Annotated in this window: 51 protein-coding genes and 2 pseudogenes (2 of these 53 only partly in view); 26 read left to right on the top strand and 27 right to left on the bottom strand. The window is 63.5% G+C overall.

Annotated elements, in window-relative coordinates; all coding sequences use genetic code 11:
- The 3 genes from AC07OP_RS00675 to AC07OP_RS00665 all read right to left on the bottom strand — a co-directional run.
- Positions 1–656: the 5' portion of a transporter substrate-binding domain-containing protein gene (locus AC07OP_RS00675; protein ID WP_495101483.1), read on the bottom strand. The gene continues 142 nt to the left of window position 1, outside the view; the window shows 656 of its 798 coding nt (coding positions 1–656); it begins with the start codon at positions 654–656; its stop codon lies beyond the left edge, outside the window.
- Positions 657–754: 98 nt separating this feature from the next.
- Complete coding sequence (locus AC07OP_RS00670; RefSeq protein ID WP_405125796.1) at positions 755–1,414, bottom strand: class II aldolase/adducin family protein; 660 nt, start codon at positions 1,412–1,414, stop codon at positions 755–757.
- Positions 1,415–1,432: 18 nt separating this feature from the next.
- A complete protein-coding gene (locus AC07OP_RS00665) occupies positions 1,433–4,117 on the bottom strand; it encodes a TonB-dependent receptor domain-containing protein (RefSeq protein ID WP_495101482.1) in 2,685 nt (894 codons plus the stop codon).
- 400 nt (positions 4,118–4,517) lie between these two features.
- On the opposite strand from AC07OP_RS00665, the gene AC07OP_RS00660 reads away from it, so the two are divergent.
- The 6 genes from AC07OP_RS00660 to AC07OP_RS00635 all read left to right on the top strand — a co-directional run bounded on the left by AC07OP_RS00660 (position 4,518) and on the right by AC07OP_RS00635 (position 10,650).
- Complete coding sequence (locus tag AC07OP_RS00660) at positions 4,518–5,528, top strand: ScbA/BarX family gamma-butyrolactone biosynthesis protein (RefSeq protein WP_027606696.1); 1,011 nt, start codon at positions 4,518–4,520, stop codon at positions 5,526–5,528.
- Positions 5,525–6,202, top strand: a complete 678-nt coding sequence (locus tag AC07OP_RS00655; RefSeq protein WP_495101481.1) for an HAD family hydrolase — start codon at positions 5,525–5,527, stop codon at positions 6,200–6,202. Before AC07OP_RS00660 ends, AC07OP_RS00655 begins: the two co-directional genes overlap by 4 nt.
- On the top strand, positions 6,202–7,419 hold the full coding sequence (locus tag AC07OP_RS00650) for a cytochrome P450 (RefSeq protein ID WP_115487388.1): 1,218 nt from the start codon (positions 6,202–6,204) through the stop codon (positions 7,417–7,419). Before AC07OP_RS00655 ends, AC07OP_RS00650 begins: the two co-directional genes overlap by 1 nt.
- Before the next feature lie 14 nt (positions 7,420–7,433).
- Positions 7,434–8,981, top strand: coding sequence for an MFS transporter (locus tag AC07OP_RS00645; protein WP_495101480.1), 1,548 nt, complete (start codon positions 7,434–7,436; stop codon positions 8,979–8,981).
- Between the two features lie 227 nt (positions 8,982–9,208).
- A complete protein-coding gene (locus AC07OP_RS00640; RefSeq protein ID WP_495101479.1) occupies positions 9,209–9,718 on the top strand; it encodes a sigma-70 family RNA polymerase sigma factor in 510 nt (169 codons plus the stop codon).
- The gene (locus AC07OP_RS00635; RefSeq protein ID WP_065941654.1) at positions 9,715–10,650 is read left to right on the top strand and encodes a FecR family protein; all 936 of its coding nucleotides are present in this window, start codon (positions 9,715–9,717) and stop codon (positions 10,648–10,650) included. Before AC07OP_RS00640 ends, AC07OP_RS00635 begins: the two co-directional genes overlap by 4 nt.
- Before the next feature lie 91 nt (positions 10,651–10,741).
- Here AC07OP_RS00635 and AC07OP_RS00630 read toward each other — a convergent pair whose 3' ends face one another.
- The 3 genes from AC07OP_RS00630 to AC07OP_RS00620 all read right to left on the bottom strand — a co-directional run bounded on the left by AC07OP_RS00630 (position 10,742) and on the right by AC07OP_RS00620 (position 14,246).
- Entirely contained in the window at positions 10,742–11,305 is a 564-nt protein-coding gene (locus tag AC07OP_RS00630; RefSeq protein WP_027606691.1) for a cytochrome b, read from the bottom strand.
- Between the two features lie 82 nt (positions 11,306–11,387).
- The gene (locus tag AC07OP_RS00625; RefSeq protein WP_098479422.1) at positions 11,388–12,842 is read right to left on the bottom strand and encodes an aldehyde dehydrogenase family protein; all 1,455 of its coding nucleotides are present in this window, start codon (positions 12,840–12,842) and stop codon (positions 11,388–11,390) included.
- Between the two features lie 27 nt (positions 12,843–12,869).
- The gene (locus AC07OP_RS00620; protein WP_065927426.1) at positions 12,870–14,246 is read right to left on the bottom strand and encodes an aspartate aminotransferase family protein; all 1,377 of its coding nucleotides are present in this window, start codon (positions 14,244–14,246) and stop codon (positions 12,870–12,872) included.
- Between the two features lie 191 nt (positions 14,247–14,437).
- Between AC07OP_RS00620 and AC07OP_RS00615 the strand changes: the two genes are divergently transcribed.
- Together AC07OP_RS00615 and AC07OP_RS00610 are read left to right on the top strand one after the other, a co-directional pair.
- Positions 14,438–15,406 carry a helix-turn-helix domain-containing protein gene (locus AC07OP_RS00615; protein ID WP_065927427.1) on the top strand — a complete coding sequence of 323 codons (969 nt, stop codon included), beginning with the start codon at positions 14,438–14,440 and terminating at the stop codon, positions 15,404–15,406.
- Positions 15,407–15,629: 223 nt separating this feature from the next.
- Positions 15,630–17,078, top strand: coding sequence for an APC family permease (locus AC07OP_RS00610; RefSeq protein ID WP_495101478.1), 1,449 nt, complete (start codon positions 15,630–15,632; stop codon positions 17,076–17,078).
- A gap of 213 nt (positions 17,079–17,291) precedes the next feature.
- Here the strand turns inward: AC07OP_RS00610 and AC07OP_RS00605 are convergent.
- Together AC07OP_RS00605 and AC07OP_RS00600 are read right to left on the bottom strand one after the other, a co-directional pair.
- A pseudogene (locus AC07OP_RS00605) lies at positions 17,292–17,834 on the bottom strand (methyl-accepting chemotaxis protein); the annotation flags it as partial.
- A 315-nt stretch (positions 17,835–18,149) separates the two neighbouring features.
- A pseudogene (locus tag AC07OP_RS00600) lies at positions 18,150–18,959 on the bottom strand (HAMP domain-containing protein); the annotation flags it as partial.
- A gap of 711 nt (positions 18,960–19,670) precedes the next feature.
- Here AC07OP_RS00600 and AC07OP_RS00595 point away from each other — a divergent pair.
- From AC07OP_RS00595 to AC07OP_RS00585, 3 genes are all read left to right on the top strand, one after another.
- Entirely contained in the window at positions 19,671–21,119 is a 1,449-nt protein-coding gene (locus tag AC07OP_RS00595) for an APC family permease (protein WP_495101477.1), read from the top strand.
- Positions 21,120–21,210: 91 nt separating this feature from the next.
- On the top strand, positions 21,211–22,641 hold the full coding sequence (locus AC07OP_RS00590; protein ID WP_495101476.1) for an aldehyde dehydrogenase family protein: 1,431 nt from the start codon (positions 21,211–21,213) through the stop codon (positions 22,639–22,641).
- Between the two features lie 3 nt (positions 22,642–22,644).
- Positions 22,645–23,970 (top strand): hypothetical protein, encoded by a 1,326-nt coding sequence (locus AC07OP_RS00585; RefSeq protein ID WP_495101475.1) that lies wholly within the window; start codon positions 22,645–22,647, stop codon positions 23,968–23,970.
- A 9-nt stretch (positions 23,971–23,979) separates the two neighbouring features.
- Here the strand turns inward: AC07OP_RS00585 and AC07OP_RS00580 are convergent, their stop codons facing one another.
- The gene (locus AC07OP_RS00580) at positions 23,980–24,738 is read right to left on the bottom strand and encodes an IclR family transcriptional regulator (protein WP_065941646.1); all 759 of its coding nucleotides are present in this window, start codon (positions 24,736–24,738) and stop codon (positions 23,980–23,982) included.
- Positions 24,739–24,975: 237 nt separating this feature from the next.
- Here AC07OP_RS00580 and AC07OP_RS00575 point away from each other — a divergent pair, with 237 nt between their 5' ends.
- From AC07OP_RS00575 to AC07OP_RS00535, 9 genes are all read left to right on the top strand, one after another.
- Positions 24,976–26,517, top strand: coding sequence for an acetolactate synthase large subunit (locus AC07OP_RS00575; protein ID WP_495101474.1), 1,542 nt, complete (start codon positions 24,976–24,978; stop codon positions 26,515–26,517).
- Positions 26,518–26,528: 11 nt separating this feature from the next.
- Positions 26,529–28,019, top strand: coding sequence for an aldehyde dehydrogenase family protein (locus AC07OP_RS00570; protein ID WP_405125800.1), 1,491 nt, complete (start codon positions 26,529–26,531; stop codon positions 28,017–28,019).
- 27 nt (positions 28,020–28,046) lie between these two features.
- Complete coding sequence (locus tag AC07OP_RS00565) at positions 28,047–28,841, top strand: SDR family NAD(P)-dependent oxidoreductase (RefSeq protein ID WP_027606679.1); 795 nt, start codon at positions 28,047–28,049, stop codon at positions 28,839–28,841.
- Positions 28,842–28,853: 12 nt separating this feature from the next.
- Positions 28,854–29,894: a WD40/YVTN/BNR-like repeat-containing protein gene (locus AC07OP_RS00560; protein WP_065927435.1), complete on the top strand. Its 1,041-nt coding sequence runs from the start codon at positions 28,854–28,856 to the stop codon at positions 29,892–29,894.
- Between the two features lie 11 nt (positions 29,895–29,905).
- Positions 29,906–30,364, top strand: coding sequence for a VOC family protein (locus tag AC07OP_RS00555; RefSeq protein WP_012724261.1), 459 nt, complete (start codon positions 29,906–29,908; stop codon positions 30,362–30,364).
- A 10-nt stretch (positions 30,365–30,374) separates the two neighbouring features.
- Complete coding sequence (locus AC07OP_RS00550) at positions 30,375–30,977, top strand: amino acid synthesis family protein (RefSeq protein ID WP_027606677.1); 603 nt, start codon at positions 30,375–30,377, stop codon at positions 30,975–30,977.
- 63 nt (positions 30,978–31,040) lie between these two features.
- Positions 31,041–32,648, top strand: a complete 1,608-nt coding sequence (locus AC07OP_RS00545) for a bifunctional 3-(3-hydroxy-phenyl)propionate/3-hydroxycinnamic acid hydroxylase (RefSeq protein ID WP_495101473.1) — start codon at positions 31,041–31,043, stop codon at positions 32,646–32,648.
- A complete protein-coding gene (locus AC07OP_RS00540) occupies positions 32,645–33,424 on the top strand; it encodes a 2-keto-4-pentenoate hydratase (RefSeq protein ID WP_065941640.1) in 780 nt (259 codons plus the stop codon). Before AC07OP_RS00545 ends, AC07OP_RS00540 begins: the two co-directional genes overlap by 4 nt.
- A gap of 77 nt (positions 33,425–33,501) precedes the next feature.
- Positions 33,502–34,443, top strand: a complete 942-nt coding sequence (locus AC07OP_RS00535; RefSeq protein ID WP_495101472.1) for a helix-turn-helix domain-containing protein — start codon at positions 33,502–33,504, stop codon at positions 34,441–34,443.
- Positions 34,444–34,455: 12 nt separating this feature from the next.
- Here the strand turns inward: AC07OP_RS00535 and AC07OP_RS00530 are convergent, their stop codons facing one another.
- The 6 genes from AC07OP_RS00530 to AC07OP_RS00505 form a co-directional block, all read right to left on the bottom strand.
- Entirely contained in the window at positions 34,456–35,376 is a 921-nt protein-coding gene (locus AC07OP_RS00530) for an ABC transporter six-transmembrane domain-containing protein (protein WP_495101471.1), read from the bottom strand.
- Entirely contained in the window at positions 35,349–35,747 is a 399-nt protein-coding gene (locus tag AC07OP_RS00525; protein ID WP_065927440.1) for a hypothetical protein, read from the bottom strand. The genes AC07OP_RS00530 and AC07OP_RS00525 overlap by 28 nt, the downstream gene beginning before the upstream one ends.
- Positions 35,748–35,766: 19 nt before the next feature.
- A complete protein-coding gene (locus tag AC07OP_RS00520) occupies positions 35,767–35,967 on the bottom strand; it encodes a hypothetical protein (protein ID WP_065941636.1) in 201 nt (66 codons plus the stop codon).
- Positions 35,968–35,991: 24 nt separating this feature from the next.
- Positions 35,992–37,068, bottom strand: coding sequence for an ATP-binding protein (locus AC07OP_RS00515; protein WP_065927442.1), 1,077 nt, complete (start codon positions 37,066–37,068; stop codon positions 35,992–35,994).
- Positions 37,065–37,811: a response regulator gene (locus AC07OP_RS00510; RefSeq protein ID WP_495101470.1), complete on the bottom strand. Its 747-nt coding sequence runs from the start codon at positions 37,809–37,811 to the stop codon at positions 37,065–37,067. The genes AC07OP_RS00515 and AC07OP_RS00510 overlap by 4 nt, the downstream gene beginning before the upstream one ends.
- A 146-nt stretch (positions 37,812–37,957) precedes the next feature.
- On the bottom strand, positions 37,958–38,785 hold the full coding sequence (locus AC07OP_RS00505; RefSeq protein WP_495101469.1) for an AraC family transcriptional regulator: 828 nt from the start codon (positions 38,783–38,785) through the stop codon (positions 37,958–37,960).
- A 186-nt stretch (positions 38,786–38,971) separates the two neighbouring features.
- Here AC07OP_RS00505 and AC07OP_RS00500 point away from each other — a divergent pair, with 186 nt between their 5' ends.
- From AC07OP_RS00500 to gbdR, 6 genes are all read left to right on the top strand, one after another.
- Entirely contained in the window at positions 38,972–40,111 is a 1,140-nt protein-coding gene (locus AC07OP_RS00500) for an ornithine cyclodeaminase family protein (protein ID WP_146476295.1), read from the top strand.
- A 35-nt stretch (positions 40,112–40,146) separates the two neighbouring features.
- Positions 40,147–40,569: a RidA family protein gene (locus AC07OP_RS00495; protein ID WP_495101468.1), complete on the top strand. Its 423-nt coding sequence runs from the start codon at positions 40,147–40,149 to the stop codon at positions 40,567–40,569.
- 57 nt (positions 40,570–40,626) lie between these two features.
- Positions 40,627–41,919: an NAD(P)/FAD-dependent oxidoreductase gene (locus AC07OP_RS00490; protein ID WP_495101467.1), complete on the top strand. Its 1,293-nt coding sequence runs from the start codon at positions 40,627–40,629 to the stop codon at positions 41,917–41,919.
- A 12-nt stretch (positions 41,920–41,931) separates the two neighbouring features.
- Entirely contained in the window at positions 41,932–42,780 is an 849-nt protein-coding gene (locus tag AC07OP_RS00485; RefSeq protein ID WP_495101466.1) for an alpha/beta fold hydrolase, read from the top strand.
- A 164-nt stretch (positions 42,781–42,944) separates the two neighbouring features.
- Entirely contained in the window at positions 42,945–44,354 is a 1,410-nt protein-coding gene (gene gabP, locus AC07OP_RS00480; protein ID WP_495101465.1) for a GABA permease, read from the top strand.
- On the top strand, positions 44,351–45,436 hold the full coding sequence (gene gbdR, locus AC07OP_RS00475; RefSeq protein WP_495101464.1) for a choline metabolism transcriptional regulator GbdR: 1,086 nt from the start codon (positions 44,351–44,353) through the stop codon (positions 45,434–45,436). The genes gabP and gbdR overlap by 4 nt, the downstream gene beginning before the upstream one ends.
- A gap of 67 nt (positions 45,437–45,503) precedes the next feature.
- Here the strand turns inward: gbdR and AC07OP_RS00470 are convergent, their stop codons facing one another.
- From AC07OP_RS00470 to AC07OP_RS00415, 12 genes are all read right to left on the bottom strand, one after another.
- Positions 45,504–47,012: an amino acid ABC transporter permease/ATP-binding protein gene (locus tag AC07OP_RS00470; RefSeq protein WP_414887181.1), complete on the bottom strand. Its 1,509-nt coding sequence runs from the start codon at positions 47,010–47,012 to the stop codon at positions 45,504–45,506.
- A 106-nt stretch (positions 47,013–47,118) separates the two neighbouring features.
- Positions 47,119–47,922, bottom strand: coding sequence for an ABC transporter substrate-binding protein (locus AC07OP_RS00465; protein WP_281114554.1), 804 nt, complete (start codon positions 47,920–47,922; stop codon positions 47,119–47,121).
- Between the two features lie 77 nt (positions 47,923–47,999).
- Positions 48,000–49,052, bottom strand: coding sequence for an isopenicillin N synthase family dioxygenase (locus AC07OP_RS00460; protein ID WP_495101463.1), 1,053 nt, complete (start codon positions 49,050–49,052; stop codon positions 48,000–48,002).
- A gap of 13 nt (positions 49,053–49,065) precedes the next feature.
- Entirely contained in the window at positions 49,066–49,917 is an 852-nt protein-coding gene (locus AC07OP_RS00455; RefSeq protein ID WP_115487382.1) for a sugar phosphate isomerase/epimerase family protein, read from the bottom strand.
- A 284-nt stretch (positions 49,918–50,201) separates the two neighbouring features.
- Positions 50,202–50,546: a cysteine hydrolase family protein gene (locus tag AC07OP_RS00450; protein ID WP_495101462.1), complete on the bottom strand. Its 345-nt coding sequence runs from the start codon at positions 50,544–50,546 to the stop codon at positions 50,202–50,204.
- Entirely contained in the window at positions 50,543–51,898 is a 1,356-nt protein-coding gene (locus AC07OP_RS00445; protein WP_115487381.1) for an ATP-binding protein, read from the bottom strand. The genes AC07OP_RS00450 and AC07OP_RS00445 overlap by 4 nt, the downstream gene beginning before the upstream one ends.
- On the bottom strand, positions 51,874–52,539 hold the full coding sequence (locus AC07OP_RS00440) for a response regulator (protein WP_115487380.1): 666 nt from the start codon (positions 52,537–52,539) through the stop codon (positions 51,874–51,876). Before AC07OP_RS00440 ends, AC07OP_RS00445 begins: the two co-directional genes overlap by 25 nt.
- A gap of 91 nt (positions 52,540–52,630) precedes the next feature.
- Positions 52,631–53,062, bottom strand: a complete 432-nt coding sequence (locus tag AC07OP_RS00435) for a hypothetical protein (protein ID WP_027606657.1) — start codon at positions 53,060–53,062, stop codon at positions 52,631–52,633.
- Between the two features lie 25 nt (positions 53,063–53,087).
- Complete coding sequence (locus AC07OP_RS00430; protein ID WP_115487379.1) at positions 53,088–53,852, bottom strand: COG4705 family protein; 765 nt, start codon at positions 53,850–53,852, stop codon at positions 53,088–53,090.
- A gap of 82 nt (positions 53,853–53,934) precedes the next feature.
- Positions 53,935–54,981: an ABC transporter ATP-binding protein gene (locus AC07OP_RS00425; protein WP_495101461.1), complete on the bottom strand. Its 1,047-nt coding sequence runs from the start codon at positions 54,979–54,981 to the stop codon at positions 53,935–53,937.
- On the bottom strand, positions 54,978–56,576 hold the full coding sequence (locus AC07OP_RS00420) for an ABC transporter permease (RefSeq protein WP_495101552.1): 1,599 nt from the start codon (positions 56,574–56,576) through the stop codon (positions 54,978–54,980). Before AC07OP_RS00420 ends, AC07OP_RS00425 begins: the two co-directional genes overlap by 4 nt.
- Before the next feature lie 3 nt (positions 56,577–56,579).
- Positions 56,580–56,908, bottom strand: partial view of an iron ABC transporter substrate-binding protein gene (locus AC07OP_RS00415; RefSeq protein WP_495101460.1) — the final stretch only. The gene runs 688 nt beyond the window's last position; 329 of the gene's 1,017 nt are visible here — the last part of the coding sequence; its start codon lies off the right edge, out of view — the gene reads right to left on this strand; the stop codon is at positions 56,580–56,582.

Here is a 56,908-nt window from a genome sequence, read left to right as displayed (position 1 = left end):
CCCTTGCGCAAGGCGATGCCCCACGGCGCCGGATCCTGGCCCGGCAGCTTGACCTCGTAGTCGGCCCATTCCGGCTGGCGCGCCAGGGCGCTGTACAACGCATCGTCACCCATCGCCCCCAGGCAACGGCTGTCCGCCACCGCCTTGCGCACTTCGGCCGTGCCGTTGAACGAGGCGAACTGCACGCCGTAGCGCGTTTCAAACGGGCGCACCCACACACTGGTGGCGGGCGCACACAGGGTCTTGCCGCGCAGGCTTTGCCAGTCCGGCACGGCGGTGCTTTTCGGCGCAAACACGGTGGCGGCCGAGCTATAGAAACCGGGGCTGGCGAAATCCACTTCGCGCCGCCGTGCGGGGGTGTCGAGCAGGGACGTGACCAGCACCTCGCAACGGCCCTGTTCGAGAAACAGCAAGCGGTTGAGCGGATTGACTTGCACAAGTTGCAGCTTGAGCGGCTGGCCCACCTTGGCAGACAGCTGCTGTTGCAGGTCGACGATCAGGTCCAGGATCAACCCGCCGGGCTTGCCTTGGGCATCGAAGGTCTTGAAGGGGGGGAACTCGTCGCTGGTGCAGACGTTGAGGGTGCCACGGGGTTGGGCGCGTTCCAGCAGGGGTTCGGCGTGGGCGTGGAGTGCGCCGAATGCAAAAATAACCAACAGCGCACGCTGCCAAAGTGACCTGTCGTAAGGGCCGGGGGCAAGTCGAATCGTCGCAACGCCCCTCCCACTTTTATCAGGGCGACGAGTGAGCGCACTCATGTCGCACTCCAGCCCAGGCGAGACCGCTGCGCCGCGCCGCTGGGAAAGGGCTGCGGCGTACCGAGCTGCTGCGCCAGGAAGGTCAGGTAGGCCGCCTCTTCCAGGTTCACCAACAACCGCGTCGCCGCCAACACGTCCCGTTCCGACCAGGCAAACGGCCCGTGATTGGCCAGCAACGCCGCCGGCGCACGCGGATGTTCGCGTAACGCCGCCACCACCGGCTCCGGCGCATACCGCGGCCCCCACGCCGTCAGCGGCACCTCCTGGTCTTCATCCAGAATGCCCAGCAACTGCGTGGCGTGGGGACGCAACGCTCGCCCGGCAATCGCGAAGGCGGTGAGGTACGGCGAGTGCGTGTGAATCACCGCATTCACCAAGGGCCGCTCGCGGTAGATCGCCACGTGCAGCGCCGCCACTTCCCTGAGGTTGTCGGTGAGGCTGCCCTGGCTGTGTTGCAGGTCGAAATCGACAATCGCCGCCACGCCACTGTCGGCGCCGCTGAGCGAGGCAATCACCAGCCGTGCTTCGCCGGGAATACGCAGGCTGATATTGCCCGCCTCATTGCTCGACAACACCTGGTGCTTGATCAGCAGTTGCTTGGCCAGGGCAAAGTCGTGTTCGAACACTTGGGTAAAACGCACAGGATCAAAGCTCATGGGAACTCCTTGGTTGAGTCAGAAGCGGTAGTCGGCTTTCACGTAGTAGAAGGCGCCTTCGGCACCGGCCGGGGAGATGCTCTGGTAGGCCACGCGCCCCCCGACAAAGCGGTTGGCCACGTCGATCTTGTCCGGGTAGCTGTCGAAAATATTGTTGCCGCCCAGGGTCAGGGTGAGCGCCTGGCTGATGTCGTAGGACAGGCTGGCGTTGCTCACCCATTGCGCCGAAAAGGTCTGGTCGCGGGCTTCGCCAAGGTTGGAGTCGAGGGTGTAGGTGCCGTAGCGAATCGTGTTGACGCTCGCCTGCCAGGCGCCCTTGCGCCAGTCGGCACCGAGGATCAGCTTGCTGTTGGGCGAGGCGCTTTCCACATAGCTCAGGGCTTCGCGATTGATCAGGGTGATGCCGGTACCGGCCAGTGGGCCGGGGTTGTCCTTGATGTCGGTGACCTGGGTCTTGCTGTAGTTGAAGGCGCCGTTGAGGGTCAACTGGCTGGCGTCGGCCAGGTCCAGGCGATAGTGGGCGGCGAGGTCCACGCCGCTGGTCTTGGTGTCCAGTGCATTGGTGAAAAAACTCACCCCGGAGTAGTTGCCATAGCCTTGGTTGGCAAGGATCTGGCTGACCTGGGGGCCGCTGAGGGTTTCCGACAGGGCAATGCGGTCCTTGATGCGGATGTGGTACGCATCGAGGCTGACACTTGCACGCTCAAGCGGCTGCCAGACCACGCCGAGGGACAGGCTGGTGGATTTTTCCGGCTTCAGGTCACTGGCGCCCAAGGCGCGGGCGACCGGGGTGTTCACGCTGACGGTGCCGACCTGGTAGGCGGTGGGGTCGCCGGCCTTGAACTCGGTCTGGGTCGCCGAGGTGCCGATCTGCCCCAGGGTGGGCGCGCGGTAGCCGCTGCTGAGGGTCGAGCGCAGGCCCCACTGCGGGGTGAAGTCGTAGCGCGCGGAGAATTTGCCGGTGCTGGTGGTGCCGAAATCATCGTAGTGCTCGCTGCGCCCGGCCAGGCCCAGTTGCAGTTTGTCGGTGACTTGCTGCTCCAGGCCCAGGTAGCCGCCGAACACGTGGCGGGCATAACGGCCTTCGTCGCTGTCCTGGGTGCCGGGGAAGCCCTGGGCGCCGCCGGCACGGGCGGGCAGGGCGCTGCCGTGGGTCCAGGAGGCGAGGTCACCGGCGATCACTTCATAGGCTTCATTGCGCCACGCCAGGCCGCTGGAGAACACCAGCGGGCCTGCGCCCCAGCCGACCTTGAATTCCTTGATATGGTCGAGGCCGATGTTGGTTTGCTCATTGACCAGCGCACCGGCATTGAAGCTCGTGGGGCTGGCGGTGCCGAGGCTGGCGTTGAGCGAATCGCTGAGGTGATAGTCGATGCGATTGCGCCCGTAGTTGGCACTGAGGTCGAAGCTGCCGAGTTGCTCATCGCGAATCTTTACGCCGCCGGTGACCGAGGCATCCCGCGAGCGCACGTCGAGCAGCGGCAGGAAGCCGTTGGGGTACACGGCCACCAGGTTGTTGGGGTCGATGGGGCGGCGAAAGGTTGCCTGGGATTCGCCGGTGCGGTCCTGGTAGGTGGCGAAGCCGTACAGGTCGACCGTGTCGCTCAGGGACAGGCCGCTGTTCAGCGCCAGGTTCCAGTCCTCGAGGCCCGGCGAGCCGTAGCGCCAATGGCGGTCGGCATCCGCTTCACGGGCGTCGCCGCTGGGGTAGAACTGCCGGCCATCGGTGCCGCCGGTGGAGGTGCGTTCGCTGCGCAGGCCTTCGCCGCTGAGGGTGAGAAAGCCATCGCCGGGCAAGGTGAAACCGCTCCAGCCCCCCACCGACCGGCGAAAGCCATCGCCCTTGGTGTACTGGCCGAAGGTGCTTTGCACGGCGCCGCCGTGGTCCTGCTCCTTGAGCACGATATTGACCACCCCGGCAATCGCATCCGAACCGTATTGGGCCGAGGCGCCATCGCGCAGCACTTCGATATGGTCGACGGCGCTGACGGGAATCGTCGACAAGTCCACCGCCTGTGAGCCACGCCCCAGGGTGGCCTTGGTGTTGACGAAGGCCGAGGCATGCCGACGCTTGCCATTGACCAGCACCAGCACCTGGTCGGCCGCCAACCCGCGTAACGACACCGGCCGCTGCGACGACACGCCATCGGTGCCGTTGACCTGCGGGTAGTTCACTGACGGCACCAGGGTTTCCAGGGCCTTGGCCAGGTTATCGGTGCCGGCGCGCTGCAACTGCTCGCTGCTGATCACATCCACGGGCGCCGCGCTTTGCAGCGCGGTGACGTCGCTGCGCCGGGTGCCGATCACCTCCACGGATTTCAGGCGTGGCGCCAGCGGTTCGCTGTTGGCCGCCGCTGCCGGGCTGGCCAGTCGATGGATCAACACTGCACCGCTGGCCGTCTGGCTGAAGCCCAACGAGGAGCCGCCCAAGGCAATGCCCAGCGCCTGTTCCTGGCTCAGTCGGCCCTGGATCGCGCGGCTCCCACGGCCTTCCACCAGCGGCGGATCGAAGGCGATAGGGTGGCCGCTTTGCTGGGAGATGCTCAGCAGCACCTCACCCAGGGGGCCTGCGGGGATATTGAAGTCAATCACCCGCTGTACCGTCGCTGCATCGTTTTGCGCCAACGCCAGGCTCGGCAGCGTCAGCCCGCCCATGGCCAATGCACACGCCAAAGGCGCCAGGGTGAATCCTGTTTTCAACATGCCAATCTGCTCCGGGTCGTGATGTTCTTTACGACCTTGAGCAACTTCGCGTGTGGATTTTCACTACTAAGTTAGAACGATTAGTTGGGTGTCTAGATGATTTAGTTGCGCTTATAAGCTTCGATCAAATGGGTCTAAGTGCGCAGTGAAAATATAAGGGACTATCTGCACAAGGGTACTGACAGCCAGAACGGGTTGTCCGCGCAAAGCATACAACGTTCACCGCGATGAACGTGTACGGCGGTCTGCACGCTTACGGAGAAGCTCATCAGGAGACAGATGCCCATGTCTGAAGTGCAAGTTCTACAGGTTCATGTCCAACGACCTAGCCGTTCGGTCAGTTGTGGCGAAAAAACGTTTCAGCTTAGCCTTCTCGCGGTAATCAAAGGAGGAGATTGCTATGTCTGAAGCCCTGGCTATTCGTTGCGAAAACACCGTGCCGCGCAGCATGGTGCACCGTGCCGCCGTCAGCGAAGTGTTCCTGACCGGCGCGGAACTGGTAAAGGAAGGACACTTTCGCTGCAGCGCCCAACTACCGCGCACCCACAGTTACTTCAGTGAACATACCCACCGCGCCGCACACTACGACATGCTGTTATTGCTGGAAGTATTCCGCCAGGCGTCGATTTATATCTCCCATGCGTTCCTCGACGTCAGCGCCCAGGACAAGTTTATCTACCTGGACAGTGTGACCCGCGTGACCGACCGGAGTTTATTGGTGGTGGGGGATCGTCCGGCATCCGCCGAGATCGATGTCTACGTGGTGGATGAATACCTGCGCCACGGCGAGCGCAGTGGCGTGACCCTGAACATGTCCCTGAGCATCAATGGCGAAGTGGCTGCACGCCACGAACGCATGAGCATTCGCTGGATGAGCGGCGCGGCCTGGAACAAGATGCGTGCCCGTGGCCTGGCGGCGATTCCCGCCAACGCCGACCCATTGGCACAGTTGCCGCCACCTTTGAGTCCATCCGCCGTAGGGCGTCACTGGCTGAACAATGTGGTGCTCGGCCGTGAACTGGAGCAGGGCGCCGCGACGCTGGTGGCGCCGCTGATCGTCGACCTGAACAACCCGGCGATCTTTGACCACCCCCTCGACCATATCCCCGGCATGCTGTTGCTCGAAGGCTTCCGTCAAGTGGCGCTGGTGGCGGCGGACCGGCAGTTGCAGGTCGGCCCCGAGCAGTTGCTGTTATCCCGCTGCCATGTGGTGTTCACCCGCTTCGGTGAGTTCGGTTTGCCAACCCAGGTGCGTGCGGACCTGACCTCCCTGGCCCGTGACGAACACGGTCGCATCACCTTGGCGCTGGAGGTCGAGCAGGGCGGTGCGGTGATTGCCACCGCTGAGCTCGAGTTGCTGCCGCTGGTCGCCAGCCAACCCTTGGCCCTGGTGGCGGGAGGTGTGCGATGAGCGACCTGAAATTTATCTGGTTCGATTTCGGTGGGGTGCTGTCGCCGCCGATTCCGGCGCTGTTCGAGCAATACCAGGTCAAGACCGGCCTGGCCCCGCACGTGCTGCAACAGGCCATGGGCGATGTGGCCGATGAGTTGGGCGTGCCCATGCTCGCGCCGGTGGAGAGTGCCTTGCTCACCGAGCGCGAGTGGGGCGAGCGCTTGGCGCAGGCCCTGCGCCGCCGTGACCCGCAGGTCGATTTATCCCGCGCTCACCTGCACACCTTCGGCGCGCAATGGTTCGCCGGGGTGCCGGCCAATGCGCCGCTGGTGGCCGCCGTGCGCGCACTGAAACGTGCCGGTTTTCGCGTCGGCATCCTCACCAACAACGTGGTGGAGTGGGAGCGGCATTGGCGGGCGATGGTGGGCCTGGATGAGGTGGTGGACCTGATTGTCGATTCCAGCCAGGAGCGCAGCCGCAAGCCGGAGCCGGCGTTCTTCCAGGTGGCGACTGCGCGCTCGGGCGTCGCACCGCAGCACAGCCTGTTGATCGACGACGTCGCGGAAAACATCGAAGCCGCCGCCGCGCTTGGCTGGCAAGTGCTGCACTTTATCGACAACCACCAGGCGCTCGCCCAGCTGCAGCGCCTCACCGGTGTCAGCCTGTTGCAACCTGCCGTGGAGCCTGCCTGATGAATATCGCCGTGATCGCCAGACCCGAGGTCACCGTAGCGCGCATCCCGCAGTTGGATGCACCGCCGGCCTATCAACCCGCCAGCCCCGCCAATGGCCTGCCGAGGATTCTGCTGCCCAGCGGCCACCTGGCCTTTCACCTGACCCGTTACGAACACGTGCAGGCGTTGCTGCTGGATAACCGCGCGATACGCGCGCCGTGCAACGAAGAAGACGGCGCGAGCTTTTTGCCGACCATCACGCCGCCTGAACTGCTGCTCAACAACGACATCCCCGACCATGGTCGCCTGCGCAAGGTGGTGGCCCGGGACTTCAGCCCCAGTGGCGTGGCGTTGCTGCGCGACAAGGTGGAGCGCGCCACCCATGAACGCCTCGATGTATTGCAGCGCCAGGCGCCCGGCGCCGATCTGTTTGCCCAGGTGCTGGACCACATCCCCGCCACCGTGGATTGCCAGTTGCTCGGTATCCCCTTGAGTGACCGTGAGTATTACCGGCCCCTCAGCCATACCGTGCAGGTGGCGTCGGACGCGGATGTGCCGGAACTGCTGAACCAGTTCTGGGGCGTGTACAACTACCTGACGGACCTGGTCACCGGTGCGCGGCCCACCGATCCCGATGGGCTGATCCAGCGCTTCGTCGCGACCCGTGCCGACAGCGAGCCGCCGCTCAACGACAAGGAGCTGGTGGGCATCCTCCTGGGGGTATTGATCGGCGGCGACCAGAACATCCTCACGGTGCTGACCAAATCGGTGTACACCCTGTTGGCGGCCCCCGAGCTGTGGCAGCAATTGGTCGACGATCCGGGGCTGATCCCGGAGGCGGTCGAGGAGCTGCTGCGCCTGATTCCCCTGGGCACCATCTCGACCTTCCCGCGCCTGGCCAGCGTCGACCTGGAAGGGCCGTGGGGGCTGATTCCCGCAGGCAGCATCATTTACGCCGATGCGTTTGCCGCCAACCGTGATCCGGCGGCGTTCCCCGAGCCCCTGGCGATTCGCCTGGACCGCAAGGGCGCGCGGCATTTGCAGTTCGGCTACGGCATGCACAACTGCATGGGCGCCGCCCTGGCGCGCCTGGAAATCACCACGGTGCTGCAGATTCTCGTGCAGCGCTTCCCGAACCTGCGCCTGGCGGTGCCGGCGGACCAGGTGCCCTGGGTCGACGGCATCATCCTGCGCCGTCCTGCCCGCTTGCCGGTGCACGGCTTCACTTCAACCTGACCTTGGAAGGACCCATGAAAACGACCTTTGCCGATACGGCTTTACTGACCATCATCCTGCTGGCGATCTTCGTCGTGCCCAGTTCCATCTCGGGTACGGCGCTCGCGTTGCCGGCCATCGGCGCCGACATCCAGGCGCCGTTGACCAGCCTGCAATGGGTGGTCAATGCGTTCAACCTGGCGTTTGCCTGCTTCACCCTGGCGTGGGGCGCGCTGGCGGATCGGCTCGGGCGCAAACGCTGTTTTGTCGCCGGCGCTTCGCTGTACGTGGTGGCCTCGGTGCTGTCCGCCGTGGCCGAGAGCGCCTGGCTGCTGGATGCGGCGCGGGGGCTGGCGGGCATCGGGGCGGCGGCGATCTTTTCCTGCGGCATCGCGATTTTGTCCACCCACTTCAGCGGCCCGGCGCGGCTGCGCGCGTTTGCCCTGTTCGGCACCGTTGCCGGCCTGGGCGTGAGCCTGGGCCCGACCTTGTCCGGCCTGCTGCTGGACAGCGTCGGCTGGCGCGCGATTTTCTGGGCCCATGGGGTGACCCTGGTGATCGTGCTGCTGGGCAGCCCGTTGATTACCCGCGATGGCGTGTTGGCTGAGCGCACCGCGCGCTTCGATGTGCCGGGGGCGACGCTGTTTGTGCTGGCCTTGCTGGCGCTGATGGTGGCGATTGTGCAGGGCTCGCAATGGGGCTGGACCAGCCGCGGTGTACTCGGCCTGGTGGCGGTCGCCGTGGTGTTGCTGGCGGTATTCACCTGGCAGGAGCGCCGCCACCTGCAGCCGATGCTCGACCTGTCGCTGCTGGCGCGCGGGCCCTTCGTCGGCCTGGCACTGGTCACCGTGGCGGCGTCGTTCGGCTTTGTGACCTTGCTCACGTACCTGCCGAGCTACCTGTTCGGCGTGCTGCAATTGAGCGCGACCCATGCGGGCCTGGCGATGTTGCTGTTGACGGTGCCGATGCTGTTTTGCCCGATCCTGGCGGGCAAGTGGGCGGCACGCGGGGTGTCGGCGATCGGCATTCTCAAGGCCAGTCTGATTGCGTTGCTGGTCGGTGTGGTGGCGTTGGCGCTGGTCAGCCAGGTCGGTGTGGCGCTGTGGCAACTGGCAGTGCCGCTGTTGCTGGTGGGCATCGGCATGGGCCTGTCGGCCGGGCTGGTGGATGGCCTGGCGCTCAAGACCGTGCCGGAGCAGAAGGCCGGGATGGCGGCGGGCCTGCTCAACACCTTCCGCCTGGGCAGTGAGGCGATTGCGGTGGCCTTGTATGGCTCGCTGCTGGCGACCTTGCTCGACAGCCAGTTGCGCGGCACGCTGAGCCGCCTGGCGCCTGACCCGGCGACCCTGCAACGCTGGATCGACGACGTCGCCGCCGGCAACCTCACCGGTTCCCTGCAAACCCTGGGCGCGGAGCAGGCGGAGACGGTGCACAGCCTGTTTATCGGCGGCTATGACAGCGCCTTCCATGGTGTGCTCTGGGCGCTGGCCGTGATCCTGCTGGTGCTGACCGTGGTGGTCACCTGGCTGGTACGCCCATTGCGCGAACAGGAACGCAGCGAGGCGCAACTGGCTGCTCACTGAGCCAGGCCCAGCACCGCCTGCGCGGCCCGCAGGCGGTGCTTTGGTGTGTCCGTAAAGCGCCGAAGGTTATGCAAAAAATGCAGCTTGATGGCTTTTTTTATTCTTTTATCTGGTGAAGCCCCCTGGGGCAAACTGGACTCACCTGCCCGGACGCAGGTCTACCTCAAACCGACAGGCCCACCACCACTTGTCCGCTGGCGTGTGCAGTCCATGAAGATTATGGACCTATGGACCCGAATGCTTTGCTCAAGACCCGCCTTATCGGCCAGATTTTCCAGCAGCACTACAGCTGGTTGTGTGCGCGTTTGTCGTACCGCACCGGTTGCAGCCACAGCGCCGAGGACATCGCCGCCGAGACCTTCCTCAAGGTGTGGATGCTGCCCGACCCCACGGCCATTCGCGAACCGCGCGCGCTGCTGACCACCATCGCCCAGCGGCTGATGTACGAGAGCTGGCGCCGGCGCGACCTGGAAAAAGCCTACTTGCAGATCCTCGCCAATGTGCCCGAACACGTGCACCCATCGCCCCAGGAACAGCTGATTCTGATCGAGAGCCTGTTGGCCATCGACCGGCTGCTGGACGGCCTGTCGGGGCAAGCCAAGGCGGTGTTCGTGCACAGCCAGTTGGACGGCATGACCTACACGCAGATCAGTGAACGCCTGGGCCTGTCCCTGGGGCGCATCCACCAATTGATGACCCAGGCCCTGCGCGCCTGTTACCTGGGGTTGAGCGAGTGAGCAAACAGCCTTTGAACGACCCGGTGGCCGAGGAGGCCATCGGCTGGCTGGTGCAGATCCAGTCCGGCGACTTCAGCCCCGCCCAGCAGCAGGCGCTGGATGAATGGCGGGGCACCTCGGCCCATCATCGCCAGGTATACGCGCAACTGCTCGCCGGCCTCGATCAGCTCAAGGCCTCACCCTGGCGCGGGCGCTCCAGCGCGCAGTTGCTGCGTAGCCTGGAGCAACCCAACAGCCGCCGCGCGTTCCTGCGCACCAGCCTGTGCGCGCTGGGATTGGCGGCGGGCGCGGGGTGGGGCTGGCGTTTTGAAGACGCGGGGCAGACCTACGCCACCGGCACCGCCGAGCGTCGCACCTGGCAATTGGCCGATGGCAGCACCCTCAAGCTCAATGCCCGCAGCGAGGTGGTCTCGACGTTGGCCGGGGACGCGCACAGCCTTGAACTGCGTACCGGCGAAATGCTGGTGAACCTGCGGCGTCCGCTGCAGGTCAAGACCCGCGCCGCCCATATCAGTGCCACCACGGGCCGCCTGATGCTGAGTGAACAGGACGGCGCGATGCGCCTGGTCACCCTGGATGCCGACGCGGTGCTGCACTTCGACGGCGGTGCCCAGCAACGAGTGGCCATGCACCAGAGCACGCTGTTCGACCACCAGCGCATCCTCACCCAAGTGCCCATGGCCGCCACCGAAACCGCCTGGCTCGACGGCTGGCTGGTGGTGCGCAACCAGACACTGGCCAGCGTGGTGGAAGCGATCCGGCCCTACCGCAAGGGCATCGTACGCCTGGATGCCGCGGTGGCGCAGCTGCGCGTGAGTGGCCGGTTCCCGCTGGATGATGCGCGCCAGACCCTGGAGGCCTTGGAGCAAAGCTTGCCGATCAGGGTGACGCAGTGGGGTGGGGTGCTGGTGTTGATCGGAGCGCGGGCGTAGGGGCCGGCCAGGCGCATGGATTGCTGAAGACGACCCCGCCACGCTGGCTGCCGGGGTTATTTCATGTCCCTTGCCTGCACGCCTCATTCATTCAGAGCATCCGGCGCAGCACGTCGTTGCGCGGATCGCGGTCGTAGAAGCGGTGCTTGAGGGCGCCTGCGACATGCAGCACGATCAGCACCAGCAGCGTGTAGGCGAGGACTTTGTGCAGCCACTGGAACACCGCGAACCAATCGTCATTCTTCGGCAACAGCTCCGGCAGGTTGACCCCGAAAAAGAACACCCCGTCGCTCATCGTAAAGGTGCTCGACATGGAGTAACCCATCAGCGGCACGATCACCAGCAGGACATACATGACGCGCTGCGTCAGGCGTGACAGGAAGCGTTCATACCCGGCCAGGGTTTCCAGCGGCTGCGGCAGCCTGGGGGTACGAAAGCGCACGGCAAGCTGAGTCAGCACCACCAGGAACGTCAACACCCCGAAGGACTTGTGCCACGGGTAATAGAGCTCGAATTTGCTCGCCACCTCATCATTCATGCCGGTCATATGCCAGCCTGCCCAGAGCAGGCCCAGCACCAGTACGGCCCGCAGCCAGTGCAACAGGCGCAGGGACGTCGGGTAGCGATCGATTGTCGGTTGATCCATTGGGTTCATATCAGGCTCTCCAGGGAGCGATGCACGGTGGAATGGCCACCCTCGACGTTGGAGGGTGGCTCGGTCAGGACAGCGCGTGTGCTCAGGCGGGCAGCAGCACGGTGATGACTTTCTCCTCGGTGTAGGCCAGCGCGCCGCTGAACCCGCCTTCACGCCCGATACCGCTGGTCTTGACGCCGCCCCAAGGCAGGTTGGCGTCCAGCGGGCTCCAGCAGTTGATACCGACGGCGCCGGCCTTTACCGCCGCCGCCACACGGTGCGCCCTGGCCAGGTCGCCGGTCCAGACCGTGGCCGCCAGGCCGTAGGTGCTGTCGTTGGCGAGGGCGATCGCTTCGTCTTCGCTGTCGAAGGTGATCAGCGTGCCGACCGGCCCGAAAATCTCGTCCCGGGCGATGTCCATGTCGTTGCGGGCGTTGGCGAAGATCGTCGGGCGCACGAACCAGCCCTGCTCGGGCGTCGAGACGCCGCCGGCCAGCAGGGTTGCCCCCTGATCGATGCCCCGTTGGATGTAGCGGTTGACGCGATCGAACTGGGCTTTCTTGGCCACCGGGCCCATCTGTACCCCGGGCTCGCGCGGGTCGCCGACGTTCACTGCGTGTGCGGCCTCGGCCAGCGCGGCGCCGAAACGCTCGGCGAGGCTGCGCTGCACCAGGATCCGTGAGCCGGCGGCACACACCTGGCCCTGGTTGGCGAACAGGCCGAGTGCACAGCCGCGCAGGGCATCGTCGAAGGACGCATCGTCGAACACAATCTGCGGGCTCTTGCCGCCCAGTTCCAGGGCCACGCGCTTGAACAGCACGCCGGCCGTGCGCTGGATTTCACGCCCGGCCTCGGGGCTGCCGGTGAAGCTGATCTTGGCCACATCCGGGTGCTCGCACAGGGCGCGACCGACTTCGTTGCCGTAGCCGGTGACCACGTTGATCACGCCGTCCGGGAAGCCGGCTTCCTGCGCCAGCAGCGCCAGGTGCAGGGCCGACTGCGGGGTTTCCTCCGAAGGCTTGACCACCACGGTACAGCCCGCCGCCAGCAACGCGGCGAGCTTCCACACGGTGATCATCAGCGGCGAGTTCCAGGGCACGATGGCACCGACTACGCCGACGGGCTCGCGCACCGTGTACGACAGGGTTTTGGTGCCGAAGTAACCGCCGGTGGGAATGGTGCGACCTTCGAGCTGATTGGCCCAGCCGGCGGCGGCGCGCAGGTTGGCGATCGCGTTGGGCAGGTCCATCCGGCGCGGTTCGATGGGCGAGCGGCCGATGGCATTGGCGTCCAGATCGGCCAGCCGTTCGCTGTCGCGCTCGACCAGGTCGGCCAGTTTCGCCAACAGTCGGCCACGCTGGGCGCCGCCGAGTTGGCTCCAGTCGCCCCTTTCCAGTTGGTGGCGTGCCGCCGCCACGGCACGTTCCACGTCTTCGCGGGTGCCACGGGCGGAGCTGCCATACACCTGCTCGGTCACGGGGTTGACCAGGTCGAAACGGCGACGGTCGAAGGCTTCGCAGGGCGTACCTTCGATGAAATGATTCAAGTGCTCAGTCATGTTGCGGTCCTCGAGTAGTGGGCAGGCTTACGCCTTGAGGGACGCCAGGGCGTCGCCGAAGATGTCCAGGGCCTTGAAGAACAGTTCGCGGGAGATCGTCAGCGAGGGCATCACGCGCATCACGTTGCTGTAGCGGCCGCAGGGGATCATCAGCACGCCGTGGTTGAGCAGGTAGCCCATCAGTTGGCCGATCTTTTCGCCCGCCAGGGGCGCCTTGGTGAGTGGATCCTCGACCAGTTCGATACCGATCATCAGGCCGCGCCCGCGCACTTCGCCGACCAGCGGGCTGTTGAAGCCACGAATATGCGCCTGCGCTTCCAGCCCCAACGTGTGGGCGCGGTTGAGCAGGTCGAGTTGTGGATCCTGCAGGATGCTGATGTTGGTCAACGCCACGGCCGCCGACAACGAGTTGGCGGCAAAGGTGTTGGGCATCGAGCCGTCGGGAATCTTGGCCGCCAGGTCCGAACGCATGATCAGCCCGGCCATGGGCAGGTCGCTGCCGATGCCCTTGCCGAAGGTGAGCATGTCGGGCTTCACGCCGGAATGTTCGACCGCCCACATCTTGCCGGTGCGTCCTGCGCCGGATTGCACTTCATCGACAATCAGCAATGTGCCGCTGCGGTCGCAGGCCTGGCGCAGCAATTGCAGGAATTCCGGCGAGGGTGGCACGTAGCCGCCTTCGCCCTGCACCGGCTCCACGATCACGGCTGCCACGTCATCGGCGGCCGTGTACGGGGTATTCAACAGGTAATCGATGTACTCGCCGGCGATCTGCTCGGCGCTTTTGTGGGTGGTGTCGAAGGGGAAACGGTAGGCGTACGGGTAGGGCGCGTGGATCACGCCCCCCATCTGGGCACCGAAGCCCTTGCGGTAGGCCGTGCCGGTGGTCAGCGCGCCCGAGGCATGCCACACGCCGTGGTAGCCGCCATGGAAGGCGATGATCTGGTGGCGTCCGGTAATGCGCCGGGCAAACTTGATCGCGGCCTCCAGCGCATCGCTGCCGCTCTGGGTGAAGAAGGTCACGCAGTCGCCACGCAAGCCATCGGGGGCGATCTCGGAGAGCTTGGCCGCCAATTCGGTGCGCCGCGTGCTGTTGATTTCCAGGGCGTGCATCAGCACTTCGGACTGTTCGCGAATCGCCTGCACCACTTTGGGGTGGCAGCGGCCGACGCTGCTGACACCGACGCCGGCGGACAGGTCGATGTAGGTGTTGCCGTCGGGGTCTTTGAAGGTCGCACCGAAGGCGCGGTCCATGGCCACCGGCATGCGGCCGCCGCCGCGTGCCATCGACTCGGTGCGCGCCGACAGCGCCAGGGCCTCGCGGGTCTTGGGGCCGGGCAGTGTGCCGGAGACAATGTGCGGGGCATCCGCGAAGTGCAGGGCTTGAAAGTTGGCTTCACTCATGACGGTCTCTCTGGAATGTCGATTTAAGTGTGCCGATCATCTCCGCCGCGGGTTCCCGGCCGGTAGCCCGAATCGGCACATGAGACGCGGGCATTCCAGCGCATAAACAATTTGCAGGATGTGACCGATGTGCGAGTATCAAAGGCATCGGCGATCTAAAAACAAGAATGTTGGTAGAGGCACACCCCCCAATGAAAAACCAGACGATCAGCCATTTCCGCGATATCCACGTCCACGCAGCCACCATCCAACAGTGGAGCCAGGACTACAGCCAGCTCACCGCCGGTTCGGCCGAGAGTTCGCTGATGCAACTGACGACGACCGGTTGCCACCTGTTCCTCGAGCAGATCAACCAGCGTGTGGTGCAGAACGGCGTGGCGCCTCGCGACAAGATGTGTTTTGCGGTGCCGATCAATGTGCCCGGCTCGGTTCGCATGCAGGGCCGCGAGGTGGATGACAGCAGCCTGTTCTTCCTCCACGGTGGCGAGGAGTTCATGTTCCATATGCCGATGGGCATGGAGCTTTTGTCCATTACCTTTGAGCGTGAATTGTTCGAAGAGGCGCTGGAACAGACGGCGTCGGCGAAAGAACTCAATCGGTTGCTGCGCCAACCGGTAATAAAGGTGTCTCCCCAGCGTTTCGCCCAGGCCCGGCGTCGATTGCTGGCATTGTTCTCCGAGGCCCTGGTGAACGATGACCTCGACTACACACGCGAGCGTGAGTCGGCGCTGGAACAGGCCATGCTCGGCGAGCTGCTGCAACTGATGACCGACCCGGCCTGTGACAAGCAGCAGCGCAGCCCCAGTTCCACGCGCAGCTTTATCGTCGAGAAATGTCATCGCCTGGCCACGACCGAAATGATCAACGTGCCCAGCGTGATCGATTTGTGCCAGCGTCTCCAGGTGAGTCGGCGCACGGTGCAGAACAGCTTCCGCTCGGTCGCCGAGACCACACCGCTGAATTACCTGCGCTCAGTGAGGCTCAACGGCGTACGCCGAACCTTGATGTCTACCCGGGCATCCGAGCTGTCGATTGGGGATGCCGCCGCCCAGTGGGGCTTCTATCACCTGAGCCATTTTGCCGCGGAGTACCAGGAACTGTTCGCGCAGTTGCCGTCCCACACGACCCGCGCCGCCATTACCGGCAACGTGCGCGCCTGAACCCAAGCCTTTAGCAAGATCGGAATCAGCCTGCGTCGTCCGCTCGGGATGCGCAGGTGTTTCGCCGTGGGCGCTTGCGTTACCGATTTGGGATACCGGCACGCTGTCGGGCAGGCATAGGATCGATGCCAGCGTGCAACAAGAACGACAAGCTATTCGGTACCGGTCGACAGCCGGCTGCACCGATCCTACAGCGACTGCCTCATACAATAAGGTCAACAGCATGAGTGTATCCAACTCGATCAACAGCTCCACGGAGCTCAAGCGTGGCGCCCTGGGTGTGGGCTTTATCATCTTCTTCGTGGTATCGGCGGCAAGCCCGCTGAGTGTGATCGCCGGCGGCTTCCCCATCGGCATCATGCTGGGTAACGGCGCGGGCACCCCGGCGTTGCTGATCCTGGCCTTGCTGGTGCTGCTGGCGTTTTCGGTGGGCTACACCACCATGGCGCGCCACCTGACCAATGCCGGCGGTTTCTACGCGTTTACCGCCCGTGGGCTGGGCGGCCTGGCGGGCGGATCGGCCGGGGTGCTGGCGATGTTTGCCTATAACATCCTGCAGGTCGGCTTGTACGGCATGTTCGGTGGGGTGGTCAGCGACACCATGGAAGCCGCCTTCGGCCTGGTGCTGCCGTGGTGGTCCTATTCGCTGATGGCGATGGCAAGCATCGCGATCCTGGGGTATCGCAAGATCGACCTGTCCGCGCGGGTATTGTCGGTGATGGTGATCGCCGAGTACCTGGCGATCCTGGTCCTGGATTTCGCCATTCTCAAGTCCGGTGGCGACAGCGGCATCAACCTGGATTCGTTCAGCAGCCGCCATGTGTTCAGCGGCACGCCGTCAATCGGCCTGCTGTTTTGCTTCGCCGCCTTTATCGGCTTCGAGGCCACCACCATCTACGGTGAAGAAGCCCGGGACCCGCAGCGCACCATTCCGATTGCGACCTACTGCTCGGTGTTGCTGATCGGCGGTTTCTACGCGTTGTCGGTGTGGTCGATGGTGGTGGGCGTGGGTGCGGACAAGATCGTGCCGATGCTGCAGGCCTTGCAGGACCCGACCACGTTTATCTATGGCATGTCCGACCACTTTGTCGGCCCGCAACTGACCCAGGTTATCCGCGTGCTGTTCATGGTCAGCATCTATGCCGGCCTGCTGGCCTTTCACAACGCCGCCGCGCGTTACTTCTACGCCATCGGCCGTGACGGCTTGTTGCACAGCCAGTTGGGCACCACCCATCGGGTGCACCAGAGCCCGCATATGGGCTCGGCCTTGCAGAGCCTGATCTCGGCCGTGGTGGTGTTGATTTTCGCGGCGCTGGATGCCGATCCGATCCTGCAGCTGTTCGCCTGGCTGTCCAACCTGGCCACGCTGTGCGTGATCCTGCTGATGGCGCTGACCTCGGCCGCGGTGCTGGTGTTCTTCCGGCGCCATCCGCAGCTCAAGGTCGGGCTCTGGCGTGGGCAGATCCTCCCCGGTTTCTCGTGCCTGGCGCTCGTGGCCGTGCTGGTGCTGGCGGTGGTGCATTTCGATGTGCTGACCGGTGCCAGCCAGCTGCTGTCCTACGGCCTCTGCGCGATCATTCCCCTGGCGTTGCTGGGCGGTGTATTCCTCGCGGCGCGGCTGCGCAAGGCGTCGCCGCAGCGGTTCCTGGCCTTGGGCAGCCACAAGCTTTAAGGCGTGGACGGCGGTGCCTGCCTGCTCAGCCTGACCAGCAGCGCGTGGTCAAGGCTGTCGAAGGGTCAACCAGGCTGGAATGACCACGCCTGCCGAGTAGGCCCCGCTGGAAATAAGCCCGAGGATCAGCCAGCGGCGTGGATAAATCATGTGGGAACTCAATGTTGGAGAGTTGAAAGGCGGCCACCGCAGCTCAGTCAGGCGGCACGCCCATTACACGTGGAAATGCCCGACCAGCTGTTGTTGGTGATTGGCCATCTGATGCAATGCGTCACTGGCCTGCGACGCCTCGTGCATGCGCCCGGCGAGTGTTTCGCTGATACCGCGGATGTCGCTGACGCGATGGCTGATATCGTCCACCACGCTGCTCTGCTCCAGGGCCGCACTGGCGATCTGCTGATTCATTTGTTCGATCACATCCACGGCCTGGGAAATATGCCCCAGCGCCACTCGGGTCTGTTGCACCTGGAGCACGCTGCCACCGGCTTGCTCGCGGCTCAGTTGGGTGTTGTGCACCACCGCCTGGCTCAGCTGTTGCAACGTTTCGATCACCGTGCGCACCTGTTCGACCGAACTCTGGGTGTTGCTGGCCAGGTGCCTGACTTCATCGGCCACCACCGCAAAACCGCGACCCTGCTCGCCGGCACGGGCCGCTTCGATAGCCGCATTCAACGCCAGCAGGTTGGTCTGTTGCGCGATGGCGCTGATCACGTCCAGTACCTGACCGATCTGGTTGCTGCTGTCGGCCAGGGCGTTGACTTGCTGGAGGGTGGTTTCAAGGCGTTGGTCGAGGGCCTCGATGCTGCGTTCGGCGGTGGAGAACACCGCCTGGCCTGAGCGGCTCGCGTTTTCGGCGGCGGTGGCGGCGTCGGCGGCGCTGTGGGAGTGACGGGCCACTTCCTGGGCACTGGCGCTCATTTCGTGCAGCGCGGTGGCGGCCAGCTCCACTTCGCGGTATTGGCGCTGCATACCGGCACTGACTTCGCGGGCAATGCCGGACGAGGTGTCGGCGCTGTCGCGGGTGTCCAGGGACGCGGTCTGGATGGCGCGAATAATCGGCTGCAAGGTGTCGAGGAAACGGTTGAAACCATTGGCCAGGCGGCCCAGCTCGTCGCGTCGCCCGAGGGGCAGGCGCTGGGTCAGGTCCCCGTCGCCTTCGACAATGGCATCGAGCAGCTCGGCCATCTTCAGCAACGGGCGAGTCACGCCGTAGGCCGCCAGCCAGATCAGCAGCATCGCCAGGCTGCTGGCCAGGATGCCCAGGCCAAGGTTGAGCCAATTGGACTCACGGCTTTTGTCGTCCAGTTCGCGCTGCATCTGCCGGGCGGACGCCTGCACCCGCGACTGCGGGACCTTGATCTGCAGTTGCCAGGCTGGGGTGCCCGCTGCCGTTTGCACGGCTTGGCGGATGTCCAGGGTTTCCCCCGCGACATCGCCGCTGCGTCCCGCCACTTGACCCGAAGCCGACACCAGGGTGACCTGGCTGTCGCCTTGGTAGAGGTCCTGGCTGAGGTTGGCGGCCAGTTTATGCAAGGTGTCGAGGCTGATGTCCATGCCCACCACGCCGAGCACGTTGCCGTCGACGATCAGGGGGATGGAAATGCTGCTCATCAGGGCTTTGTGGCCTTCCACTTCGATGGTGTACGGCTCGACCACACACACCTGTCGTTGCGCCTGAGGGCAAGCGTACCAGGCGTTTGCCGGTGCGCTGCCGGGGGGCGCAGTGTTGGCGGCGATTTGTGCCTCGCTCAACACCTCCTGCACCAGTTGACCCGGCTGGCTCTGGGACCAGTACAGCGCAAAGCGCCCGGTTTCATTCCCGGCCAGGGCGCGTTGGTCGCGCCAGTCGGCGTCGCTGCCGGCCAGTGCGTCGGGCAGCATGATCACGTACAGGCCGAGGACTTTTTCGCGCTGCCTGAGGGCTTCTCGGGCGATGCCGACCAGGGCTTGACGCAATTGCACGACCGTCAGGCGTCCATTGAGGGTTTGCTCGCGCAGTTGCAGAACCTGCTGGGCGAACCCTTCGCCATACAGCGCGGTTTCATTGAAAAACCGCTCCACCTGTTGGCCATGAGCCACGGCCTGGGCCTGCAAGCGTTCCAGCGCGGCCTGTGTCAGCAACGCGCTGCTCTGCTCTTTGAGCAGCTTTGCACTGGTTTGATTCTGGTAGGCGCTGGCGCCAATCAGCGCGCCCACGACTGCCAGCAGGCAAAGTCCGCTCAGCAGGGTGATACGCCATTGGAGGGTGAGATGGGCTGGACGCATGGCTGGGGCTTCCTACGGGGGCGTTGGCGGTGATGGGCACGTTCTTATTCTTGTTGCCGGCATCCGCGCATAGCACGGGTGAGGCTAGGGTGCGGGCATGACAGGCCGGCGGCTATCCCAAATCGGCAACAGCGCTAGGAGGGATCGGGCGGCCCCGACCTGTTTTGGGGCGGGGCTTTGGATGCTACCGATTTGGGATAGCGAGCCGTTCCAGGGCGGGCATAGGATCAAATTCAGCGCGCAACTAAAACAAAACGCTAACCGGTGCCGATGCGGTGTGGTCGGGCCAACCCAAAAGCGACTGCCTCATACAATAAGGTCAACAACATGAGTGTATCTATCCCGGTCAACAGCTCTACGGAGCTCAAGCGTGGTGCCCTGGGTGTGGGCTTCATCATCTTCTTCGTGATATCGGCGGCAAGCCCGCTCAGTGTGATCGCCGGCGGCTTCCCCATCGGCATCATGCTGGGCAACGGTGCGGGCACCCCGGCGTTGCTGATCCTGGCCTTGCTGGTGCTGCTGGCGTTCTCGGTGGGCTACACCACCATGGCGCGCCACCTGACCAATGCCGGCGGTTTCTACGCGTTCACCGCCCGTGGGCTGGGCGGCCTGGCCGGTGGCGCGGCCGGGGTGCTGGCGATGTTCGCCTATAACATCCTGCAGGTCGGGTTGTACGGGATGTTCGGTGGCGTGGTCAGTGGCACCATGGAAACCGCCTTCGGCCTGGTGCTGCCCTGGTGGGCCTACTCGCTGATGGCGATGGTGAGCATCGCCATCCTGGGCTATCGCAAGATTGACCTGTCGGCACGGGTGCTATCGGTGGTGGTGATCGCCGAGTACCTGGCGATCCTGGTCCTGGACTTCGCGATCCTCAAGTCCGGCGGCGACAGCGGCATCAACCTGGACTCGTTCAGCAGCCGTCATGTGTTCAGTGGTACGCCGTCAATCGGCTTGCTGTTCTGCTTTGCCGCCTTTATCGGCTTCGAGGCCACCACTATCTACGGCGAAGAGGCCAGGAACCCCAAGCGCAGTATCCCGATTGCCACCTACTGTTCGGTGTTGCTGATCGGCGGTTTCTACGCGTTGTCGGTGTGGTCGATGGTGGTGGGCGTGGGGGCGGACAAAATCGTGCCGCTGTTGCAGTCCCTGCAGGACCCGACCACCTTTATCTATGGCATGTCCGACCACTTTGTCGGCCCGCAGCTGACCCAGATCATCCGCGTGCTGTTCATGGTCAGTATTTATGCCGGGCTGTTGGCCTTTCACAACGCCGCCGCGCGTTACTTCTACGCCATCGGGCGCGACGGTCTGTTGCACAGCCTGCTGGGCACCACCCATCGCGTGCACCAGAGCCCGCATATGGGCTCGGCGTTGCAGAGTTTGATCGCTGCGGTCGTGGTGCTGATATTTGCCGCGATGGATGCCGATCCGATCCTGCAACTGTTTGCCTGGCTGTCCAACCTGGCCACGTTGTGCGTGATCCTGTTGATGGCGCTGACCTCGGTGTCGGTGTGCGTCTACTTTCATCGCCATCCCGAGCTTAAGGTCGGGCTGCTGCGTGGACGGATCCTGCCCGGTATTTCGTGCCTGGCGCTGGTGATGGTGCTGGTGTTGGCGGTGGTGCATTTCGATGTGCTGACCGGTGCCAGCCAACTGCTGTCCTACAGCCTCTGCGCGATTATTCCGGCGGCCTTGATCATCGGCATCGTGCTCGCCGCGCGACTGCGCAACAGCTCGCCGCAACGCTTCCTGGCCTTGGGCAGCCACAAGCTTTAAGGCCCCCGCGTTTTTATCGCTCGACTAACCAGACAATCGCAGCCTGCCGTTGCTCGGCATGGCGCGCCAGCGTGTGAAAGGAAGGTTTCAAATGCACAACTATAAAATGCTCATCGATGGGATCCAGGTGGCCGGTGAAGAAGGCCGGTTCGATGTGATCAACCCGGCCACCGGGGCCGTGTTCGCCCAATGCCCGGCCGGTTCCCTGGGGCAACTCGACCAGGCGGTGAACGCCGCGCAGTTGGCCTTCAAGAGCTGGCGCCACAGCAGCCACCCTGATCGCTGTGAACGTTTGTTGGCGATTGCCGCCGATATCGAGCAGGAGGCCCCATCACTGGCCCGGCTGATTGTGCTGGAACAGGGCAAGCCGCTGGAGTTGGCCTTTTCCGAGGTCATGGGCGCCGCCGCCTGGACCCGCTACGCGGCCGGGCAGGAAATTGCGGTGGAACGGGTGGAAGAAACGCCCACCCAGCGCATTGAGCTGCACCGCAAACCCTTGGGCGTGGTGGCGTCGATCACCCCCTGGAACTGGCCGTTCATGATCGCCGTCTGGCACATCATGCCGGCGCTGCGTGCCGGCAACTGCGTGATCAGCAAACCGTCGAGCCTGACGCCGCTGAGCACCCTGGGCCTGGCCGAGATCATTGCCCGGCATGTGCCCCGTGGCGTCATCAACTGCGTGACCGGCGAGCAGGGCTTCGGCAGTGCGATCACCTCGCACCCGGGGATCCAGAAGATCGTGTTCACCGGTTCCACGGCCACCGGGCAAAGCGTGATGCGCGGTGCCGCCAGCAACCTCAAGCGCCTGACCCTGGAACTCGGTGGTAACGACGCCGCCATCGTATTGCCGGGGACCGCCGTGGAGGCCGTGGCCGAGGAAATTTTCCAGGCGGCCTTTCTCAACATGGGCCAGACCTGTGCTGCGCTCAAACGCCTGTATATCCATGAGTCGCAGTACGAGGCTTTTGCCGACGCGCTGATGCACATTGCGGCGCGCCAGGTCGTGGGCGACGGCCTGGACGCCGGTGTCACCTTCGGGCCGGTGCAGAACCTTGAGCAACTGGAACTGGTGGAAGCCCTGGTCGATGACGCACGTGCCAACGGTGCGCGGGTGTTGTGCGGCGGTGCGCGTCTGGACCACCCCGGGTTTTTCTATCCACCCACCCTGGTGGCGGACGTGACCGACGGCCATCGCCTGGTGGACGAAGAACAGTTCGGCCCGGTGTTGCCGTTGATTGCCTACCGGGATGTCGAGGATGTCCTGAAGCGCGCCAATGCCGGTGACATGGGCCTCGGCGGCTCGGTCTGGGGGCCGGATGTCGAGCAGGCCCAGGCCTTGGCCAGTCGCCTGGAGAGTGGTGTGGCGTGGGTCAACTGCCACGCCCAGATCCAGCCGAACACGCCGTTTGGCGGCAGCAAGATGTCGGGGTTCGGTGTCGAGTTCGGTCTGGAGGGGCTGCTGGAGTTCACGGGGCAGCAACTGTTGTTTGTGCGCAAGCAGGCTGTCGAAGAAGGAGTTTGAGCCATGCGTTATCTATCCCGTCATCCCGTATTCGGTTGCACGCTTGTGTGCACCCTGGCGCTCGGCGCTATCAGTCAGGTGCACGCTTATGAGCTGTACAGCGATGAGAGCCGTCACCTCAACGCCGACATGACCGCGGTGTTCGGTCAGTTCAACAGTCGCAAGAACTACGATGGCACGCCGGGCGGCTCCAGTTGGCGTGAAGGCTTTATCAAGTATGGCTTGAGTGGCGACCAGGCACTCGGCGGCATTGGCCGCGCCTACGGGGCATTTGCCCTGGTCAGCTCCGCCACGTGGGGCGATGGCGATCCGGGTGGCAACAGCCTCGGCACCGAGCGCACCACGAAGATTGAAGACGCCTACCTGGGCTGGCGCTCCGGCGATCTGTTCCCGGCGCTCGGTCAAGACGGCGTGGATATTTCCGGCGGGCGCCAGGTGGTCAAGGTCGGCCGAGGGTTCCTGATCAACGACGATGGGCTGAACCCGGGCAAGGGCCCGGCGGATGGCACCTTGAACCGTGGGGGCGCCTACTACCTGGCGGCCCGGCACGCGTTCGACCAAACCGCGGTGGTGCGCCTGGGGGGGCAGGATGGCCTGCACGGCAGTGTGCTGTGGCTCAAGTCCGATAACCGTATCCAGGCCGAAACCGAACTGGCCGCCGCGACCCTGGACTACACCGCCCGGCCGGGGACGCTCGGCTTGACCTGGGTGCACGGCCTGGACGTGAACGATCAATGGGCCAGCGACTTTCAACGCCAGCGCAAGGGCATGAACATCTATAGCGTGCGCGGTGAAGGCGATGCGGGCATCAAGAACGTCAGCCTGACGTTCGAGTACGCCTGGCAGGACAAGGATGCGGGGCCTGAAAAAGCCTGGTACGGCGAGGCGGGCTACACCTTCGCCGATACCGCCTGGGCTCCCAAGGTGACGTATCGCTACACCCGCTATTCGCAGAACTGGGATGCACTGTTCACCGGCCAGAGCACGGGCTACGGCACCTGGTTCCAGGGCGAAGTGGCCGGCAATTACGCCGGGCCGTTCAACACCAATACCCGCACCCACCATGTCGGGCTGAAGGCAACCCCACTGGAAAACCTGAGCCTGGGAGCGCTGTATTTCGATTACGCCACCGTGCGTAAAAGCAATGCGTTGAACCTTGATGGCCGCGAGCTGGATGTGTACGCCGAGTGGGCGGTCAACCCGCACTTGATCATCACGCCGCTGGTGGGGCTGTACACACCCAGGCAGGACGCGACCACCGGGGGCAATCAGGTCGGCGGCAACGGCACCAACCTGTACAGCCAGTTGACGGTGGCCGTGCCGTTCTGAACATGACGCCTAGGGGGCGGTGTGGCTCGGCGGGTTGCGCATGTTTTCGGCAATCCGCCGGGTGGTGTCCATGACCATTTCGATCACGGTTTCCTGGCGCAGCAGCTTGAAGTTCTGGGTGGTGCCGACGGCCGACAGGCTGCCGACCACCTCGTCGAGGTCCGCCTGGATGATCGGCGCAGCGATACCGGTCAGGCCCAGGTTGAGTTCGTCGTGGGTCAGGCAGTAGCCGTCCTTGCGGATTTTCTTCGCGGCCCTGGAGAAGCCCGCCCAGTCATACGGGCTGTCCGGGTCGTTGGCCATGTGCTCGTCGAACAGGCGTTGCAGGCGGCGTCCTTTCTGGAAGGCGATCAAGACCTTCGATTGTGCCCCGCGGAAAAACGGCAGCGGTTGCCCGCGCCCGAACGCGAAGTGATAGGTGTCGGTGGGTTCGGCGATGTAGGTGTTGATGATGCGCCCGTCGTAAAACACGCTGGCGAACACCGCCAGGCCCGTTTGCGCCGACAGCTCGTGCATCAGCTCACGCCCGGCGAGAAGGATCGGGTCGTACTGGCGCATCATCCAGTCCAGCTCGATGACCCGCGGGCCCAGGCCGTAGCTGCCGGCGTCCACGCGGGTCAGCAGGCCGGCGTCACACAAATCCTTGACGTAGCGGTACACGGTCGCCCGTGACAGGCCCATGCGCTCGGCAATGGTGTCGGGGTCGATCTTCAGCATTTGCGGACCGAACAGGTCGAGGATGCTCAGCAATTTGCTCAGGCTGCTCATTGTGTTCCTAAAAGAAAGGGAAGGGCGCTTGTGGCGTACCCACGGGGACCCGGTTGCCCAAGCGCTGGCGCAACACTACCGCAGTGAGAGAAAAACGCAATCGCGGGTTAGCTTTTTAGGTTACTAAAACCTCATTAATCTCATTAAATGAGAAAAGCACACATAAAGTTCTTGTTGGTTGCGGATTTGTATGTGATAAATCTCATCACTGCAAACGCTCAAGCAAGAGGGCTGAAAATGAATGGTGCGCAACTGATAGTGAATGCGGCAGCGGCAAGCGGTATCGAGTACTGCTTCGCCAACCCCGGGACCACCGAGATTCCCCTGGTGGCCGCCATGGCCAGCGCACCTGCTCTCAAGCCGGTGTTGTCGCTGTTCGAAGGGGTCTGCACGGGGGCTGCGGACGGCTATGGCCGGATCGCCGGCAAGCCGGCCATGACCCTGACCCACCTGGGGCCGGGCTTTGCCAATGGCATCGCCAACCTGCACAACGCGCGTCGGGCCAATACGCCGATCGTCAACGTCATCGGCGATCACGCCTCCTGGCATGTCAACTACGATCCGCCCTTGGCCAGCGACATCCAGGCCCTGGCCGGTGCCGTTTCCGGTTGGGTGCGCACCTCGCGCACCGCTGCCGGTATCGGTGAGGATCTGCAGGAAGCCGTGCGTGCGGCCTGGCAGGCCAAAGGCCAGATCGCCAGCCTGATCCTGCCCATGGACCTGCAGGCCCACGCAGTGACCCATAACGGTGTATTCGCCCCTCTGCGCGCACCGGTTCGTCGGTTTGCCGGTGACCGGGTCGAAACCGTGGCGCAGGCATTGCGTGACGGCAAGCGGCTGGTGTTTATCGTCGGCGATGAGGGCTTGTCGGTCGCCGGCCTGGAAGCGGCGGGACGCCTGGCGCAACTGCCCGGCGTACGCCTGTTTGCCGAGACCTTTCCGCGCCTGAGCTACCGTGGCGGTGGCTTGCCCGACCTGGATCGCCTGCCGTATTTCCCGGAAGTGGCGATTGAAATCCTTGAGCAGTACGACCTGGTCATCTGTGCGGGCGTGCCGGAGCCCATCAGTTATTTTGGCTACGAAGGCATCCCGTCGCGCCTCGCCGAGCGTGAGCGCCTGCTGAGCCTGGCCGAGGTCGGTGACGATGTCGCCGGCGCGTTGACGGCGCTGGCCGATGCCCTGGCTGCACCGGCCTACGTGCCGACGCCGGAGGGGATCGAACTGCCGCCCGGCCATGCCGAACTGACACCGCAGTCCATTGGCCAAGTGCTGGCCGCGTCACTGCCCCACGACAGCATTGTCTCGGTCGAGGGCGGCACCTGCGGCTACCCGTTCTTTACCGCCTCCGCCCGCGCCGCGCGGCATCGGGTATTGACCAATACCGGTGGCGCGATCGGCCAGGGGATTCCGGTGGGGTTCGGTGCCGCCTTGGCGGAACGCGGCAATAGCGTGTTTTGCCTGCAATCCGACGGCAGCGCCCAGTACACCATCCAGACCCTGTGGAGCATCGCCCGCGAGCAGTTGCCGGTGGTGATCCTGATTGCCGCCAACCATCGCTACGCGATTTTGCAGAACGAACTGCGCCGTTTCGGCATGACCGAAATGGACCCCCAGGCCCTGCGCCTGACCGTGCTCGACAACCCGCGTATCGACTGGAAGGCCCTGGCCAAGGGCTACGGAGTACCGGCCTGCACGGTCAAGACCAATGCCGAACTGCAACGGGCCCTGGCCAATGCCAAGGCCGACCGTGGCCCTTGCCTGATCGAAATGGCGCTGTGAAGGAGTCGACTATGCATCAGCCCGAATTATTACCTGCCGTCCAGGCATTCCTGGCGCAGCCCGGTCGCCTGTTTATCGGCGGCACCTGGCAGGACGCCGCCGGCGGTCGTCGCTTTGCCGTGGAAAACCCGGCTACCGAACAGACCCTGGCCGAAGTCGCCCAAGGCGATGAACGCGATGTGAATGCGGCCGTCGCGGCCGCCCGCGCAGCCTTTACCGGCACGTGGGCCTTGCAGTCACCGGCGCAGCGCGGCCTGTTGCTGTTTCGCCTAGCCGATCTGTTGGACCAGCACCGCGAGGAGCTGGCGCAACTGATCACCCTGGAGAACGGCAAGCCTATCGCCAACGCGCGCGGTGAGGCGGCCAGCGCGGCAAACATCATTCGCTACTTCGCCGGCTGGCCCACCAAGATCGAAGGCAGCACGCTGCCCGTATCCCCGGCCAGCGGCGCGCCGATGCTCAACTATACGTTGCGCGAACCGGTGGGGGTCTGCGCGCTGATCGTGCCGTGGAACTTCCCGTTGACCATGTGCGTGTGGAAGCTCGGCCCGGCGTTGGCCACCGGTTGCGTGGCGGTGCTCAAGCCCGCCGAGCAGACCCCGCTGGTCGCGATCCGCCTGGTGCAACTGATCGAGGCCGCAGGTTTCCCCGCCGGCGTCGTCAACCTGATCACCGGCCTGGGCGCCGACACGGGTGCACCACTGGCACAGCACCCCGACGTGGACAAGATCGCCTTTACCGGCTCGACCCAGGTTGGGCGGCTGATCGCCCAGGCGGCTACCCGCAACATGAAAAAGGTCTCGCTGGAACTGGGCGGCAAGTCGCCGAACATCATCCTGCCCGACGCCGACATCGTGCGCGCCGCCAAGGGGGCCGCCGATGGGATTTTCTACAACCAGGGCCAGGTGTGCACGGCGGGTTCACGCCTGTATGTGCACGCCAGTGTGCTCGACCAGGTGCTCGAAGAATTGCAGCGCCATGCCGCCGCCTATGTGCTGGGTAATGGCCTGGACCCGGCCAACAGCATGGGGCCGCTGGTGTCCGCGCGGCAGTTGAACACCGTCAAGGGTTACCTGCAGCGGGGCCGGGAGGAGGGTGCCGAACTGATCTGTGGCGGCGAGCGCCCCGCGCACCTGGAGCGTGGGCACTTCATTCAACCGAGCGTGTTCCTCGACCGTGCCGAGCGCGCCTGCGTGGCCCGCGAAGAAATCTTCGGCCCGGTACTGACCGTCATGAGCTGGACCGACATCGACGACCTGGTGCTGCGCGCCAACGATTCGCCGTATGGCCTCGCCGCCGGCCTGTGGACCCGCGACCTGCGTTCGGCGCACCGCGTGGCGGCACAGCTCAAGGCCGGCTCGGTCTGGATCAACTGTTGGAACGTGGTCGATCCCTCTTCACCGTTCGGTGGCTACAAACAATCCGGCTGGGGCCGGGAAATGGGCAAGAACGTGATCGATGCCTACACCGAGACCAAAAGCGTGTTTGTCGATCTGGCCTGAACTGAATAATCACACGAGGTAATTGCTATGGATCTGGAATTGAAAGGCCGCGTGGCCATTGTCACCGGTGGCGGTATGGGCATCGGCAAGGAAGTCGCACGTTTTCTCTCCGAGGAAGGCTGCAAGGTGGTGATCTGCGCGCGGCGCATGGCGTTCCTGCAACTGGCGGCCGAAGAGATCAGTGCACAGACCGGCAATGAAGTACTGCCGCTGTTCTGCGACACCAATGACATGAAGGCCGTGTCGGAGATGGTCGAGGCGGCGCACAAGCATTTCGGCCGCATCGACATCCTGGTCAACGGTGCTGCGGCGCCGTCCGGCGTGGTGCGCAATGACATCGAACACGCCGGCGACGATGAGCTGCTGTCGGACCTCAACACCAAGGTGATCGGCTACTTCCGCTGCGCCAAGGCCGTGACCCCGCACATGAAGGCGGCCGGCTTCGGTCGCATCATCAACATCGGCGGCCTCACCGGGCGCAGCAGCAAAGTGCTTTCGGGCATGCGCAACCTGGCCATCGCGCACATGACCAAGACCCTGTCCGACCAGTTGGGCCCGTCGGGGATCACGGTCAACCTGATCCACCCGGGCGTGGTGGACACCCCGCATATCCAGGAGCTGTACGACCGCGAAGCCGTCAAGCAAGGCAAGACCGCGCAGCAGGTCGAGCAGGCCTACATCGACGCGACACCGATTCGCCGCACCCTCGCACCGATTGAAATGGGCTGGCTGATCGGCTTCCTGGCATCGCCAAAAGCCGGCGCAGTGACGGGCGAATCCATCGGCATCGACGGTGGCTTGACCCGTGGCATCTATATCTGAGGAGCATCTGTGATGAGTAACGGAACCCTTTTGGTCGCCACCGTCGGGCAAGCGGTGATCCGCAGTGCCGACGATGGCCGTACCTGGCATCGCCTCGGCCTGGGGCAAGACCTTGAGTTCGATGCTATTACCCGGTCGTTGAGCCTGCACCCCGACGCGCCCGAGGTGATCTACGCCGGCACGGATGTGGGCTTGTGCGTCAGCCACGACACCGGCGGCCATTGGCGGCGGGTCGATTCGCCGTTCAACGGCGAGACGGTGTGGAAAGTCGCCGTCGACCCCCAGGACGCCAAACGGATCTTCGTCGGCACCGGTGCACCGTCACGCGCCGTGTTGTGGCGCAGCCTCGACGCCGGCCTGAGCTGGGATCGCGCCCCGGTGGAAATCCCCGAGTTCTGCGACGGCGTCAGCCGCCCACGCCTGCTGGCCTTCGCCTATGACCCCACCGACCGCAACCAGCTGTGGTTCGGCCTGGAGGAGGGCGGGCTGTTCCATTCCCGTGACGGCGGCGACAGTTGGACCCGCGTCGACGACCGGCTGCTGTGGGACTACAACTCCGACGTCCACAACATCCTGGTACTGCCCAACCACGGCGAGAAAGTCATCGTGGTGGTCTGCGTCAATGCGGTGTACCGCAGCCTGGACGAGGGGCTGACCTGGACCGGCATCATCGGTCGCGAAGCCTTCGGCCTGTACTACATCCGCGCCATGAACGCGCCGCTGGGCACGCAGAACGAGCTGTACCTGAGTATTTCCGATGGCACCCCCGGCACCACCAGCAAGATCCTGGTGTCCCGTGATGCCGCACTCACTTGGAACGTGCTGCCGCTGCCACAGCAGCCCAACTCCTGTGTCTGGGCGATTGCCTTCAACCCGGCCAACCCGCGACAGATCGTGGCGGGCACCAAGTACGGGCATTTGTTCACCTCCGACAATGGCGGTGACGGCTGGCAGAAGCATTGGCGGGAATTCAGCGAGATCGCTGATGTGCTCTGGACGCCTGCGGTTGCGCAGATCAAGTCCGGGCATCAATCCATCGTCAAAAAGCACTGAGGGATAACGCCATGAAGATCGAGATCCTGCGGACTCACTTATCGCTGTGGGTCAGTGACCCTGACGTGTCGGCACGCTGGTACGCCGACATCCTGGGCATGCACGAAAGTGCCCGGGGCGAGAGCTGGGTCATGATGGCATTTGGCGGTAAGCACCACGACATCGCCCTGATTCGCGCCGACCCCGGCGCCCATCAAGGCGGGTTGGGCCTGCAGCACTACGGCCTGGAAATCGCCGGGGACATGACCACCCTGCGCCAGCTCTACGGCATGTTGCTGGGCAAGGGCGTCGAGGTGGTGAAGATCACCGATCACGAGATCGGCCATGGCGTGTATTTCAACGACCCCGACGGCAATCGCATGGAGTTCTTCCTCGAGACCGAACACGACGATGCGCGCGGCAAGGCCCGGTTCAAGGCCGCCGGCGCGCCGAGCCGACATTTCAACCTGGATCCACTCGACCCACTTTGAGGCAACCCTGATGAAAACCGCGAATTTTGCTACGTATCACATCCGCAAATGGTACAGCTTTGTCGAAGAAACCCTGGCCAACGAAACCGGCCAACTGGCCGATGGCGAGCCCCTGTTCAAGTACGCGATCGCCGCCGTGATCGCCAACCCCTATGCCGGTCGCTACAGCGAGTCGCTCGCCGAACTGGTCGACCCATCGCCGCTGTTGGGCGAAGAGTTCGGCCGGCGCATACAGGCACTGGCCGGTGCCCATGAGATTGTCAGCTATGGTAAGGCGATCCTGGTGGGCAGCGCGGGCGAATACGAGCACGGCAACGCGTTCCTGACCAACCCGGCGGCCGATCCGATTCGCGTCGCACTGGGCGGTGGCAAGTCGTGGGTGCCTTCCACCGGCAAGCGCGGCGGCCCGGGTTCGACCATTGACGTCCCCCTGGCGCACAAGGATGCGCTCTACGTACGTTCCCACTACGACAGCATGTCGCTGATGTTCGGCGACGGCCCCGCGCCGGACGAAGTCATCGTGATCTGGGCCTTCGCCACGCGCGGGCGCCTGCACGCACGGCTGGGTGGCCTGCGTGCCGAAGACATCCAGGGCGTTGACGGGCTGCACTGATGACACGCGTGCGGGCCTTGGTAACGCCGGTTTAAAACCACAACAAGAAAGCGGTGAACAGCGATGAAGCAGGAGAAGACCCAGGTTGTGATTGTCGGGGGCGGGCCCAATGGGATCACGGCCGCGCACTATATGGGGATGTACGGTATCGACTGCGTCGTCCTTGAGCTTGCCGACTGCATACTGCCTTACCCACGCGCGGTGGGCATGGATGATGAAGCGCTGCGCGTGTTGCAGGCGATCGGCATCGCCGAATTGGCAGTGCGTGACATGATCTGCGATGTGCCGCTGCGTTATTACAACGCGCGGGGCGTGTGTTTTGCCGAGGTCAAGCCAAGTGCCGCGCAGTACGGCTGGCCGATGCGCAACATCTTCATGCAGCAGTTGCTCGAAGGCACGCTGCGCGAAACCCTGGGGCAGCGCAGCACTGTGGTGTTGCGCCAGGGCCATGAAATGCTGGAGCTGGAACAGGATGGGGAGGGCGTGACCTTGCAGGTGCGCGATGCCCAGGGCGAGGTCTATCAGCTGCGCGCCGATTACGTGATCGGCGCCGACGGCGGACGCTCCACCGTACGCAAAAAGCTCGGCGTCGAACTGCTGGGGTTGACCCATGCGCGCAAATGGGTGGTGGTCGATACCGCCAATGACACCCTGGACGCGCCTTACACCGCCCTGCACGCCGACCCGCAGCGGCCCTTCGTGTGCATCTACCTGCCGTACCAGCAGCGGCGCTGGGAGTTCATGCTGATGGAGGGCGAGGACGAGGCGAAGATGTGTGACGAGAACACCATCCGCGACCTGATCCGTGGGCATATCGGCGACGCCGTGGACGCGCTGAATATCATCCGTATCCGCGCCTACACCCACCATTCGCGTGTGGCGGCGCGATTTGTCCAGGGGCGTGTGGCACTGGTCGGCGATGCCGCGCATATATCGCCACCCTGGGCCGGGCAGGGCCTTAATTCCGGGTTGCGCGACGTGGCCAACGTGGCCTGGAAACTGGCCGCGATCATCCAGGGGCGTGCGGCCCATGGGATCCTTGCCAGCTACGACCAGGAACGTCGCGGACACGCCACCGAACTGGTCGCCCTGGCCGACAATATGGGCACGGTACTGGGGCTGACCAACCCGTTGATGGCCGGCGTGCGCGACTGGTTGTTCCAGGCGGTGAACAGCGTCGATAACCTGCGTTCGCACCTGCTGGAGTTCAAATTCAAACCCAAGGCCACCCTCACCAAAGGGCTGGTCTATCACGAACGTGCCGAACTGCGTGAAGACGACCTGGTGGGCCAGCTGTTTGTGCAGCCGTTTATCGAAGACGCCCAGGGCCAGCGTCGGCGCCTGGATGACGTGCTGGGCAATTCCTATGCGGTGCTGGGTTACCGGGTCAATCCCCGTGAGCCACTGAGCGAAGACATGGCAAGGTTCTGGGCGCGCTGGGACACGCGCTTTATCCAGGTCAATCGCTCGCGCAGCGGCCTGGGCCGCCACCAGCCCTTGACGGCCACGGACGCCATCAGCGTGGAGGACGTGGATAACCGCCTCGGCGAATGGTTCTCCAGGGTGCGCGATTGCATCGTTGTGGTGCGTCCGGACCGGTTTGTTGCCGCCATCACCACGCCGGAGCGGCTTGACGCGGTATTACGCAAGTTAGCGGGGCAACTGTCATGAGCATCGATACGGGCGTATTGAGCCAGTTAGACCAGGCCACGCGTACGGTGCAAGCGATTGCGCCACTGGCCCCCGAGGCGTTGGACCTGCGCGGCGGCTACGCACTGCAACGCCAGGCGCTGGATGCGCGCCTGGCGGCGGGCGAACAGTTCAGCGGTTGGAAAATCGCCTTCGCCGGCAGCGCCGCGCAACGGCGCTTCGGCATTGACGAACCGGTGTATGGCGGCCTGACCGATCAGATGCGCGTGCCGTCGAACACGGCGGTGGCGCTTTCACGGTTGATCCAGCCCAAGCTGGAAGTCGAAGTGGCGATTGTGCTGGGTCGCAGCCTGGCGCCAGGTGACTACAGCGATGAGGAGATCCTGGCCGCAATTGCCGAGGTGGCACCCGCGTTCGAGATTGCCGACTGCCGTTGGCAGGAGTGGACGTTCGGGGTAGGGGCCTTTCTGGCCGACAACGCGGCGGCGGGCTTGTATTGCCTGGGACCCAGAACCGTTTTCGACCCTGTTGAACATGCCAACGTGGCGTTCCGCCTGGAATGCGCAGGCGCGATCTGCGGCGAAGGAGAAACCCAGGGCCGGGAAGATCCACCGCTGGCCAATCTGTGCTGGCTGATACGCCGGCTGCTGGCCGATGGTCAACCGGTGGAGGCCGGGCAGGTGGTGCTGTCTGGCGCGCTGTTGGCGCCGATGAATATCCAGCCCTGCACCTACCGCCTGCAGATGTTTGGCACGGAACTGGCTTTGCTTTTCACTGCGGACACTGCCGCAGTGTGAGCCCTAGCTGCCGTCAAGGATGACTCCAGTCCCCTTCAGGCCGATGACAACAACGGGGCCCCCGAGGAACGACCACCATGCTTGCCGAAGTTCGAACCTTCAATGACCCTCAACTGCACGCCGGTTCCATCCAGGGCTGGCAGCAGGTGTATGACCAACTGGGGCGTGGCTGCCTGACCAGTGGGCTGTGCCAATTGTCTGCCGAGCGCTTTCAGATCTTCCAGGAAGTGCTGGACAAGCGCGTGGTGCAGCGTGGCTTTGCGCCTAAAGGACGACTGTGCGTGGCCATGTCGTTGGGCAGTGCACCGGTGGTACAGGGGCAGCAGGTGGGCGCGCACAACGTGGTGCTGTTGCGCGATGGCGAGGAGTTTGTGCTGCATGCGCCCGAAGGCACGCATTTCTTCGCGCTTAACGTCGACACCGTACGTTTTGCCAAACTCGCCGCTTTCGAATTGTCCAGCGACCAACTCAAGCGCGTCACCACCCGTTCCCAGATTTGCGTGGATGACGCGTTACTGTTGCGGATACGCCAGCGTATCTACCCGCTGTTTCGTCACCTATTGCAACAGACGGACCCTATCAGTGCCTGCGCCGAAAAGATGCTCGAAGACGAGCTGCTTGGCGCCTTTCTCGACCTGTTCAGCAATGCCACCGACGAAGTGCGTTGTCGGCGTGGCAATTTCGCCGTGAGTGCGTACCTGGTCAAGCGTTGCCAGGAGTTGATTGATGCCAGCGGCGATACCCCGCTGAGCATCCTCGACCTGTGCGAACACCTGCGGGTCAGCCGGCGCACCCTGCAGAACAGTTTCCAGGCGGTGACCGGCATGCGTCCGCTGGAGTACCTGCGCAACCTGCGCCTGAATGCGGTGCGCCGACGCCTGATTACAACGCCGGCCTGCAGCCAGAACGTCGGTGATGTGGCGGTGGCGATGGGCTTTTTCCACCTGAGCCACTTTGCCGCCCATTACCGCGAGTTGTTTGGCGAGTCGCCTTCGCACACCCGGCGGGCGATCGGCTGAATAGACGAGGGGTCAGGCCGCCGTGTCATCCAGTCCCGGGTCCACGCGTTTGCCGATGTCCTTGAGCCGGGCCAATTGGTCGACCACGCTGGGGGCTTCATCCAGGCAACTGACGAACGTCCACAGGTACGTCATCACCGCATAGATATGGCCGGCCTTCACCGCGGGCGCCAGTGCCAACTGGCTGATGGCGACCACGAACAGCAGGGCCGCAAGGATGCCGATGGTGAGGAAGGCAACCGCCTCACGGTCCGACAGCCCGATACGCAGCCGCGACAGCACCTGATAGTGGCGGCGCAGCGTGGGGGCGCCGACCTTTTCCACCAGGCTGATTTCCTTTTCCAGGCGGTTGTTCAGCAGCTCATGCAAGCGCTGGTTGCGCCGTGCAAAGCCAGGCACCACCACCAGGCACAGGCCCAGCGCCACCAGGCACGCCAGGCCGACCCAGGGTTCGATTACCAGCAACATGGCCGCCGCACCGATGATCGAGACCAGCGCCGTCGCAATGGTGGGCACGTGTTTTTCGAAGAAATCGACGAACTCCCGTGCCAGCACCACCCGCGCGGCGGACGTTGAGGTGCTGTGGCGTTGCAGGCGCTGGTTAAGAATCACCGGCACGGCAAGGTCGGCGTAGATACGCGTAAAGGTGCGGGTGTCCAGGGCCCGTCGGGCGGCGCCCACCACCCAGAATCCGAGGACCACGGCGGCGTAGAGCAGGGCATTGCCGGTGTCACCACGGATAATCGCGTCGACGGCAAACCCCGCAAACAACGGGTAGGCCAGCAGCAGCGCGTTTTCCAGCGCCACCAGCGACAGGGTGCCGGACAATTTGCCGGGGTAGGCCTTGGCGATCGCCTTGAGTGTCTGGCTGGCGGATTGTTGACCGATTTTGCGGCTCTGCTCGATCAGTAGTGGAGGTGTGACGGAGGGCATGGGCCACCTGGTTTACGCAAAGTAGGGGGGCGGGAACTCAGGGTCCCGGTATAAAGACCGCGGGTGATGTCGAGCAGATAGCGCGTTTCCTCGGTCATCAGTAACAAGTCGATCTGCACTTCTTCGATCACGATTTCCAGGGTAATCAGCAGGCAAATCGCCGGCGCGGTAAATAACCAGTGGTAATAGGACTGGCTGAACAGCGATGCGACAACCCCCAGGACCCACAGTGACAACACCAGGCGTGGCGCCTGTTTCTGCAGGGGAATCCAGAAGCGCTGCAACCGCTTGAGCTTGGCGCTATAGAGCCGTACCGAGTCTTCAAGCAGTGCCACGTCAATCACGTTTCGATCACGATAGTTGAAAGGCATACAGGCAATTCCAGGCTGACTACAAGAGGCGGGTGTGTGGCCTGGTCATGGCGCGCGCAGGCAGCGCGCGATTCAACCAGGCCAGGTTGACTTCGTTGACTTGCACCCATTCGCCGTTCTGTGGAATCCCTTCGCAGCTCTTGAAAGCAATGCAGCGTCCTTGTGCGTCGAGCAAGGCAAAGTGGCGGTACCGATTGACCCTGAAAATACAGAGGCGCATGCCTTCACCTGGGGGCGGTTGGGGTTAGATGGCGACCAACTGGTCGGGCCAGCTCAGCTCGAACAAGGTGCCGCCGTTGTCGAGGTTCCGGCAGGTCGCGCGACCTCCATGGGATAGGGCAATCGCGCGTACGACGGCGAGCCCCAGGCCGCTGCCGCCCTGGGCGCGGGAGCGCGAGCTTTCGCCGCGCTGGAACGGCTCAAAGATGTGCGTTGCAAACGCTTCTGCGATCCCGGGGCCTTCGTCCGCGACACTCAAGGTATTCAGGCCATCCTGGTTGCCCAGGCGCACCGTGACGTTGCCGGGGGTTGCATGGCGTTTCAGGTTGTCGAGCATGGCCAGCAAGGCTTGGCGAATCCGCGCCGGATCACACTGCACAGGCCGTTCGAGCAGGTCCAGGTGCAGCACGAACCCGCAGGCCTGCAGGCCCGGTTCGAACAGGCAGGCGTCGGCCTTGATCTCCTCGGCCAGGTCGGCACTCTGGATCTGCACTTCGAGGTAGCCGTTGTCCGCCAGGCCCACGACCCGCAAGTCCTCGATCAGGCGCGTCAGGCCTTCGACCTGGCTCAGCAGGCTGTAGAACTGCGCCTGGTCCGGGGTGAACACGCCTTCCGCCAACCCTTGCAGGCGGCCGCGCAGGATGGTCAGCGGGGTGCGCAGTTCATGTGCAATCGCGGCGTTCCAGAACGACTGCTCTTGCGCCATGCGTTTCAAGCGTTGGGCCATGCTGTTGAAGTCATCCACCAGCAAGGTGGCCTCTGCCAGTGAGCGGTCGGACGCCGTCGCCCGGGCATCGAGGTCACCATCGGCGAGCCGGCGAAGGCTGGCTGCGACCGAGTTCAAGGGCATCAGAATGCGCCGGGACAGTTTGATCGCCACCACGGCGCCCACCGCCAGGCTGATGCAGGTGATCAGCGCCATCCAGGCCCACTCCATGCCGGTGGGCAGCCATTCGTCCACGTCCAGATCCGACGGCGGCCAGAACGTCCAGAGCAACGCGTAAAACACGTAGGAGCCGACCACGGCCAGGGCTATCACGCAGAGCACCACGGCGGACATCGACACGATGATCTGCCGGCTCAAACTGTTGGCGGTCTTCACGGCTGGCTCCCGAACCGGTAGCCGACCCCACGAATGCTGGCCGGTACGCCCTGGAGGCCGAGGTCTTCGATTTTGCGCCGCAACTTGCTGATGTGGCTGTCGACGGTGCGCTCCAGGCTGTCGCTCTCGGGCGAACACAGGGCCAGCAACTCGGCGCGACTGAATACGCGCTTTGGGGCCTTGGCCAGTTGCGCCAACAATCTGAACTCGGTCACCGTCAGGTTGAGCCTGTGCGTGTGGGCACCGATCTGCACGCTGACTTCATGGCTGTCGATGTCGATTTCAAAGGCATTCACCCGCAGCACGCGCTGGCGGGCGCCGTAGCCATGATCGAGGGAGCGACGCAGCACCGCCTGGGTCCTGGCGACGACCTCGGCGGGGTTGAACGGCTTGACGATGTAGTCGTCGGCACCGATGCGCAGGCCCATGAGTTTGTCCATGTCCTGGTCCTGGGCGGTCAGCATGATCACCGGTGTGGTGCCCCGGTGGCGGATCTCGGCCAGGACCATCCAGCCATCCAGCTTCGGCATCAGCACGTCCAGCAGCACCAGGTCGGGCTTGAGGGATTGATGCAGTTCAAGGGCACGGCGCCCATCCAGGGCATGGGCGGTCTGGAAGCCGCTGCGCTTGAGATAGGCCGCGAGGATGTCGGCGATTTCCGGCTCGTCTTCGGCGATCAGTACCAACGCCTGGCGTGGGGCCGCGAGGTCCGTCGGTGTCGATACAGGGTGTGATTCAGTCATGGTCGGCTCGGTCGTGCTGTTCGGTCATCGCAGTATGGCGAATTACCATGGGGCGACGAAGGCTACTGTGCACCACGAGCATGCGCTTTCATGGGAGGTTTTATGGAGAAACGATGGAGACGCGGGTTTATTCGCAAACAGCGTGATCAGGCGTAGCTGATCCTGTCGGTGTAGGCGTTTTGCGTCATGGTGCGCTGGTAGTCGCAGGGGGTGGTGCTGACCAGTTTCTTGAAGTCGCGCAGGAAGTGGGATTGGTCGGAAAACCCCAGGTCGAGGGCCAACTGCGAAAACGATACATCGTGCTGGGTATTGAGGGTGTCCAGGGCCGCCTGGCAGCGGATGATCCGGCAAAACGCCTTGGGTGACATGCCGGTGTCCTGGTTGAACTGGCGGTGCAGGGTGCGGCTGGTGTAGCCGCTGAGGTCTTCGAGTTGCTGGATGCGGATATCACCGCGATGGTGCAGCGCCTGCTGGATGATCATGGCGGTGAGTCGCGACGTCTTGCCCATCAGGCGCGGGGTCAGGTAGTCGTTGAACAGCCGCATCTGGTCGCCCAGCAACGGGGCCTGGACGATGCTTTCGAAGAGGCGTTGGGCGAACTCGGAGACTTCCAGCAGATCGAGCTCCCGCTCGGTCAATTCTTCGGCCAGTACATTGACGAAACCGGGAATCACACCCGGCGAAAAGCGCACGCCGAAATAGTGGTGGTGCTGGTGCAGCTCGACCGCCTGGGCCACCAGCGGGGTGCCGCAGATGCGCGCAGTCGGTCGCGTCGCATCACAGTCGAACAGGATATCCACGCAGCCATCCGGCACGGCCAGCAGGTTGTTCGATTGCGCCACATCGAAGGCATAGAAATGCGAGATTGCCGGGTGCGCGGACGGCATCACTGAATAGCGTGAAGAGTTGAGCACGAACCAGGGTTGTTCGTTCGCGGTGTGGAGCCGGGGAGTCGGCACACTCGGTTTGATCATGGTTGTTCCTTGGGCAGGCAGCGCCAGGGAAAAATCAACGCATTAATCGCGCCAACTATCGTCATGCCCGACTGAACGGCATGTCCGAAATTTACAATACCGCCGCCATCCCCCGCCCGATACTCGATCTCGACAGCGTGGAGCTGCGCCTACCGCAGCGATATCACCTTCAGCGCGAGAATAACTATGTCTGCAACTACAAAAATCGATTTTATCTACCTCTCCGAGCAGGACATGATCCGCGCGGGTGTGACCGACATGCTGGCCTGCGTGAACACCATGGAGGAAATGTTCGGCCTGCTGTATGCCGGTGACTACCGCATGGCCGGCCCGAACAATGATTCCCATGGCGCGATGGTGATTTTCCCGCAGGATTCGCCGTTCCCGAACATGCCCAAGCCCACGGCGGATCGGCGCATGATGGCCATGCCGGCCTACCTGGGCGGCAGCTTCTGCACCGCCGGGGTGAAATGGTACGGCTCCAATATCGCCAACCGCGAAAAAGGCCTGCCGCGTTCGATCCTGATGTTCACCCTGAACGACCCCGACACCGGCGCGCCGTTGGCCCATATGTCGGCCAACCTGCTGTCGGCGTACCGCACCGGTGCGATCCCCGGCGTGGGCGCACGCCACCTGGCGCGCAAGGACTCGAAAGTCGTCGGCCTGCTTGGCCCGGGCGTGATGGGCAAGACCACCCTGGCGGCCTTCATCGCGGTGTGCCCGCATATCGACACCCTGAAGATCAAGGGCCGTGGCCAGCAGAGCCTCGACAACTTTATTGCGTGGGTGGAACAGACGTATCCGCAGATCACCACGATAGAGGTGGTCGACACCCTCGAAGCGGTGGTCCGCGACTCGGACCTTGTTACTTATTGTAGCTCCGGTGCCACGGGCGACCCCTCGATCTACCCAATTGTGCGGCGTGAGTGGGTCAAGCCAGGTGCCTTCCTCGCGATGCCGGCGTCTTGCTCCCTCGACGCGGGAATGGAGCAGCCCGACGTACGCAAGGTGCTCGACAACACCGGTCTGTACCAGGCCTGGTTCGAGGAATTGCCCAAGCCTGCGCATCACAACGTGCCGGTCATTGGCGTGCGCTTCATGGACATGATTGCCGAAGGCAAGATGCAGCTCGATGACGTCGAAGACATCGGCAAGATCATCGCCGGGGCCGCGCCTGGCCGCAGGAACGATGAGGAAATCATCATCATGTCGGTGGGCGGCATGCCCGTCGAAGACGTGGCCTGGGGCACGGTGGTGTACCGCAACGCCGTCAAGCACGGCATCGGCGTGACCTTGAACCTGTGGGAAACCCCGGAGCTGCGCTGAGCCGTAGCTTCATTCACTTTGACGAGGCATTCGACATGACAAAAATCACCAAGCTCAAGACCGGTTCACCGTTCGAAGACCAGGCCAGCTATTCGCGCCTGGTGTGCGTGGACAACTGGATCTACGTGTCCAACACCGCCGGCCGCAACCCCCAGACCAAGCTGATCCCGGAGGATGTCCTGGAACAGGCGCACCAGGTGTTCGCCAACATCGAATCGGCCCTCAAGGCTGTCGATTCGAGCCTGGCCGACGTGGTGTGTTCGCGGGTGTTCATCCAGGACCCCAAGGACGTGCCGGCCGTGATGGGCCTGATCGGCGAGAAGTTTCGCGGCGTCGACCCGGCCAGCACCGTGACCTGCCCGCCACTGGGCTCGACGGTCTACAAAGTGGAGCTGGAAGTGACGGCGTATCGCAACGCCTCGAAGGCGCAGGTCGACATCATTCGCCTGTCGCAATAATCGTCACGCGGCCATGCACAGGCCTGGCCGCCCTTATTCGTTTACCGAGTCCTGACCATGGCACCGACAATAGCGCCCGTGACAACCTCCACCGTGTTTCCCAGCGCGACCGCCGTCGTCATCATTGGCGGCGGGATCATCGGCCTCACGGCTGCGCTGACCTTGGCTGAGCGCAATATCGCCGTGGTGGTCCTGGAAAAAGGCCGGATCGCCGCCGAACAGTCATCCCGCAACCTGGGCTGGGTGCGCAAGACCAGCCGCCACGCGGCCGACATCCCGCTGGCCCTGGCCGCCGACCGCTTGTGGGCGCAGATGCCCGAGCGGGTAGGGGCGGATGTGGGGTATCGCCAGGAAGGCATCATGTTTGTCGGGCGCACCCCGGCGCAAATGGCAATGCACGAGGGCTGGCTCAAGTCGGTGGAGCATTTGTCGCTGGATTCACGCCTGCTCAGCAAGCGTGAGATCGACGCGCTGGTGCCAGGCGGCACGGGTGACTGGGCCGGCGGCATCTTTACCCCTTCCGATGCGCGTGCCGAACCGACGCTGGCCAGCAGCGCGATTGCCAGGGCCGCCATGGACAAGGGCGTGGTGATCATCGAGCAGTGCGCGGTGCGTACGCTGCAGATGTCCGGCGGCGCGGTCAGCGGTGTGGTCACGGAAAAGGGCGAAATCCGTTGTGATCATGTGCTGCTGGCGGGGGGCATGTGGTCGAGGCGCTTTTTGGGCAACCTCGGTGTGGCGTTGCCGACCCTGCCCCTGACCTGCTCGGTACTGCGTACCCACCCCATGGAGGGGCCGACGCAGATCGCGGTCGGCGCGCCGGACTTTTCGTTTCGCAAGCACAAGGACGGCGGTTTCATCATTACCCAACGGGGTAAGTTGGATGCGTTCCTGACCCTCGACCATCTGCTGCTCGCCAAGCAATACATGCCGCAGTTCCGTGCGCAACGCAGTGTGCTGAACGTGTCGCTGGGCAAGCCGTTCATCAATGACCTGGCCCTGGCGCGGCGTTGGCGCGCCGACAGCGTCAGCCCGTTCGAGCGCGTCAGGGTGCAGGATCCGGCGGCCAACCCGCGCCTCAATAGCGACGCGATGAACAACCTGATGGCGGCCTGGCCGGTGTTTGAACAGGCACGGATCGCCCAGGCCTGGGCCGGCACTATCGACGTGACACCCGATTCCAACCCGGTCATCGGCCCGGTCGCGCAGATTCCGGGGCTGACCGTGGCCACCGGTTTCTCGGGGCACGGCTTCGGTACATCGCCGGCGGCGGGTCATCTCGCCGCGGACCTGGTCAGTGGGCATGCGCCGATCATTGACCCAAGCCCTTATCGCTTCGACCGTTTCTAAAGGAGCAAGCCCATGCCTGCAGACAGCTGTTTCTTCACCAACCGTTCGGGCCTGCGCCTGCATTATTTGCGCTGGGGCGCATCGAGTGGCGTGCCCCTGGTGCTGTTGCACGGCCTGCGCGCCTATGCCCAGACCTGGGAGTCGCTGGTGCAATCCCTGGGGGAGGGCTACTGCATCTATGCCCTCGACCAGCGTGGTCGTGGGTTGAGCGACTGGGCCGAGCCCTCCACGTATCACACCCAATCCTATGTCGAGGACCTTGAGGATCTGATCGCCCATGTCGGCCTGCAACGCTTTGTCCTGCTCGGGCATTCATTGGGCGGCGCCAACGCCCTCGAGTATGCGCGGCAACATCCGGGACGCTTGCTGGGGTTGCTGATCGAGGACATCGGCCCCGGCTCTTCAACCCAGGGCGATGGCGCCGCACGTATCCGTCGCGAGATGGGCCAGACGCCGTTGCAGTTCGATAATTGGGACGCGGCCCGCGCGTTCTGGAAGGCTTCGCGCCCAGGGTTGTCGGAGCAGGGCCTGGCGTCGAGGCTGGCACATTCGATGCAGGAGCGCGACGGTGTGATTGGCTGGCGCCATGATCAGCAGGGGATTGCCCAGGCCCGCCTGAGTATCGAGCCGACGGACCTGTGGCCAGCGGTGCGCGCGCTGGATTGCCCCAGCCTGTTCATTCGCGGTGGTCGCTCGGACTTCCTGCCGCCGGCGACGCTGCAGGCGATGAGGGCCAGCAACCCCCATGTGCGGACGGTGGAGGTCGCCGACGCGAGCCACTATGTGCACGACGATCAGGGCGCGGTGTTCAACGCGCTGATTGCAGGCTTTCTGGCGAACCTTGACCCGTCGAGGCAATGAGCGGCGGCTGCCCGCCAATGTCGATATCAGGCACCGGCGTGCCGCTATGAGGCTATTTTTGCGGCGCGCAGGCCGCGTACTGTGACCCGTCATTAAGAAATGATGATCGCCTGACCTTCCAGTCAGTACGTCTTAACGTCGATCACAGAGAATAAAAAACAACGATGAATAGCCTGATTTCCAAGGATTCCAACGGCCAGTTGGCGCAGGGCTTCAAGCCGCGTCATGTCACCATGCTCTCCATTGCAGGCATTATCGGCGCGGGGTTGTTTGTCGGCTCCGGGCACGCCATTGCGGCGGCGGGGCCGGCGGTGATGCTGGCGTATCTGTTTTCCGGCCTGTTGGTGGTGCTGGTCATGCGCATGCTGGGGGAGATGGCGGTGGCCAACCCCGACACCGGCTCATTCTCGACCTACGCCGACCAGGCCATCGGCCGCTGGGCCGGGTTTACGATCGGCTGGCTGTACTGGTGGTTCTGGGTGCTGGTGATTCCCATCGAAGCCCTGGCCGCCGGGCATATCCTCAACCAGTGGTTCCCGCAGATCGACGCTTGGCTGTTCGCCTTGTTGTCGATCTTTTTGTTGGTGGTCACCAATTTGTTCAGCGTCTCCAAGTACGGCGAATTCGAGTTCTGGTTTGCCATGGCCAAGGTGGTGGCGATCATCGGCTTCATCGGCCTTGGCGGCGCGGTGCTGATGGGCTGGATTCCCGAGCGGGAGGCCAGCGGCTTGAGTCGCCTGATGGAAGAACACGGCGGTTTCGCGCCTAACGGCCTGTCGGCGGTGGTCGGGGCATTCATTACCATCATGTTCAGCTTTATCGGCACGGAAGCCGTCACCATCGCGGCTGCCGAGTCCAATAACCCGGCGCAGAATATCGCCCGGGCCACGCGCTCGGTGATGTGGCGCATCGGTGTGTTCTACGTGTTGTCGATCTTCGTGGTGATTTCCGTGGTGCCGTGGAATGACCCGCTGTTGGCGTCGGTAGGCTCTTATCAGCGCGCCCTGGAGCTGATGAACATTCCCCATGCCAAGTTACTGGTGGACGTGGTGGTGTTGATTGCCGTGGCGAGCTGCATGAACTCGTCCATCTACATTGCTTCACGCATGCTGTATTCCCTGGGCAAACGTGGGGATGCGCCCACGTTGATGAAAAAGACCTCCGCCGCGAGTGTGCCGAGGGCCGCCGTGATCGCCAGCACGATCCTTGGGGCTGGCGTGACCTTGCTCAGTTACTTCATGCCCGCTGGATTGTTCCAGTTTCTGCTGGCCAGCTCGGGCGCCATCGCCTTGCTGGTGTACCTGGTGATCGCCGTGTCGCAACTGCGCATGCGCAAGGTCCTGCAGCGCCGCAATGTCACCCTGACGTTCAAGATGTGGCTGTTTCCCTGGCTGACCTGGGTGGTCATCGTCTTCATCTGTTGCGCATTGGCGGTGATGCTGCTGACGCCTGAGCACCGCTTCGAGGTGTCGTCGACCATCGGCCTGGCGTTGCTGATTTCCCTGGTCGGCGTGATCACGGCGCGACAGCCTGAAGGCACCCAAAAACCGATCCCCCTGGCTTCGCGCCCATGAACCCCCGGCCGGTCACCTGTTTGGTATTCGTGCTGCTGGATCAGTTCACCCTGATCTCGTTGGCGTCGGCGGTAGAGCCGCTGCGCATGGCCAACCAACTGTCCGGCCAGGAGTTGTATCGTTGGCACACCGCCAGTGTCGACGGTCATCCTGTGTGGGCCAGCGACGGCATGCCCATCACGCCGGACTGTTCCATAGCCGCTGCGCCCTCTGCGGATATCGTTGTGGTGTGCGGCGGCACGGGTATTCAACACACCCTGAGCGATGAGCTGATGAAGTGGCTGCGGACCCAGGCGCGTTATTCGAAGCGCCTGGGTGGTATTTGTACCGGCAGCTGGGTATTGGCCCGGGCGGGGCTGCTCGACGGGTTTGAATGCAGCGTGCATTGGGAGTGGCTGGCGGCCATGCAGGAAGCCTTTCCACGGGTGAGCCTCAGTGCCAGCGTGTTCACCCTCGACCGCGATCGCCTGACCAGCTCGGGCGGCACCGCGCCCATGGACATGATGCTGCACCTGATCGGGCGTGAGCATGGGCATGAGTTGTCGGCGGCGATTTCGGACATGTTCGTGTACGAGCGCATGCGCAACGAGCAGGATCATCAGCGCGTGCCGCTCAAGCATATGCTCGGCACCCAGCAACCGAAGCTGCAGGAAATCGTCGCGCTGATGGAGGCCAACCTGGAAGAACCGATCGACCTGGATGAATTGGCCGAGTACGTGGCCCTGTCACGCCGGCAGCTTGAGCGCATGTTCCAGAAGTACCTGCACTGTTCGCCCTCGCGCTACTACCTGCGGTTGCGGCTGATCCGTGCGCGCCAGTTGCTCAAGCAAACCCCCATTTCGATCGTGGAGCTTGCCTTGCTCTGCGGGTTTGTGTCCACGCCGCACTTCTCCAAATGCTACCGCGAGTACTTTGGCGTGCCGCCCAGTGACGAGCGCCTGGTGACGGCGGGCGAGCGAGCCGTCATGTTGAAGCCGATGATTCGCGCCGTACCGGTGCCGATGCCGATGCCAATGAGTGCCCTGGAGCAGGCGCGAGGGGAGTCGACCTTTGCCAGTGTCCGGCTCAAGGCCAGGCGCTGAGAGTACGTTGAGTGGCGCTGATCAGCGATGCTTGCGTTTCGAATTTCAGGCCCCACTCACGCCGGGTTCAAACCCGCATGAACGCCTTGATTCTCTCGCCGCACTGATCGGCACGAATCATCCCAGGCGCCGCATCCAGTGCAACCAGGCCGTCTTCCATGAAGATCACCCGGTCGGAAATGGACAGGGCGAAGTCCATCTCGTGGGTCACGATCAGCATGGTCATGCCTTCTTTGGCCAGGTCGCCGATGACCTTGAGCACGTCGCCCACCAGTTCCGGGTCGAGGGCTGACGTCGGCTCATCAAACAGCATGATATGTGGATCCATGGCCAGTGCGCGGGCGATTGCCACGCGTTGTTGCTGCCCCCCAGACAACTGATGCGGATACTTGTGCGCGTGAGCCAGCAGTCCGACCTTGTCCAGCAGGGCGTAGGCGCGCTGCTCGCTGATGAGCCTGTCGCGGCCGTGATAGCGCGGCGCGAGGGTGACGTTGTCGAGAATGGTGCGATGGGGAAACAGGTTGAAGCCCTGGAACACCATGCCAATGTGCTGTACCCCACGGCGTACTTGTTGCGTGTTGGTGTTGTCACCGGCGTGGATATAGCTTTCGCCGAACAGAATGATCTCGCCCTGGTCGATGCTTTCCAGGGCGTTGACGGTGCGAATCAGCGAGGTTTTCCCCGAGCCCGATGGGCCGATGATGGAAATCACCTGACCCACATTTACATCAAGGTTGATGCCCTTGAGCACAGCGTGCTGGCCGTAGCGCTTGTGAATGTCGACCAGTTGCAGGGCGGGTGCCGAGCCAGGCCCGGAGGCTTTCCGAGCGCTTGCCGAAGGAGGGGCGGGTTGTGATGCGCGTAGGCGCCCCATGCTGGTGTCATCCAGCGTCCGGGGTGTGCGGTTGTTGAGTTCCAGGTGGTGCTCCAGCCAATGAAACAGCCAGCCGAGCACGGTCACGATCAGCACGTAATACACCGCCACAGCCGACAGGGTTTCCATCACCAGGAAGTTTTGCGCGTAAAGGCGCTGGCCCACGGTCAACAGTTCGGTCAAGGAAATCACCGAGACCAGTGAGGTCAGTTTCACCACGGTGATGTATTCGTTGATCAGCGTCGGCAGGGAAATGCGGAACGCCTGGGGGATCACGATCAGGCGCTGCAAACCGATCAGGCCGATGCCCAGCGCGCGGCCGGCCTCTTTTTGACCTTTGGCCACGGATATCAAGCCACCACGGTGGATTTCCGCCATATAGGCCGCTTCGGTGACCACCAGGGCCAACAGGCCGGAATAGAACGGGTTGGACAGGACGCCACGGGTGACCGGGAACATCTGCGGCAGGTTATAGACGAACACCACCAGTACCAGCAGCGGCACGCTGCGAAAGAACCAGATATAAATCGACGCCGGCACGCTGATCCAACGCGCGGCCGAAAGCTTGGCCGAAGCCAGCAGGAAGCCCAGCAGCATGCCGATGAACCAGGCCAGCGTGCTGAGCTCCACCACCGTAATGCAGGCTTTCCAGAAGTCCGAGAGCGAAAACAGAGAAAAAAAGTAAGGCCATTCAAATTGCATGTGTCTCTCCAACTGCTGGCGTCGACACAGGCTTCACCTGGGCCGGGCAGTCAAGCGAAAGCCGCCGACTGTGGGAGCGGCTGCGCTCCCACAGGGCTGCACCGGGTCAGTTAGTCGGTTCTTCGAGGTTGTATTTCTTCAACAGGGCGGTGTATTCACCGGAGGCCTTGCTCGCCTCAAAGGCCTTGAGCAGTGCCTGATAGAGCGCGTCGTTGCCTTTCTTGACGTAAATACCCAGCGTCTGCTGATAGATCGAGTGCTCGGTGCTCACCACGACGCGGCCCTTGGTGCGTTCTGCGATCATGCCGGCGGCGCCGTCGATCTCCACCTGAGCCTGCACATTGCCGGAGAGCAGCGCCTGGGTTACCTCCGGTGCGGACGGGAACTCGCTGACCATAATCGCGCCCTTGTTATTCGGGGTGCAGTAGTCGGTCGAGAGCGTGTTGAACTGCGCCACCCAGGTTGTGCCTTTTTCCAGGCCGACTTTCAGGCCGCAGAGGTCTTCCGGTACTTTCGGTTTCAGCGGGCTGTCCTTCAGCACCATGATCGCTGCGCCGGTCTTGGCGTAGGGGATGGTTTGCGCTTGCGTCTGCCGCTGGGGCGTGATGTACATGCCGGAGATGATCGCGTCGTAGTGGCCGGCGTTCAGGCTGAGGATCAGGTTGGAAAACTTGGTGTCGACGAAGTCGGCCTTGAGGTCCAGGTGCTTGGCGAGCAGGTGCGCCAGCTCGGGGTCGGAACCGACGACGTTTTTATGTTCGTCGTATGACTCGAAGGGCGGATAGGTGATTTCCATGCCGACCTTGAGTACGCCGGGTGTCACCGTCGTTGCTGCATGGGCGCCGGTCGCACCAAGGAGTGCGACGGCCAGCAGGGTCAAGCGGACAGCATGATTGATTGGATTGCGCATCATCGATGACTCCACGTCGGTAAAGTAGGGCTGGGCGGGTGGTTAAACAGGGCGGTGTGACCAGGCTGAGGGTTGCATCAGGACGCGTCCTGCGCCTGGCTCTTCAAGTGACCGAAGCTCGATGGCTTGCGTGCTTTCTCGTACAGCTTGAGTTCGCCCCGTTCGACTTTGCGGCGCAGGTACTGATAGGTCTGCAAAGCTTGGCCGAACATGTGCTCACCGATGGTGATTTCCTCGTAATCCTTAGCGCCTTCAAGAAACTGCGGCAGTGGCTTGATCTGCGTATGGAAGTCGCACGCGTAGAAGAGTGGGAAGGCGTAGCGCTCTTCGCTGACGGTTCGCACTCGGTGAGCCGTAGCGACGAACGCACCCGCAGTCATGACCTCCAGCATGTCGCCGATGTTGACCACAAAGGCACCGTCCACGGGCGGCGCATCAATCCATTGCCCTTGATCGTTCATCACCTCGAGGCCTGGCTTGTCGGCAAGCAAAATGGTGAAGCACTCGTAGTCGGTATGCGCACCAATGCCGGGTGCGTCTTGGGCGGCCAGGTCAAAGGGGTAGTGAATCAGGCGCAGTTTCGACGGTGGGCGGGTAACCAGTGTCTCGAAATAGTCCTCTTCAAGGCCCAATGCGAGCGCGAAGCCCTTGAACAGGCGACGCCCCAGCGCAAACACCGCAGCGTAGTACGCTTCGACGGCGGGACGGAATCCCGGCAGGTCCGGCCATTCATTGGCCCCGATCAAGGGGGTCCCGGCCCTGACCAGCGGATCGTCTTCACCCACTTCAAAACCGATATCGAACGCCTCCTTGTGGTCCGGCTTGCCTTTGGCATAGACCTCTTCGCCTTCAGGCACAAACCCCTTGTGGCTGCGGGAGGTGCCGATGTAATGCTGCATCTTGTACGCAAGGGATTGCGCAAACAGGTCCTTCGCCGCGTGGCGCAAGCCGTCGATCAGCGACGACTCGATGCCGTGGTTCTTGATGTACAGAAAACCCACTGCGCGGGCGGCGTTACCGAGTTCTTCGGCCACTGCCTGGCGCTGTGTGATGTCGTCGCTGTACAGCCCGGCGATGTCCACCAGCGGAATGCGATTGAAGTTGGCGGCCTTTGGCGTTTGGTCAGGCATGAAGTAACGCTCCTTATCGGGTTGAGGCACCGCTGAAACGCCGGAAATGCTCGCGCTCGGTAGTTGCCATCCATACGTTCAGCGACCACAGGTCGGCCACCGGCACATTGGTGAAGGGCAGGTGATGCAGGTAGCCGTCGGCACCAAACTCCGGTGTCAGCGTGCTGACCTGATAGCCGCGACTTTCCTGGGATCGCCAGATGGCCTCCCAATGCTGCTGATGGAAGGCCAGCGCTTGGGTGTACTCGGGAGCGGCGGGGTGGGGAACCTGGGGCCCCTGGTCATAACCGACCCGGGCTTGAATGTGGTGAACGCGCTCGACGAAAGCGCTGAGGTCATCTTCCGGATCGTTGAGCAGGCGCTCGCAGGTGACGACCCAATGACTGATGTCGCTGGTGAAGCGCAGGTCCGGCAGTTGGCGAATCAGCTCGAGGGTGACCCAGGGGTTGAACAACGAGCGCGCACGATGGGTTTCAAAGGCGCACACCTGGCCGTGCTTGCGCGCGACGTCCATTGCGCGGCCAAAGAAGTCGACTTGCTGTGCCAGTGGCCAGCGGTCGTTGCCAGCCAGCAGGTTGATGAAGCGCGGCGACAACTCAGCCGCCCAAGCGAGTTTTTTATCGAGGTCCAGCAGGTGTTCGTCGACGTTCGCCGATTGTTCCGGCAGAACATCGTAGGCGCTGAAGACGGTACTGATATAGCTGACATGGTTGGCGCGTAGAAAGGCTGCGAACTCGGCGCGTTCGCTGGCGGTCATGGGCAGGCGGGCTTCCATGCCATCGAACCCGGCGTCAAGCAACTCTTCGAGCGCTTGTGCCTTGCTCGCGGTGTAGCCCCATAACGTTCGGAATACTTCCAACTTCATCGATCTGCTCCAAAGGTGCCTTCGCATGATTGACACAGCGGCGTTTCGGCGCGGACCGAAACGCACAAAAAACGGCAGTGACAATCAGAAAAGGCAATCTTCGGGCCGCATCTCTGTGGAAAGGCTCCTTTGTTGCCGCCAATAGTAGGGAGAGGCGCTTGGCGGAAAGAATAGGGAAGTGCAAATAGATAGTTCAGAGATTTCTAAACTATTGAGGGGCGACGGGTAACGCGCGGGTGACTCCGAATCTGAAGGCGACGGTAAAGCCGCCTCCTGCTTTATGGCTACTGGGCGTTCAGCCCGTCGAGAAACTCTGTGTGTTGCAACGTCCTGGAAAACATCGGCAGCGTGAAGCGTTCTGCGGCCTGTTGTTGTTTGTCGGTGAAGGTCGCGGTGCAATCGATCAGGGTCACCACGTTATAGCCCTTCTCATAACCCGATCGAACCGTGCCTTCGACACAGCAATTGGTCAGGAAGCCCGCCACCACCAGGGTCTGGATGCCGTTGTTGCGCAGCACCAGGTCCAGGCCTGTGGTAGCAAAACCGTCCAGCCCGCGCTTGCCCTCCACGAGGATGTCGCCGGCTTCCCGGGTAATCGCCTCGCTGATGTCGACGCCCCAACCGTTCATGTACGGGTTGAATCGAGCCAGACCGTGACACTCAGTCCGCGTTGTTGCGCGGTATCGGTAAACGACAATTGGACGCGTGCCCCGGTGCGCTCGGTGATCGCCTTGACGATGGACAAACCGAGCCCCGAGCCCGCCTCATCGGTGCCCAGGCCGCGATAGAACGGATCGAATACCCGTGCCTGTTCCTCGAGGGGGATTCCAGGGCCTGAGTCCTGGATCAGCAGCTTGACCGCACCGGGCGCCGACGCCACCGACAGATCGACGCGGCCGCCCGCTGGGGTATAGCGGATCGCGTTATCCACCAGGTTCTTGACCAGGGTAAACAGGTCCATCCGGTTGAAGGTGAGGTGCACATCCTGGGTGCTTTCGACGCCAATATCGAGCTGTTTGCATTCAGCCAATGGCAACAGGTCTTCCAGGACCTGTCGGTAGATTTCATGCACTGACACCACGCTTTGATCCCGGGCTGCCTCCGATTGCGCCGCGGCCAGGCTCAGCAGTTGGTCGATCAATTGGCGTCCGCGCTCGATACCCCGTGAAAGAGGCAGCAAGCGCTCGCGGGTCTGGGATGACATGTGCGTGGCGGCCAGTCGTTCGGCCTGCAGGGACAGGGCGGTCATGGGCGAGCGCAATTCATGGGCCGCGTCGGCAACGAAACGGCGTTGGTTGTCCATGGACCGGGCAACCCGTGCCAGCAAGCGATTGATGGCCACCACAAACGGGCGGATTTCGGTGGGCAGATGCTGTTCATGTATCGGGTGCAGTTCCTGTTCGGCGCGCTGATCTATTTCCGCCGACAGGCTGGCGATGGGGCGAAACAGCTTGCGCACCAGGTCGCCGACGACCAGCAACAGCACGGGAAACAGGATCAGGAACGGCAGCAGGCTGCGCCAGGCGCTTTCTCGTGCATCGTTGTCGCGGGCGTCGGACTCCTGGGCCACCGCAATACGCTCGCCGTTGGCGGTGGTCCTGACCAGTACACGGAAAGCCTCGCCCGCCACCTCGACCGTGGACAACCCTTCGGCCAAGTTGGCCGGGAATGGCAGTGGAATGACCTCATCGGTGAGACCCGAGGGATCGATACCGTCGCCAAGGTGTTGAATGATCAACCGGGACTCTTCGTCGTCGCCGTCGATGGTGGTGCCTTGCGGGTACTGCAGGGTCATGTGCTGGCGATCAAACAGGATCGCCACCTGGCGCAGGGTGTCGTCCTGCTGTTCGTGGGCTTCTTCGAAGGCTGAGACGAATGCAAACCCGCTGGCAATCAAGGCGACCAGCAAAATGGCCAGCGACAGGGCCACCGAAAGCCGCAGTTGTACCGATTCACTCAAGCGTTTCTTGACACCATCCATCCCATGCCCCTGACGTTCTTGATCACATGACTGCCCAACTTGCGCCGCAAGGCGTGAATCAGGAACTCGATGGCGTTGCTTTCAACTTCATTGCCCCAACCATACAGGCGCTCTTCCAGTTCGCTGCGCGAGAGGATCGCACCGGGACGGATCAACAGGGCTTGCAGCAGCGCGAACTCGCGGCTGGATAGCGCTATATCGCTGAGTTCGACGGTTGTCGCTTGCTTGGACAGCAAGTCCAGCGAGACCACGCCATTACTGAGCACGGGTAATGCATTGCCGCCCTTGCGGCGCAGCACGGCACGCATGCGCGCGAGCAATTCCGCCATGTTGAACGGCTTGAGCAGGAAGTCGTCGGCGCCGCCATCCAGGCCGCGCAGGCGATCATCCAGGCTGTCTCGGGCGGTAATGATCAGCAAGGGCACCGGGTTGTTACGCTCGCGGATGGTCGCCAGCACGTCGAGGCCGTCCTTGCCGGGCAGGCCAAGGTCCAGCAGCACCAGGTCATAGTGATGGGTGTCGAGTGCGGCCAGGCCGCTGAGGCCGTTCTTGACCCAGTCCGCGGCATAGCTGGCGTCGCTGAGTGCGCGCTGGATAGCATCGCCAATCATCGAATCGTCTTCGACCAACAGTATCCGCATGTCCCTCTCCGCAAAAAAACAGGCGCGGCAGGGCTGACTGTCGCGCCTGTATTGAAGCACCTGCGCGGGTATTTGTCCGCACCGGACGGTATCAGCCTTTCATCGCGTCGAATGCCTTGAGCAGGTCGTCCATAGCAGCCTTGCAATCAGCCTGTTTCGGGCTGCTGTCACGCAGTGCCGACAGGGCACGGTCGATGGCTTTGTCCAGTACATGCCAGTCACTGGCCGCGCGCGGCTTGATGCCGGCTTCGGCCGAGTCCCAGGTGGACTCCAGGTCTTTGATCCGGGCTTTCGCGCCAGGCAGGTCGTTTTTGTCGACCAGGCCGGCCACTTCGACGGCGATGCTGCGGAACTCGGACAGGTCGCCCAGTTTCGAGGCGGCCTTGCCCTGGCTGTTGGTCGAACCTGGCGTGACGGGGGCCTGGGGTTTATCGGCAGGTTTCGAGCAGCCGGCAGCGATACCCAACAACAGGATCGAAGCGGCGATTGCGGCGCGGCGAATAAGGTTTTGAACAGGGCGCATGATGAGGTCCTTGAGGGTAATTGAGTTATGGGCGCAGGGTTCTGCGGTTGCCGACGCCGATTTGTGCGACGGCCACCAACAGGACAATCACGCAGAGGAAGATCGCGCTGGTCCAGCTGGCGCCCATGCCCAGGCCGCCGTAGGTCTTGGCCTGGGTCAGCAAGTCGCCGAGGGAGGCACCGAAGGGGCGAGTCAGGATGTAAGTGATCCAGAAGGTCAGGACCACATTGGCACCCAGGCGCCAGGCGAGCAGGGTTGCGCCGATCATCAGCGCAAAAATCACCGCGCCCAGGGTGAAGCCCAGGCCCAGCGCTTCGGTGGCCAGGTCGCCGGCGGCGGTGCCGAGCGCGAAGGTGCACAACACGGTGGCCCAGTAGAACACCTCGCGCCGTGGGGTCACGATGGCCCGGATCGACAGGCTGCGTTCGGTGCGGTACCAGACCAGGAAGTTGAGGGCGAGCAGGACCGAGAAGATCACCGTGCTGGTATACAGGCTGACGTCGAGTTTATCGGTGAGGATGTCGGTGATCTGCGTCCCGACAATGCTCACCAGCACCACGGTCAGCCAGTAGATCCAGGGGGTGTAGGCTTTGGTGCGCAGCTGGAAAAACAGCGCGATGGCCAACAGGGCGGCCATGCCGATGCTGGTCCAGCCGGCACCCAGGCCCGCATCGACGGCGAGATAGTCCGCGCCGGTTTCGCCCACGGTGGTGGACAGGATCTTGATCACCCAGAATGACAGGGTCACCTCGGGTACTTTGTTCAGCCAGCGGGCTGCTGTGGCATTCATCGGGTTTACCTCTCCTGTGCGCGGTGGTGGCGCAGGGGAGAAGGTACGGCACGAAACTTAGCCGGGACTGAGGGCCGGCGACCTATGCGGAAAATACATGCGCCACGCCGATTGTCGTCAGCTGCACCGTGCTGCCGGTCAAGGGCGCCTGCAGGCCCGAACTGCGTACCAGGATCGCGCGCCCCGGTGCGCCATCGTCAGGCTGCAGCGCCACGGTCAGGGTGCAGGTGTTCCCGCCAAAATCACGCTCGGTCACCACGCCCTGGCAGCCGGCGCCTGACCCCGTGCTGACCTGCAACTGCTCGGGGCGCAGCATGATCTGTGCAACGGGACAATTGTCCAGGCTGTTGACCGCGATGCGGCCCAGTTCGCAATGGGCCCATCCGGCTTCGAGCCTGGCAGGCAGGATCACTGCATCGCCCAGGAACAAGGCGGTCTGTTGGTCGCCGGGGGACTGGTACAGGTCCATCGGATGGCCGGACTGCACCAGGCGTCCCTGACGCATCACGGCCAGTTGATCGGCAAACGACAGCGCCTCACTCTGGTCGTGCGTCACCAGAATCGTGGTAATACCGGCGTCGCTCAGCAGCCGTGCGACCATCTTGCGCATCGCTGCTCGCAGGCCGGTGTCCAGCGCCGAAAAGGGTTCATCCAGCAGCATTAGGCGTGGTTGTTGCGCCAGTGCACGGGCCAGGGCCACCCGTTGTTGCTGCCCGCCGGACAGTTCGTGGGGCCAGCGCCGCGCCATGCTGGCGTCAAGGGCCACGCTGTCCATCAGTTCGGCGATGCGTGTTTCGCGTTGCGCGCCCTTGGCGGCCAGGCCAAAGGCGATATTGTCGGCCACGCTCATATGCGGGAACAGCGCACCGTCCTGCGGCACATAACCGATCTGGCGTTGATGGGCCGGGACGGCGTGCGTGGCGTCGACCAGCAGTTGGCCATTGAGCGCAAGGCTGCCGCTATCGGGAAACTCGAATCCGGCGATCATCCGCAGCAGCGTGGTCTTGCCTGAACCTGACGGCCCGACGATCACCGTTCGGCTGCCGGTGGGCACCGACAGGTTGACGTCGGCCAAGGCGCGCTGGCTGCCGAAGGACTTACAGATTGCATTGAGTTCGAGGGCGTTCATCGGCCAGCCGTGCGTTTGGATTGGTGATAGAGGAGGCCGGTCAACGGCAGAGACAACAGGATCATGATCAGCGCGTAGGGGGCTGCGGCGGCGTAGTCAATTTCACTGGTCATTGCCCAGAAGCCGGTGGCCAGGGTGCGGGTGCCGTTGGGGGCCAGCAGCAATGTGGCGGTCAGCTCATTGGTGATCGCCAGGAACACCAGTGCGGCACCGGCCGCTGCACCTGGTGCGGCCAGGCGCAGGGTGATCAGCCAGAGTGCACGGGCGGGCGAGCGGCCGAGGCTGCGTGCCATGTGTTCCAGCTCCACCGGCGCCTGGGCGATTCCGGCCCGCAAGCTCACCAGCGCCCTTGGCAAAAACATCAGCAGGTAGGCGAGCAGCACGGTGATCGTGGTCTGGTAGATCGGTCGCGCGAAGTGAATGGTCACGGTCACCAGTGCCAGCGCGACGACGATGCCGGGCAAAGAGCTGGTGATGTAGTTGCAGCTCTCCAGGATGCGCTGCAAGCGCCCTGGCGCACGTATCGACAGCCAGGCAATCGGTACCGCCGCGCCGGTGGTCAGCAGCGCTCCGGCAGCGCCGAGCAACAGGGTTTGCTCGAGGGCCGGCAGTAGTTCATTCATCTGCCACACGGCCACGCCGCCGGTGACCAACCATTTGCCCAGGGTAATCAACGGCACACCCAGGGCCAGCGCGCAGGTGAATGCTTGCAGGCCGAGGGCGGCGATGCGGATGGGAGTGCCCAGGCGCAGGGTGCGCTGGTCCCGGGCACTGCCCGAGCCGACCCGTGCATAACGCGCGGCACCGCGGGCGGCCGATTCGATCGTCAGCATCGCCAGGCAGCACAGTGCCAATACCGCCGCCAGCATGTTGGCGGCCGGGCCATTGAAGGTCGACTTGAACTGGTCGAAGATCGCCGTGGTGAAAGTGTCGAAGCGGATCATCGCGTACAGGCCGTATTCGGCCAGCAGGTGCAGGCCCACCAGCAGCGCGCCGCCGCAGATCGCCAGGCGCAACTGCGGCACCACAACCCTGAAGAACACCGCCCAGGGTTTGAGCCCCAGGGATTCGGCTACGTCTTCGATAGCAGGATCGAGCCGCCGCAACGTGGCCGCCACTGGCAGGTACAGAAACGGAAAGTAGGCGATGACCGAGACCAGCACGCCCGCCGGCAAGCCATGGATCGACGGCGCCAGGCTGACCCAGGCATAGCTGTGCACAAAGGCCGGCACCGCGAGGGGAGCCACTGCCAGCAATGACCACAGACGGCGTCCCGGCAGGTCGGTGCGTTCGGTCAACCAGGCCAGCGCGACGCCCAGCGCCACGCACAAGGGCAGGGTGATGACCACCAGCAATACGGTGTTGACCAGCAACTCGGCAACCCGAGGCCGGAACACCAAGGCCTCGATCTGTGCCCAGCCGATTTGCCAGGACACACCGATCACGAAGGCGATGGGCAACAGGGCCAGCAGCGAAACCAGCACCGATAAACCGGTGACCCATGCGCCGCCACGCCTGAAAAAACGCGCGTGGCTGCGCTGTGAAGGTCGCGCGGGTATCGACCGGGCGGCAGCCGCCTCCAGGGTTTCAGGCAACAATCAGAGGAGTCCGGCCTGGGTCATCAATGCGACGGCTTTTTTGCTGTCGAGTTTGGACGCATCAACCTTGGGAGCATCGAGCTGCGTCAGCGGTACCAGCTTGGGGTTCGACTCGGCGTTCCGGCCCACGGCGTACTCGAACGAATTGCCGCTCTTGAGAATCGCCTGGCCGTCCGGGCCGGTGATCCACGCCAGGAAAGCCTGGGCCTGCTCCTTGTGTGTGCTGGAGGCCAGCACGCCGGCACCGGAGATGCTGACGAACGCGCCCGGGTCCTGGTGCTTGAAGTAGTGCAGTGAAGTGTTCTTGCTGTTTTCGCCGGTCTTGGACT

This window comes from Pseudomonas sp. GW821-FHT09D08 (genome assembly GCF_059416305.1).
This window is presented reverse-complemented; position numbering and strand designations above follow the sequence as displayed.

Coding starts and splice junctions, on each gene's coding strand:
- AC07OP_RS00640 (WP_495101479.1), top strand. CDS start 9,209: ATGGACCCGAATGCTTTGCTCAAGACCCGCCTTATCGGCCAGATTTTC.
- AC07OP_RS00445 (WP_115487381.1), bottom strand. CDS start 51,898: ATGGATGGTGTCAAGAAACGCTTGAGTGAATCGGTACAACTGCGGCTT.
- AC07OP_RS00660 (WP_027606696.1), top strand. CDS start 4,518: ATGTCTGAAGCCCTGGCTATTCGTTGCGAAAACACCGTGCCGCGCAGC.
- AC07OP_RS00620 (WP_065927426.1), bottom strand. CDS start 14,246: ATGAGTGAAGCCAACTTTCAAGCCCTGCACTTCGCGGATGCCCCGCAC.
- AC07OP_RS00520 (WP_065941636.1), bottom strand. CDS start 35,967: ATGCGCCTCTGTATTTTCAGGGTCAATCGGTACCGCCACTTTGCCTTG.
- AC07OP_RS00545 (WP_495101473.1), top strand. CDS start 31,041: ATGAAGCAGGAGAAGACCCAGGTTGTGATTGTCGGGGGCGGGCCCAAT.
- AC07OP_RS00610 (WP_495101478.1), top strand. CDS start 15,630: ATGAGTGTATCCAACTCGATCAACAGCTCCACGGAGCTCAAGCGTGGC.
- AC07OP_RS00510 (WP_495101470.1), bottom strand. CDS start 37,811: ATGACTGAATCACACCCTGTATCGACACCGACGGACCTCGCGGCCCCA.
- AC07OP_RS00460 (WP_495101463.1), bottom strand. CDS start 49,052: ATGCCTGACCAAACGCCAAAGGCCGCCAACTTCAATCGCATTCCGCTG.
- AC07OP_RS00525 (WP_065927440.1), bottom strand. CDS start 35,747: ATGCCTTTCAACTATCGTGATCGAAACGTGATTGACGTGGCACTGCTT.
- AC07OP_RS00505 (WP_495101469.1), bottom strand. CDS start 38,785: ATGATCAAACCGAGTGTGCCGACTCCCCGGCTCCACACCGCGAACGAA.
- AC07OP_RS00650 (WP_115487388.1), top strand. CDS start 6,202: ATGAATATCGCCGTGATCGCCAGACCCGAGGTCACCGTAGCGCGCATC.
- AC07OP_RS00465 (WP_281114554.1), bottom strand. CDS start 47,922: ATGCGCAATCCAATCAATCATGCTGTCCGCTTGACCCTGCTGGCCGTC.
- AC07OP_RS00580 (WP_065941646.1), bottom strand. CDS start 24,738: ATGAGCAGCCTGAGCAAATTGCTGAGCATCCTCGACCTGTTCGGTCCG.
- AC07OP_RS00665 (WP_495101482.1), bottom strand. CDS start 4,117: ATGTTGAAAACAGGATTCACCCTGGCGCCTTTGGCGTGTGCATTGGCC.
- AC07OP_RS00440 (WP_115487380.1), bottom strand. CDS start 52,539: ATGCGGATACTGTTGGTCGAAGACGATTCGATGATTGGCGATGCTATC.
- AC07OP_RS00655 (WP_495101481.1), top strand. CDS start 5,525: ATGAGCGACCTGAAATTTATCTGGTTCGATTTCGGTGGGGTGCTGTCG.
- AC07OP_RS00645 (WP_495101480.1), top strand. CDS start 7,434: ATGAAAACGACCTTTGCCGATACGGCTTTACTGACCATCATCCTGCTG.
- AC07OP_RS00575 (WP_495101474.1), top strand. CDS start 24,976: ATGAATGGTGCGCAACTGATAGTGAATGCGGCAGCGGCAAGCGGTATC.
- gabP (WP_495101465.1), top strand. CDS start 42,945: ATGAATAGCCTGATTTCCAAGGATTCCAACGGCCAGTTGGCGCAGGGC.
- AC07OP_RS00435 (WP_027606657.1), bottom strand. CDS start 53,062: ATGCGCCCTGTTCAAAACCTTATTCGCCGCGCCGCAATCGCCGCTTCG.
- AC07OP_RS00540 (WP_065941640.1), top strand. CDS start 32,645: ATGAGCATCGATACGGGCGTATTGAGCCAGTTAGACCAGGCCACGCGT.
- AC07OP_RS00555 (WP_012724261.1), top strand. CDS start 29,906: ATGAAGATCGAGATCCTGCGGACTCACTTATCGCTGTGGGTCAGTGAC.
- AC07OP_RS00485 (WP_495101466.1), top strand. CDS start 41,932: ATGCCTGCAGACAGCTGTTTCTTCACCAACCGTTCGGGCCTGCGCCTG.
- AC07OP_RS00615 (WP_065927427.1), top strand. CDS start 14,438: ATGAAAAACCAGACGATCAGCCATTTCCGCGATATCCACGTCCACGCA.
- AC07OP_RS00530 (WP_495101471.1), bottom strand. CDS start 35,376: ATGCCCTCCGTCACACCTCCACTACTGATCGAGCAGAGCCGCAAAATC.
- AC07OP_RS00630 (WP_027606691.1), bottom strand. CDS start 11,305: ATGAACCCAATGGATCAACCGACAATCGATCGCTACCCGACGTCCCTG.
- AC07OP_RS00425 (WP_495101461.1), bottom strand. CDS start 54,981: ATGAACGCCCTCGAACTCAATGCAATCTGTAAGTCCTTCGGCAGCCAG.
- AC07OP_RS00535 (WP_495101472.1), top strand. CDS start 33,502: ATGCTTGCCGAAGTTCGAACCTTCAATGACCCTCAACTGCACGCCGGT.
- AC07OP_RS00500 (WP_146476295.1), top strand. CDS start 38,972: ATGTCTGCAACTACAAAAATCGATTTTATCTACCTCTCCGAGCAGGAC.
- AC07OP_RS00550 (WP_027606677.1), top strand. CDS start 30,375: ATGAAAACCGCGAATTTTGCTACGTATCACATCCGCAAATGGTACAGC.
- AC07OP_RS00595 (WP_495101477.1), top strand. CDS start 19,671: ATGAGTGTATCTATCCCGGTCAACAGCTCTACGGAGCTCAAGCGTGGT.
- AC07OP_RS00560 (WP_065927435.1), top strand. CDS start 28,854: ATGAGTAACGGAACCCTTTTGGTCGCCACCGTCGGGCAAGCGGTGATC.
- AC07OP_RS00450 (WP_495101462.1), bottom strand. CDS start 50,546: ATGAACGGTTGGGGCGTCGACATCAGCGAGGCGATTACCCGGGAAGCC.
- AC07OP_RS00590 (WP_495101476.1), top strand. CDS start 21,211: ATGCACAACTATAAAATGCTCATCGATGGGATCCAGGTGGCCGGTGAA.
- AC07OP_RS00490 (WP_495101467.1), top strand. CDS start 40,627: ATGGCACCGACAATAGCGCCCGTGACAACCTCCACCGTGTTTCCCAGC.
- AC07OP_RS00565 (WP_027606679.1), top strand. CDS start 28,047: ATGGATCTGGAATTGAAAGGCCGCGTGGCCATTGTCACCGGTGGCGGT.
- AC07OP_RS00670 (WP_405125796.1), bottom strand. CDS start 1,414: ATGAGCTTTGATCCTGTGCGTTTTACCCAAGTGTTCGAACACGACTTT.
- AC07OP_RS00455 (WP_115487382.1), bottom strand. CDS start 49,917: ATGAAGTTGGAAGTATTCCGAACGTTATGGGGCTACACCGCGAGCAAG.
- AC07OP_RS00495 (WP_495101468.1), top strand. CDS start 40,147: ATGACAAAAATCACCAAGCTCAAGACCGGTTCACCGTTCGAAGACCAG.
- AC07OP_RS00585 (WP_495101475.1), top strand. CDS start 22,645: ATGCGTTATCTATCCCGTCATCCCGTATTCGGTTGCACGCTTGTGTGC.
- gbdR (WP_495101464.1), top strand. CDS start 44,351: ATGAACCCCCGGCCGGTCACCTGTTTGGTATTCGTGCTGCTGGATCAG.
- AC07OP_RS00625 (WP_098479422.1), bottom strand. CDS start 12,842: ATGACTGAGCACTTGAATCATTTCATCGAAGGTACGCCCTGCGAAGCC.
- AC07OP_RS00570 (WP_405125800.1), top strand. CDS start 26,529: ATGCATCAGCCCGAATTATTACCTGCCGTCCAGGCATTCCTGGCGCAG.
- AC07OP_RS00430 (WP_115487379.1), bottom strand. CDS start 53,852: ATGAATGCCACAGCAGCCCGCTGGCTGAACAAAGTACCCGAGGTGACC.
- AC07OP_RS00470 (WP_414887181.1), bottom strand. CDS start 47,012: ATGCAATTTGAATGGCCTTACTTTTTTTCTCTGTTTTCGCTCTCGGAC.